Origin of the sequence: Streptomyces sp. NPDC002795, from assembly GCF_042888725.1 — a bacterium.
Lineage (GTDB): Bacteria > Actinomycetota > Actinomycetes > Streptomycetales > Streptomycetaceae > Streptomyces.
The window spans coordinates 1-57,671 of the sequence record NZ_JBIAQB010000012.1 but is presented as its reverse complement, the minus strand read 5'-3'; the positions used below and the strand labels follow the sequence as shown (position 1 = coordinate 57,671).

Annotated in this window: 45 protein-coding genes and 1 riboswitch (1 of these 46 running past the window's edge); of the genes, 27 read left to right on the top strand and 18 right to left on the bottom strand. The window is 71.0% G+C overall.

The genetic code is table 11. From position 1 onward, the window contains the following. The 3 genes from ACFYWS_RS31540 to ACFYWS_RS31530 form a co-directional block, all read right to left on the bottom strand. On the bottom strand, nt 1-180 hold the 5' portion of the coding sequence (locus ACFYWS_RS31540; RefSeq protein WP_389282118.1) for a hypothetical protein. It extends 15 nt beyond the left edge of the window; only the first 180 of its 195 coding nucleotides appear in the window; the start codon lies at nt 178-180; its stop codon lies off the left edge, out of view. Nucleotides 181-264: 84 nt separating this feature from the next. After that, a complete protein-coding gene (locus ACFYWS_RS31535) occupies nt 265-1,605 on the bottom strand; it encodes an FtsK/SpoIIIE domain-containing protein (RefSeq protein ID WP_389282117.1) in 1,341 nt (446 codons plus the stop codon). A 2-nt stretch (nt 1,606-1,607) separates the two neighbouring features. Further along, nucleotides 1,608-1,937, bottom strand: coding sequence for a hypothetical protein (locus tag ACFYWS_RS31530; RefSeq protein ID WP_389282116.1), 330 nt, complete (start codon nt 1,935-1,937; stop codon nt 1,608-1,610). A gap of 161 nt (nt 1,938-2,098) precedes the next feature. On the opposite strand from ACFYWS_RS31530, the gene ACFYWS_RS31525 reads away from it, so the two are divergent. The 3 genes from ACFYWS_RS31525 to ACFYWS_RS31515 all read left to right on the top strand — a co-directional run bounded on the left by ACFYWS_RS31525 (nt 2,099) and on the right by ACFYWS_RS31515 (nt 3,943). Next, the gene (locus ACFYWS_RS31525) at nt 2,099-2,899 is read left to right on the top strand and encodes a GntR family transcriptional regulator (protein ID WP_389282114.1); all 801 of its coding nucleotides are present in this window, start codon (nt 2,099-2,101) and stop codon (nt 2,897-2,899) included. Then, nucleotides 2,899-3,573: a YdcF family protein gene (locus ACFYWS_RS31520; RefSeq protein WP_389282113.1), complete on the top strand. Its 675-nt coding sequence runs from the start codon at nt 2,899-2,901 to the stop codon at nt 3,571-3,573. The genes ACFYWS_RS31525 and ACFYWS_RS31520 overlap by 1 nt, the downstream gene beginning before the upstream one ends. A 61-nt stretch (nt 3,574-3,634) precedes the next feature. Continuing rightward, nucleotides 3,635-3,943: an ankyrin repeat domain-containing protein gene (locus ACFYWS_RS31515; protein ID WP_389282112.1), complete on the top strand. Its 309-nt coding sequence runs from the start codon at nt 3,635-3,637 to the stop codon at nt 3,941-3,943. A 1,185-nt stretch (nt 3,944-5,128) separates the two neighbouring features. Here the strand turns inward: ACFYWS_RS31515 and ACFYWS_RS31510 are convergent. Then, nucleotides 5,129-10,201, bottom strand: coding sequence for a DUF5979 domain-containing protein (locus ACFYWS_RS31510; protein ID WP_389282110.1), 5,073 nt, complete (start codon nt 10,199-10,201; stop codon nt 5,129-5,131). A gap of 215 nt (nt 10,202-10,416) precedes the next feature. Between ACFYWS_RS31510 and ACFYWS_RS31505 the strand changes: the two genes are divergently transcribed. Then, nucleotides 10,417-12,912 (top strand): polysaccharide lyase family 8 super-sandwich domain-containing protein, encoded by a 2,496-nt coding sequence (locus ACFYWS_RS31505; RefSeq protein ID WP_389282108.1) that lies wholly within the window; start codon nt 10,417-10,419, stop codon nt 12,910-12,912. A gap of 3 nt (nt 12,913-12,915) precedes the next feature. Here the strand turns inward: ACFYWS_RS31505 and cobN are convergent, their stop codons facing one another. After that, nucleotides 12,916-16,596 (bottom strand): cobaltochelatase subunit CobN, encoded by a 3,681-nt coding sequence (gene cobN / locus ACFYWS_RS31500; RefSeq protein WP_389282106.1) that lies wholly within the window; start codon nt 16,594-16,596, stop codon nt 12,916-12,918. Nucleotides 16,597-16,647: 51 nt separating this feature from the next. Further along, nucleotides 16,648-16,740: riboswitch (cobalamin riboswitch) on the bottom strand. Nucleotides 16,741-16,858: 118 nt separating this feature from the next. Between cobN and cobG the strand changes: the two genes are divergently transcribed. The 3 genes from cobG to ACFYWS_RS31485 are packed head-to-tail and all read left to right on the top strand — an operon-like array spanning nt 16,859 to nt 20,270. After that, on the top strand, nt 16,859-18,091 hold the full coding sequence (cobG, locus tag ACFYWS_RS31495; RefSeq protein WP_389282105.1) for a precorrin-3B synthase: 1,233 nt from the start codon (nt 16,859-16,861) through the stop codon (nt 18,089-18,091). Nucleotides 18,092-18,099: 8 nt separating this feature from the next. Next, on the top strand, nt 18,100-18,750 hold the full coding sequence (locus ACFYWS_RS31490; protein WP_389282103.1) for a precorrin-8X methylmutase: 651 nt from the start codon (nt 18,100-18,102) through the stop codon (nt 18,748-18,750). Then, nucleotides 18,747-20,270: a precorrin-2 C(20)-methyltransferase gene (locus ACFYWS_RS31485; protein ID WP_389282102.1), complete on the top strand. Its 1,524-nt coding sequence runs from the start codon at nt 18,747-18,749 to the stop codon at nt 20,268-20,270. Before ACFYWS_RS31490 ends, ACFYWS_RS31485 begins: the two co-directional genes overlap by 4 nt. 356 nt (nt 20,271-20,626) lie before the next feature. Here the strand turns inward: ACFYWS_RS31485 and ACFYWS_RS31480 are convergent, their stop codons facing one another. Next, entirely contained in the window at nt 20,627-21,361 is a 735-nt protein-coding gene (locus ACFYWS_RS31480) for a cobalt-precorrin-6A reductase (RefSeq protein ID WP_389282101.1), read from the bottom strand. A gap of 11 nt (nt 21,362-21,372) precedes the next feature. Here ACFYWS_RS31480 and ACFYWS_RS31475 point away from each other — a divergent pair, with 11 nt between their 5' ends. Continuing rightward, a complete protein-coding gene (locus tag ACFYWS_RS31475) occupies nt 21,373-22,512 on the top strand; it encodes a cobalt-precorrin-5B (C(1))-methyltransferase (RefSeq protein WP_389282099.1) in 1,140 nt (379 codons plus the stop codon). A gap of 30 nt (nt 22,513-22,542) precedes the next feature. Here ACFYWS_RS31475 and cobM read toward each other — a convergent pair whose 3' ends face one another. Together cobM and cbiE are read right to left on the bottom strand one after the other, a co-directional pair. Then, a complete protein-coding gene (gene cobM, locus ACFYWS_RS31470) occupies nt 22,543-23,286 on the bottom strand; it encodes a precorrin-4 C(11)-methyltransferase (protein WP_389282098.1) in 744 nt (247 codons plus the stop codon). Next, nucleotides 23,283-24,527, bottom strand: coding sequence for a precorrin-6y C5,15-methyltransferase (decarboxylating) subunit CbiE (gene cbiE, locus ACFYWS_RS31465; protein WP_389282096.1), 1,245 nt, complete (start codon nt 24,525-24,527; stop codon nt 23,283-23,285). Before cbiE ends, cobM begins: the two co-directional genes overlap by 4 nt. Before the next feature lie 190 nt (nt 24,528-24,717). On the opposite strand from cbiE, the gene ACFYWS_RS31460 reads away from it, so the two are divergent. After that, entirely contained in the window at nt 24,718-26,538 is a 1,821-nt protein-coding gene (locus ACFYWS_RS31460) for a DUF6049 family protein (RefSeq protein WP_389282094.1), read from the top strand. Here ACFYWS_RS31460 and ACFYWS_RS31455 read toward each other — a convergent pair whose 3' ends face one another. Both ACFYWS_RS31455 and ACFYWS_RS31450 read right to left on the bottom strand, forming a co-directional pair. Continuing rightward, nucleotides 26,539-27,501: a S8 family serine peptidase gene (locus tag ACFYWS_RS31455; protein WP_389282093.1), complete on the bottom strand. Its 963-nt coding sequence runs from the start codon at nt 27,499-27,501 to the stop codon at nt 26,539-26,541. Nucleotides 27,502-27,568: 67 nt separating this feature from the next. Continuing rightward, a complete protein-coding gene (locus tag ACFYWS_RS31450) occupies nt 27,569-28,525 on the bottom strand; it encodes a LysR family transcriptional regulator (protein WP_389282091.1) in 957 nt (318 codons plus the stop codon). A 112-nt stretch (nt 28,526-28,637) separates the two neighbouring features. Here ACFYWS_RS31450 and ACFYWS_RS31445 point away from each other — a divergent pair, with 112 nt between their 5' ends. The 5 genes from ACFYWS_RS31445 (at nt 28,638) to ACFYWS_RS31425 (ending at nt 34,411) form a co-directional block, all read left to right on the top strand. Next, complete coding sequence (locus ACFYWS_RS31445; RefSeq protein ID WP_389282089.1) at nt 28,638-29,867, top strand: MFS transporter; 1,230 nt, start codon at nt 28,638-28,640, stop codon at nt 29,865-29,867. 59 nt (nt 29,868-29,926) lie between these two features. Then, entirely contained in the window at nt 29,927-30,703 is a 777-nt protein-coding gene (locus tag ACFYWS_RS31440) for a ParA family protein (RefSeq protein ID WP_389282087.1), read from the top strand. Next, nucleotides 30,703-31,527 carry a ParB/RepB/Spo0J family partition protein gene (locus ACFYWS_RS31435; RefSeq protein ID WP_389282085.1) on the top strand — a complete coding sequence of 275 codons (825 nt, stop codon included), beginning with the start codon at nt 30,703-30,705 and terminating at the stop codon, nt 31,525-31,527. Before ACFYWS_RS31440 ends, ACFYWS_RS31435 begins: the two co-directional genes overlap by 1 nt. A gap of 52 nt (nt 31,528-31,579) precedes the next feature. Beyond that, a complete protein-coding gene (locus ACFYWS_RS31430) occupies nt 31,580-33,001 on the top strand; it encodes a helix-turn-helix domain-containing protein (RefSeq protein WP_389282084.1) in 1,422 nt (473 codons plus the stop codon). A gap of 72 nt (nt 33,002-33,073) precedes the next feature. Then, complete coding sequence (locus ACFYWS_RS31425) at nt 33,074-34,411, top strand: PP2C family protein-serine/threonine phosphatase (RefSeq protein WP_389282083.1); 1,338 nt, start codon at nt 33,074-33,076, stop codon at nt 34,409-34,411. Here the strand turns inward: ACFYWS_RS31425 and ACFYWS_RS31420 are convergent. After that, complete coding sequence (locus tag ACFYWS_RS31420; protein ID WP_389282081.1) at nt 34,339-34,974, bottom strand: NAD(P)-dependent oxidoreductase; 636 nt, start codon at nt 34,972-34,974, stop codon at nt 34,339-34,341. The two genes, ACFYWS_RS31425 and ACFYWS_RS31420, sit on opposite strands and share 73 nt — an antisense overlap. A 125-nt stretch (nt 34,975-35,099) precedes the next feature. On the opposite strand from ACFYWS_RS31420, the gene ACFYWS_RS31415 reads away from it, so the two are divergent. Beyond that, nucleotides 35,100-35,525, top strand: coding sequence for a hypothetical protein (locus tag ACFYWS_RS31415; protein WP_389282079.1), 426 nt, complete (start codon nt 35,100-35,102; stop codon nt 35,523-35,525). Between the two features lie 35 nt (nt 35,526-35,560). Here the strand turns inward: ACFYWS_RS31415 and ACFYWS_RS31410 are convergent, their stop codons facing one another. Then, nucleotides 35,561-35,992, bottom strand: a complete 432-nt coding sequence (locus ACFYWS_RS31410) for an SH3 domain-containing protein (RefSeq protein ID WP_389282077.1) — start codon at nt 35,990-35,992, stop codon at nt 35,561-35,563. Nucleotides 35,993-36,151: 159 nt separating this feature from the next. On the opposite strand from ACFYWS_RS31410, the gene ACFYWS_RS31405 reads away from it, so the two are divergent. The 5 genes from ACFYWS_RS31405 (at nt 36,152) to ACFYWS_RS31385 (ending at nt 40,740) form a co-directional block, all read left to right on the top strand. After that, on the top strand, nt 36,152-37,177 hold the full coding sequence (locus ACFYWS_RS31405) for an ATP-binding cassette domain-containing protein (protein WP_389282075.1): 1,026 nt from the start codon (nt 36,152-36,154) through the stop codon (nt 37,175-37,177). Continuing rightward, complete coding sequence (locus ACFYWS_RS31400) at nt 37,174-38,028, top strand: ABC transporter permease (protein WP_389282074.1); 855 nt, start codon at nt 37,174-37,176, stop codon at nt 38,026-38,028. The genes ACFYWS_RS31405 and ACFYWS_RS31400 overlap by 4 nt, the downstream gene beginning before the upstream one ends. A gap of 69 nt (nt 38,029-38,097) precedes the next feature. Continuing rightward, nucleotides 38,098-39,054 (top strand): hypothetical protein, encoded by a 957-nt coding sequence (locus tag ACFYWS_RS31395; RefSeq protein WP_389282072.1) that lies wholly within the window; start codon nt 38,098-38,100, stop codon nt 39,052-39,054. After that, nucleotides 38,984-39,478, top strand: a complete 495-nt coding sequence (locus ACFYWS_RS31390) for a hypothetical protein (protein ID WP_389282070.1) — start codon at nt 38,984-38,986, stop codon at nt 39,476-39,478. Before ACFYWS_RS31395 ends, ACFYWS_RS31390 begins: the two co-directional genes overlap by 71 nt. Nucleotides 39,479-39,711: 233 nt before the next feature. Next, on the top strand, nt 39,712-40,740 hold the full coding sequence (locus tag ACFYWS_RS31385) for an endonuclease/exonuclease/phosphatase family protein (protein ID WP_389282068.1): 1,029 nt from the start codon (nt 39,712-39,714) through the stop codon (nt 40,738-40,740). 134 nt (nt 40,741-40,874) lie between these two features. Here ACFYWS_RS31385 and snpA read toward each other — a convergent pair whose 3' ends face one another. Further along, nucleotides 40,875-41,558: a snapalysin gene (gene snpA / locus ACFYWS_RS31380; protein WP_389282066.1), complete on the bottom strand. Its 684-nt coding sequence runs from the start codon at nt 41,556-41,558 to the stop codon at nt 40,875-40,877. A 119-nt stretch (nt 41,559-41,677) separates the two neighbouring features. Between snpA and ACFYWS_RS31375 the strand changes: the two genes are divergently transcribed. The 3 genes from ACFYWS_RS31375 to metG all read left to right on the top strand — a co-directional run bounded on the left by ACFYWS_RS31375 (nt 41,678) and on the right by metG (nt 46,074). Continuing rightward, the gene (locus tag ACFYWS_RS31375; protein WP_389282065.1) at nt 41,678-42,610 is read left to right on the top strand and encodes a LysR family transcriptional regulator; all 933 of its coding nucleotides are present in this window, start codon (nt 41,678-41,680) and stop codon (nt 42,608-42,610) included. 147 nt (nt 42,611-42,757) lie between these two features. Further along, entirely contained in the window at nt 42,758-44,206 is a 1,449-nt protein-coding gene (locus ACFYWS_RS31370) for a VWA domain-containing protein (RefSeq protein ID WP_389282063.1), read from the top strand. Nucleotides 44,207-44,343: 137 nt separating this feature from the next. Continuing rightward, nucleotides 44,344-46,074, top strand: coding sequence for a methionine--tRNA ligase (metG, locus tag ACFYWS_RS31365; protein ID WP_389282061.1), 1,731 nt, complete (start codon nt 44,344-44,346; stop codon nt 46,072-46,074). Between the two features lie 56 nt (nt 46,075-46,130). Here metG and ACFYWS_RS31360 read toward each other — a convergent pair whose 3' ends face one another. Both ACFYWS_RS31360 and aspS read right to left on the bottom strand, forming a co-directional pair. Then, the gene (locus tag ACFYWS_RS31360; RefSeq protein WP_389282059.1) at nt 46,131-46,721 is read right to left on the bottom strand and encodes a Uma2 family endonuclease; all 591 of its coding nucleotides are present in this window, start codon (nt 46,719-46,721) and stop codon (nt 46,131-46,133) included. Nucleotides 46,722-46,891: 170 nt separating this feature from the next. Beyond that, complete coding sequence (gene aspS / locus ACFYWS_RS31355; RefSeq protein WP_389282058.1) at nt 46,892-48,658, bottom strand: aspartate--tRNA ligase; 1,767 nt, start codon at nt 48,656-48,658, stop codon at nt 46,892-46,894. 134 nt (nt 48,659-48,792) lie between these two features. Here aspS and ACFYWS_RS31350 point away from each other — a divergent pair, with 134 nt between their 5' ends. Further along, entirely contained in the window at nt 48,793-50,970 is a 2,178-nt protein-coding gene (locus ACFYWS_RS31350; protein ID WP_389282057.1) for a SpoIIE family protein phosphatase, read from the top strand. On the opposite strand, the gene ACFYWS_RS31345 is transcribed toward ACFYWS_RS31350, so the two are convergent. The 3 genes from ACFYWS_RS31345 to ACFYWS_RS31335 form a co-directional block, all read right to left on the bottom strand. Further along, nucleotides 50,886-51,998, bottom strand: a complete 1,113-nt coding sequence (locus ACFYWS_RS31345) for an AI-2E family transporter (RefSeq protein WP_389282056.1) — start codon at nt 51,996-51,998, stop codon at nt 50,886-50,888. The genes ACFYWS_RS31350 and ACFYWS_RS31345 overlap by 85 nt on opposite strands. Before the next feature lie 108 nt (nt 51,999-52,106). Then, a complete protein-coding gene (locus tag ACFYWS_RS31340; RefSeq protein ID WP_389282054.1) occupies nt 52,107-53,072 on the bottom strand; it encodes a pirin family protein in 966 nt (321 codons plus the stop codon). Nucleotides 53,073-53,222: 150 nt separating this feature from the next. Continuing rightward, nucleotides 53,223-53,681 (bottom strand): SseB family protein, encoded by a 459-nt coding sequence (locus tag ACFYWS_RS31335; RefSeq protein WP_389282053.1) that lies wholly within the window; start codon nt 53,679-53,681, stop codon nt 53,223-53,225. 196 nt (nt 53,682-53,877) lie between these two features. Here ACFYWS_RS31335 and ACFYWS_RS31330 point away from each other — a divergent pair, with 196 nt between their 5' ends. From ACFYWS_RS31330 to ACFYWS_RS31320, 3 genes are all read left to right on the top strand, one after another. Then, nucleotides 53,878-55,716, top strand: coding sequence for an acyl-CoA dehydrogenase (locus ACFYWS_RS31330; RefSeq protein WP_389282052.1), 1,839 nt, complete (start codon nt 53,878-53,880; stop codon nt 55,714-55,716). Nucleotides 55,717-55,911: 195 nt separating this feature from the next. After that, on the top strand, nt 55,912-57,219 hold the full coding sequence (locus ACFYWS_RS31325) for a M18 family aminopeptidase (RefSeq protein ID WP_389282050.1): 1,308 nt from the start codon (nt 55,912-55,914) through the stop codon (nt 57,217-57,219). Between the two features lie 80 nt (nt 57,220-57,299). After that, entirely contained in the window at nt 57,300-57,521 is a 222-nt protein-coding gene (locus tag ACFYWS_RS31320) for a DUF6458 family protein (RefSeq protein ID WP_389282049.1), read from the top strand. Nucleotides 57,522-57,671: the final 150 nt, after the last annotated feature.

Here is a 57,671-nt window from a genome sequence, read left to right as displayed (position 1 = left end):
GGGGTAGCCGTGGCCGGGCGGCGGGTACAGCGCGGGCTCGTAGGCGCCGAACAGGGCGACGGCCAGGCCGTACGCGGTCACCGCGACGAACTCGGGGTCGGCGTCCGGGCGGTTGGCGTACTCGCTCAGATCGGAGATGAGGGCGGACGTGATGGTGAGGTCGGCGCAGGTCGAGCACATGAGCGTGGTTCCTCTCTCGGATCAGGCATGGGCGGGGTAGGGACCTGGCGCGAGGCGGTCACGCCAACCGGGGTGGAGGGAGCGTCAGCCGATCGCGGGAGCCGTGGTCGGCCGGGGCGGGATCATCGACGCGGGAACCGGCGCACTCGCCGGGCGGAACGGCTCCAGGGCCGGAAGGTCCGGGATCAGGTGGGCGAACTCGCGGCAGACAGCCACGGTTTCGTCCACGGTGGTCAGCGGGGTGCGGATGCGGCCCCAGCCGCCGGAGGCATCAGCGGCGACGGCCTGTCCGGGCCGGTCGGCGGGGATCGTGCAGGCCACCGGGACGGACTCCGGGGCCACGTCGTTCAGCCCCATCTCGGCCGTCTGCTTGTCGTTGACCCGGTGCACCACGCGGCCGGTGAGCTGAGCGCGGAGCATGGTCGCGCCCTTGCCCAGCTCGGAGCCGAACCGCTGTCCGCAGATCTCCAGGTAGAGACCGACCGAGCGGGACAGTTGGGCAAGCCGGATCAGGCCGGTGACGATCCGCTCGCGACGCTCCTCATCCTTCTTCGAGGAGATCAGGAACAGTTCGGCGATCTCGTCGACCAGGACCACGATCGGCGCCGGGCGCAGGTCCTCGGGAAGCTCCCACAGGTCCGAGACACCATGCTTGGCCAGCAGATCGAAGCGGTCCTCCATCTCCGCAACCAGCACATCGATCAGCGAGGCAGCGTCATCGGGGTTGGTCGCCAGGGCGGACAGTCGCGGGGCATAGCGGTTCTGCTCGACCCCGCGCTTGCAGTCGATCCCCACCAGCGCGACCCGGAGTTGAGCGAGCCCCTTGATCAGGTTGCGCTGATACATGGACTTGCCGGACTGGTTCGCGCCCAGGGTGAGCGCCTGCGGGATCTCGCGGTAGTTCCGCTCGTACACGCTCCCGTCGTCCCGAATGGCGACCGGCACGACCAGGCCGTGCGGCGCGGCCTTCTTCGGCATCTGGACCCGCTTGAGCAGGTCGAAGCCAGTCATCCGCAGTTCCACATAGCCCGGCTTGGTCGGGCGGACGTGGACCGCATGGACGCCCCAGGCGTGCCGCAGCCGCTCGGAGGCCGCCGCGATATCGGCGGGCTCCATGCCAGCAGGCAGACGGAGCGTGACCCGAAGGCCGGTCGAGGTGCCCCGCACCCGGCGGATCTTCGGCGCCACCGGCTGAACCTCACCACGGGCGATCCGGCGGGACATGAACGCCCGCAGGCCGGACGGCTGCACCGTCAGCCCGCACACATCCATCGTGTTCTTGTACGAGAACGAGAACCGGCCCCAGGCCATCGGCAGACCGACCATCCCCCAGTACACGCGCGGCGCACGGACCTTGGCGTAGCCGACGCCACCAGCACCCGCCAGGGCGCCCGTCGCCTCCAGCCACATGGTCAGGTCGGCCATGATCAGGCCCCTGTGGTGAGCGCGACCGCGCGGAAGGCGATGCCGTGCCGCTTCTCGCCGTTGAAGGTGTTCTCCCAGTCCCGCGCCTTCAGGCCGATCACCTTCACCGGCATGCCCGGCGCCAGACCCTCCGGAAGACCCGTCTCCGGCACGGTCACCTGGTACAGGTTCCCGTCACCCTCGTCCGAGACCAGCAGACCCACCGTCGACAGCGGCGCGTCCGTCTCACGGTCCACGGCCCGCTCGCCCGTCTTCTTGTTCACCAGCTTCGGCTCAGGCGCGGTCGCCACGAATACAACGGCGGTCGAAACGTCGATCTTGAAGGACGGCATGCAGTACTCCTTGACTCGATGCGTTGGAGCAGCCCAAAGAAGGCCCTCCCGTTCGCTGTCCTAGGACTGCGAACCCGTTGAGATGACTATGACCCGCAGTCCTGGGACTGTCAACAGTCCTGGGACTGTGTTTGACTGGACTGGTCGAGAGGAGTCGCCCAATGGCGCCCAAGTGGCGGGAGCTGGCGGACAAGCTGGCTGAAGAAATCAGGCGGGGTGAGCAGGGCAAATACCCGCCTGGTGAACAGCTGCCGCAGATCAGGGAACTGGTCGATCAGGGCGAGGGTTCCAAGTCCACCGTCCACCAGGCGTACAAGGCCCTTGAAGCCGAAGGTCTGGTCACCTCGTCTCGCGGGCACGGCACCGTCGTGCGAGAGCAAGTGCCGCTCAAGCGGCTCGGCACTGCCCGATACGACAAGGCCAAGTGGCGTGACAGCGACGAGGTCGCGTTCATCGCGGACCGGGTGGCATCAGGACGCGGCTACCGCCGGAACGAACAGACTCAAACGGTGAGCCGCGTCGAAGCTCCGCCACTGGTCGCGGCCGCTCACGGCCTGCCTGAAGGCGCAGAGGTCTATGCGCGCGCTCGGGTCGTGAAGGAAGGCGCCCAGCCGACTCACACCCTCACGAGCTACTACCGGCCCGAACACGTCGAGGGCACGCGCATCGTCGACCCGACTCCGGGCCCCGCCGGTCGCGGCGGCGGCTTCAAGGTGCTCTACGACGCCGGGTACGAGATCGACCACATGAAGGAAGAGATCTTCGCTCGGGCGCCCTCATCAGACGAGGTGAAGCTCTTGCAGCTCCCGCCGGGCGAGCCTGTCGTAGAGCTGCATCGAACGACCTACACCGCCTCTGGCACAGTGGTCGAATTCGCCATCGGTGTGCACGCGGCTTCGCGCTTTGCCTGGGAGTACGACTTCAAGGTCCCGGACTCCGCGAAGGGCGAGAAGGGGCAGTAATGATCTCGACGCAGGCATGGGACGACGCGCGACACCTGTGGGACTACCACCAGATGGGCCACACCCTGAGGCCTTGCTCGGTCGCGATCGGCTTGGGCAGTCACGACCTGGGCGTGGCCGACACGGCGGTGGACCTCTACAACCGCGGCTTGGCCCCCTTGCTTGTGTTCACCGGAGCCACCAGCCCGACCACGCGCGAGCTCATGCCGCGCGGCGAAGCCATCCACTACCGAGAGCGGGCGCTGGAACTCGGCGTGCCCAGCTCCGCCGTGCTCGTCGAGCCTCAGGCGAGGAACACCGGCGAGAACATCCGCTTCTCGAAGGCCGTGCTCGAAACGGCCGGCATCCCCGTCTCGTCCGTGCTTCTGATCAGCAAGCCGTACGAGGAGAGGCGCGCGTACGCCACGGCCCGGAAGCTGTGGCCCGAGGTCGAGATCCTCAGCGCTTCCACCCCGATGACGCTCGGCGAATACGTCGATTCCATCGGAGACGCCCACAAGGTCATCGACATGCTCGTGGGTGCCCTTCAGCGGCTGCTGATCTACCCGGAACAGGGCTTCATGATCAGCCAGCCCGTGCCGGACGACGTGATCCAGGCGTACGCGCGGCTGTGCAACGAAGGCTTCACGAGCCGTCTCCTGGCCACTGATCAGCCGTCAGGAACGCGTCCGTGAAGTCATGGTGAGTACCAACGAGTTCGAGAACCCTTGTACGCCCGCCCACCAAGCGGTGGAGATGAGCGACCACGCCACACTCACCCGCCTCCTCGACGAGGGGGCCGACGTGAACGAAGTGTGTTGCGGACTGACTCTCCTCATGCACGCCATCGATCTGGAAGGCGACTCCGCTCTTCAGTCGGGACAACCGATCGACAGCGCTCTGACCTCGATCGTTCTTGCCTACGGCGCCGACCCTGCCGCAACGGCCGAAGGCGGCAAGAGCCCCATCGATCTGGCCCGCTCCTACGACCACGACATGGCGATCCGCCTGCTGGACCGATTCCTCACGGATCGCGGACGAGACGCCGGATCGGCAGGAACCTAGTTCAACCAGCCGGGTTCCAGGGGTTGTTACAGGTTTCTCTACCTCATCAAGACCGGCTGCGCTCCGCTCCGCCGGGCGCGCTTCCCGGCTCCGCTGCCCTTCGCGCTCATGCCTTCGGCCCGCGCTACGGGCGCTGCGCCGACGCGCGCCCACGTGTGGTTAGGCCGGGATCATGGGCCGAGCACCCGACGCACACCGGCCACGGTCAAAGACGATGCCTCCGGCGGGGGCGCACCGGCACCGGGGGGAGGGGGAAACGCTGTCGGGTGCGGGTCCGCGGGTGGTTGCGAGGAGCTCCCATCCCGTCCACCGTCGACCCAGGCAAAGCCGAGCAGGCATGGCCCCTGGTGTCCAGGTCGTTCGTACAGTGGCGCGCTCCACCTGGACACCAGGGGCCACGCCCGCTCCACATTCGTGTGGGTCGACGGCGGACGGGATGGGAGCTGGGGTTGGGCGGTGGGCTGAGCAGGCGCGAATGTCACGTCGGGCCACTCACGGTCGGTCACTTGGTCGATGGTGCCTCTGTAGCAGGCGTGGCCTCAGAGATTTCCGAGACATCAACGTCGACCTCACACCCCTTGGGCATCTTGTCGGCGGAGGTAGCGCACTTGGAAGGATCAACCTCAGGCTTGCTCTTGCCTGACTGATGCTGTCTCGACTCTTTCTCGGCTGATGTCGAGCTTCCAGACGACGGGGCGCTGTCAGAGGAAGCCGAGCAGGCCGCCGAGCCCAGGACAGCACACAGGACCAGAGCAGCAGAGGCTGCGGCCGTACGAATACGCATGAAAGTCCCCCTGTGTATGGACGCCAGCACGTCCAACTCACCAGTCGATCCGCAATGCCGCCTGCACTGCGTAGGTAATGTACGAAGCATGAGCTGCACCGCAGTGCATGTGTACAGGGGGAACCCGGCATTCAGCAGGCTCGATCACGACCGCTGAAGCCACAGTGGCTACGAAGTTTGTGCCACATCCGTGCCAGGTCGACCGGGGAACCACGGGGAACGGCAGGCATGAAGTCGGCCGCCACGAGGGGGCGTTAAGGCGCTCCCTCGCAGGTCAGACGCCCAACTCCCCCTAGATCACCCGAGCTTCCCAAGCTTAGAGCGCGAGTTCGATTCTCGTCACCCGCTCCACAAAGAAGCCCCAGGCCAGCGGCCCGGGGCTTTTTGCTGTGCGGGTTAGGTCAGGCGCGGCCCCTGCGGGACATCGCGCGGACCGTGAAGCCGGCCGCGAGGGCGAGGACCGTGAGGAGGGCGCCCAGGAGGGTCCAGTCGCGGAAGCCGGTGTCGGCGAGGTGGCCGCCGCCGTCGTCGTGGCCGCCGGTGCCGCCGGACTCCGGGAACGTGTTGGTGACGTGGACCGAGGCGGTGTCGTCGACCGTGACCTCGCCGGTGTCGCCGCCGTCGGAGGTCTCGTAGGTGACGGTGTCGCCGGCCGGGACGTCCGTCTCGGTCACGATGCACTTGGCGCCGTCCGGCACGCTGACCGTGCGCGTCTCGCCGTCCTTCAGCTGGAAGGCGCTGTCGTCCGCCGAGAGCGGCACGTCGCCCTGGTCCGTGGTGCAGGTGAGGCCGAAGTCGTACGGGCCCGCGCCGCCGTTGACGACGTGCTTGGTGACCTTGATCTCGCCGGCCGGGAAGGTGTTGGTGGCCTTGATGGTCGCCGGGTCACCCGTCGCGCCGTCCGCCACGATCACGGCCGGGTTGTCGGCCGAACCGTGGTCGACGACCGCCTCGTCGGCGCCGCCCGTGTCCACCTCGGTGGCCCAGCACTGGGAGTTGACCGGGAGCGGCTTGATGGTGACCGGCTCGCCCGCGGTGACGTCGTACGTCTTGGTGAGGATCCGGTCGGTCGGATTGCCCGCCTCGTCGGGGAGGGCGCAGGAGACCTCGACCTTGAAGGTGCGGTCCTCGGCGTAGTCCGCCGCGTCGCCGTCCAGGGCCTTGGCCAGCCGCAGTTCACCGAACTGGAAGGTGTTGGAGATCCGGGACGTCTCCACCGTCTCCTTGCCGTAGCCCGGTTCGATGGTGACGACCACCGGGTCGGACTTCGGATGGTTGGTGGCGCCGCCCCGCGCGTTGGTCTCCCACACCCGGCAGGTCGCGCCCGCCGGGATGCCGTCGATGGTGACGGGCTTGTTCGCGGAGACCCGGTAGTCCTTGTCGAGGACGACCCTCGGGATCCCGCCTTCGGGCCGGATGGTGCAGGTGACGTGGTACGGGAAGCGCACCTTGCGCAGTCCGTCGTCCAGTTGGTCGGGGTGGTCGCCGAGGTGCTTGACCAGCCGGAGGCTGCCGTAGGCGAGGGCGACTCCGACCTTGATCGGCTCGTTCTTCTGCAGGACGCGCGGAGAGCCCGCGCGGTCGGTGGTCTCGTTGTGGGCGTAGGAGTTCCAGGCGATGGTCGGGTCGCCGTTGTGGGCGACGTCGAGCGGGGTGTCCATCGCGTAGGTGATGTCGACGGTGCCGCCGGGGGCCAGTGGCTGCGGGAACGTCAGGTCCATTTCGGCGCCGACCGCTTTGGAGCTGTAGGCGTCGTCCCAGGTGCCGGAGGGGCACCGGTCGGCGCTCGAACCGGCGCCTCCCATGTCGAGGTCGTCGGTGCACAGCGGCTCGTCGTTCTCGTACGTGGTGGTCATCTGGCCGGGGCTTGTGCCGTCGAGCTGCGGCTCGGAGGCGAGCGTGGGCCGCTTGTCCCAGGCGGTGGCGCGGTCCTGGTCGAGGATGACGCCCTTGTCGCCCTGGACCGGGAACCGGTCGATGATGCGCATGTTGGTGCCGTCCTCGGTGCCCGCGTTCCGCAGCCGCATCAGGTAGTGGTACTGGTCACCGGGGTTGACCAGGGCGATGCACGGGTTGGCGGTGTACCTGCGGCCGGTGGAGTCGGTCGTCATCAGGCAGGAGTCGTCGCCGACGTCGACGGTCTCGCCGGTCTTGGTGTTGTACCAGCCGAGGGCGTCGTTGCCGGAGACCCACTTGCGGGCGCTGAACGCGGCGCCGGACTTGGCCGTCAGCCTCGCGTCGTCGACGCAGTACAGACCGGAGCCGAACATGGCGCCGTTCTCCTCCGCCTCGCTCGCGTCCTCACAGGCCAGGTCCGGGTCGGTCGAGGTGGCACCCATCGTGTTGGTGACGGACTCGTCGGCGCGGATGCCGGCTTCCAGCTTCACGTGGATCTCGATGGTGAAGCTGCCGCCGGGCGGGAAGTTCCAGGCCTTGCCTTCGTCGTCCTTGGAGAAGTCCCAGGTGAGCCCGGAGACCCGGTCGCCTTCGGTGGTCTGCGAGAAGACGGGCGTCGGGATGGCGACGGTGCCGTCCGGCTCCTTCTTGTCGATGATCTTGTACGGCTCGCCGTTGTCGCCCGCGAAGGTGTCGTCGAACGCGATGCCCTCGGGGAGGTCGTCCTTGACGACCAGGTTGGGGACGTTCGCCGTGCCGGTGTTGGTGACCTTCAGATAGAAGGGGGCGTCCTCGCCGGGGGAGAGCACGGTGTCCGGGGTCTTGTCGACGTCGATCTTGGGGTCGCCCTTGACCAGGTCGAGGGTGGCGTTGACCGGGTCGATGTCGCGGGGCTTGTCCTCGTCCTCGACCTTGGTGAGGAACTGGCCGGTGGCGGTGTCCTCCAGGTGGTCCGGGATCGGCTCGCCGTTGCTGCGCAGGGTGGGCCGCGGGCTCACGTCGAGGACGAGGATGCCGGAGCAGCTGTTGTCGCGGCACTCGGGCTTGATCACGTAGCCGTCGTTGGTCGTGCTCGTCGAGGTGTACGTGGCGCGGATGCCGGTGACGTCGGCGGCGTTCACGCCGGACGGCAGGGCGGCATCGGCCGACGGGGTGCCGTCGACCCACTCCCCGTTCACGTACGCGTCGATCTGTACGCGGTTGGCCCCGGCCGGCATCTGGTTGGACTTGATGCCGACGAGGTCGACGGCGTCGAAGAAGTCGTCGTCCTGGTCGACGATCTTCAGGTACTTGGCCGACATGTTGCCCGTGTTGCGGACGGTGAGCGTCATGTCCGCGTGCTGGCGGGGCAGTCCGGCGACGTACTCGGGCAGCTGGCCGGGGGAGATCGCCTTGTTCAGGGAGGCGCCGTCGGCGGCGGGCCCGGTCTCCAGGGTCCTGCAGTCGCTGCCGTTGACGTCACCGCCCTGGCTGTCCTTCGCCGTGACGGAGAAGCAGTTCTGGAACGTCTCGCCGTTCTCGACACCTTCGCGGCGCTCGCCGGTGACGTTGATGGTGACGCTGTCGCCCGGCGCCATCTCGTCGTTGTAGAGCGCGCGTACGCCGGTGGCCCGTGCGAGCACGGCGGCGTCCACGCCCTCGTAGTCGACCCAGGCCTCCGTGTCCGGGTCGTACACCTGGAGGGTCACCGGCGCGTCGGACGGTGAGACGGAGACGGAGGTGATCTCCAGCGTGTCGAAGGGGCTGGCGCTGCCGGGCTTGCCGTCCGCGTCGGCGGACGGGTCGGTGATGACCACGTCGCTCAGCGGCAGGTTGCCGGTGTTCGTGAACTTCAGCTGCATGTCGATGGGCTGGCCCGGCGGGACGTCCGTCTGGCTGACGTTCTTGACGCCGCTGCCGCCGCCGGCCGGGTTCTCGACGACGAGGTTCTGGCACGCGCTGCCGGAGGCGGTTCCGCTGCCGTCGCTGCGGCCCGCGTCGCCCTCCGTACCGGCGCAGTTGCTGACGCCGTCGGCCACGTCCTGTGCGTCGACGTCATCGGTCAGAGTGCCGTGCAGGTCGAGGCCCGCGGTGGCGCCCTCGGCGATGGACGGGTTGCCGTCGGCGTCGACGCCGGTGTAGACGACCTCGACCTGCATGATCTGCTTGCAGTCGTCAGGGACCTCGTAGGTCGCGTTCTCCGTGTAGGTCTCTGTGCGGGTGGATTCGTCCTCACAGGTGACGGTCAGCTTCGCCTCGGTCGCGCCCTCGGGGAAGCGCAGCCGCACCTTGTCGACGTCGAGTTTGTCGAACTCGCTGGTCGCGTCGGCGTCCGGCTCGGTGATCGTCAGCGTCTTCACCTTGAACGGCGACTTGTTCGCCAGGTCGACCTCGGTGCTGACCGGCGAGTTCTCGCCGATCACCGCGTGCTCGTTGGAGCCGTGGGAGAAGTCACCGTTGGTGTCGGCGTAGTACTTCTTGCTCGTCTCCAGGTTCAGGATGTCCGGGAGGATGTCGTACGTGTCGCAGGCCTGCTCGCCGTCGACGTCGCCGTCCGTGGTCTCCTTCGCGGACGGGGTCGCACAGTTGTTGACCGTGATCTTGTCGGTGGGCTCCAGCTTCGAGCCGTCCGAGCGCTTGGTGTCCCGCAGCTTCATGCCGACCTCGACGGTGCCGCCGTTCTCGTCGTACGGCAGCGGGTCGCCGTCGCTGTTGGTGAAGACGACCTCGAAGCCGACGACGTCACCCTCGTCCACGCCTCTGGGCATGGGGAGTTCGCCGGGCTCGGTGATGGTGGCACCGGTGTGCGTCCGTCCGTCCGCCGTAGTGACCACCAGGTGCGCCTGGTCGGCACCCTTCGGAAACGCGGTCACGGTGGCCCCGGTGAAGTCGAAGTACTCGAAGGTCTCCTCGGTGTCGTCGGACACCGACAGCTCGGTGACCTCTGCCGAGGACGAGGAGCTGTTGCGCACGTTCAGCTTGATCGTGGACTCCTCGCCGCTCATCGCGACCGCGGAGCCGTCCTCCCACTCCTTGGTCGTCACCGGCTTGACCACGCGCGGGATGGAGATGGTGACGTCGGAGTCCGAGGTCTTCGGGTCGGCGTTGTCGGCGTCGGCCTGCGCGGTGTTGGTGACGGTGGTGCCGTCCTCCATCTGCGTGTCGGCCGGCACCCGCATCCCGATCTCCACCGAGCCCGCTTGGCCCGCCCGCAGACCGGTCTCGCCCTCCGGGTTCTGCAGGGGCTGCTTGTAGACGATCGTCAGCTGCCGCGTGGCCTCGTCGTAGGTGACATCACGGGTGCTGTCGGACTTCGGAAGGCTGGTCACCTCCAGGCCTTCCGGCAGGGTGTCGGTGACCGTGAAGTTCACGCAGTCCACGTCCAGGCCGGAGCACTGGCCGCTGATCGTGTAGATGAATTCGTCACCGGGCTCCAGCGGCCCGTCGGCATCATTGGTCTTGGTGACGCCGACCGAGCTCATCGGGTCGGCGGCCGCGGCGAGCGGCGCCGCGAGGGCCTGGGAGCCGAGCAGCAGGCCGAGCACCGCCGCCAGCACGACCAGCGGGCGCAAGCGAGAGAGTCTTCCAACCTTGGACATGATCGCGACGGTAGAACTGTGTCCCTTATGTTCCCGTTATGGCATGCCGGATGATTGACGGTCTATCAGGTAATTCGCCCGTTCGGCGGGGTGGCGCCCGCGGGCTGTGACGCGGCTGGCGTACTAGGTGGCGGCTCTTGTTCGGAATCTTCCACTCTGCTTGACTCCGGCCGCGCGTGCCGATCGTGGGCGAACGACGGAGGGACGGACGACCGATGGAGATCACCCGTAGACGTCTGCTGAGTGTCCTCGCCGCGAGCGGGGTGCTCGCGGCTGTGCCCACCCAGTGGGCGAGTGCCGCTCGACTCGCCGATGGGGCCGAGCAATTGCTCGCCAATGCGACCGAGATGTTCGCCGGTAACGCCGCGACCAACGCCCGCGAGGAGACCGCCGGCAAGCTCGCCGCGATCGAGAGGACGGCCCGCACGAACCTCGCCGCGATGGACGCGGCCTCGGGGGACGGCGAGCTGTTCAAGGGCGTGCCGCTCGGCAGCAGCGACCCGAACCTCAACACCACGTACCAGCGGGTGTACGAGATCGCGCTGGCGACGCGTACGCCCGGCATCTCGGCTGACCTGTACGGGAGTCCAGAGGTACACGGCCGTGTCGTCGACGCGCTGGAGTGGCTGCACGAGCGGTACTACGGCGACCAGTCGAAGGGCTATTACGGCAACTGGTTCACCTGGGAGATAGGCGTCTCGCAGCACGTCAGCCGGACACTGGTGCTGCTCGGGGACGCGGCGTCGGCCGAGCTGACCGCCACGTACATCGCTTCCATGGACGCCTATCTGCGCAGCGGCAAGGACGGTGACGTCGACCTCGACTCGCGCTTCCACACCGGCGCCAACCTCGCCGACATCACCACCAACCGCATCCTCCAGGGCGCCCTGACCGGCGACGAGGCCCGCATCCGCAAGGCCCTCACCGACCAGCTGACCGTCTTCGCGACGATCGACCCGTATCACCTGGAGCACGGCGTCACGGACGGGCACTACGCCGACGGCTCCTTCATCCAGCACTCCTCCGTCGCGTACACGGGCTCGTACGGGAAGGGGCTGCTCACGCGCGTGATCCAGACGCTGAAGCTGCTCGACGGGACGGGGTTCGCGTACGGGGACGAGCTGATCCCGACGGTTCAGCGGTGGGTGCGCGACGGGTTCGCGCCGTTGATCTTCGAGGGCTGGATGATGGAGGCGGTGAAGGGGCGGGCCGTGTCGCGGACGGGCAGCGGGTACACCGACTCCGCCACGATCGTCGAGGCCGTGGTCGATCTCGCCTCGCTGTCGAGCGGCGACGAGGCCCTCGCGCTCAAGAAGTACGTGAAGCACATTCGGGCCACCTCGAAGGCGGGTCTCGACCCGGCGACGTTCGTCTCGCCGCTGAGCATCGTCCGCTACGCCGACATCCTCGCGGACTCCGCCGTCCCGGCCACCGACCTCAATCCGCCGGCCCGCTCCGTCGCCTTCAACGCCATGGACCGCACGGTGCACCGCCGCCCCGGATACGCCTTCACGCTGTCCCGCAGCTCGCGGCGCATCAGCAAGTACGAGTACATGAGCGGCGAGAACCTGATGCCCTGGTTCCAGGGGGACGGCGCCCACTATCTGTATTTGAGTGGGCAGGACCAGACCCGGTCCTTCGGCGTCGACTACTTCACCACCGTCTCCCCGTACGGGCTCGCGGGCGTGACCGCGCCCGTCGAACACCGGGGAACGGTCCCGGAGTTGTACGACGGCAAGCTCTTCTACGACAACCCGGACCACCCGCTGAAGTTCACCGCGTCGTCCGAGTCGCAGAACAAGTACGTGTACTTCCCGACGGCCACGCAGGCGTACTCGGGCGGGGCGGTGCTGGACGGGGTGTACGGGGCCGTCGGCTGGGTCGCGTCCGACGACGTGCCGTGGCGGGACAAGCGGGCGGGGCTGCTGCCGGACGACTTCGTGGCGTACCGGAGCGCGCGGGCCACCAAGTCGTGGTTCCTGCTCGACGAGGAGATCGTGGTGCTCGCGGCGGGCGTCGGGGACGCTCCCGGCGGTGGGCAGGCCGTCACGACGACCGTCGACGCGCGCGTGGCACCGGCGGGCGACGCGGTGACCGTGGCCGAGGGCGACGGCTGGGTGCGCTGGGCGGACGGGACGCGGGGCGCGGCCGTGGGATACGTACGCCTTGCGGGGCCGGAGGCGAAGGCGCGGCTGGAGACGGTGACGCGGAGTCGGCGGGTGGTACGGACGTCGAACCCGGACACGGCGGTGACGAAGCAGGTGTTCTCGCTGGCGGTCGAGCAGCCGTCCGGAGCCAAGCCCGCTTCCTTCGCGTACGCGCTGCTGCCGAACGCGTCCGAGGCCGTGGTGCGCGGGTACGAGGGGGTGCGGGTCCTCGCGAACACCCCGCGGTCGCAGGCGGTGGGCCACGAGGGGCTCGGCCTCACGGGTATGAACACCTTCACCGGGGGCGAGCACCATGTGGCGGGGCTCGCGGTGGAAGGACCCGCGTCCGTGCTCGTGCGCCGGGTGGGGCGGGAGGTGACGGTCTCGGTGTCCGATCCGACGACCGAACGCGACGCGGTGACGCTGGTGCTGCGCGGCCGCCGCCTGCGCAAGGCCAGCGGCGACGACGCGGTGCGCGTCACCGCCGTGCCGGGCGGCACCCGGATCGACGTCGACACGCACCACGCGTACGGGCGGAGCTTCGGCGTGACGCTGAGGCCGTGAGGCCTACTCGTCGGACTCCAGGTCGCCCTCCGCCTCCAGATACACCTGGCGGAGGGCGTCCAGCGTCTGCGGGTCCGGCTTCTCCCACATGCCGCGGGACTCGGCCTCCAGGAGCCGCTCGGCGATGCCGTGCAGGGCCCACGGGTTGTTCTCGCTGAGGAACTTCCGGTTCGTCTCATCAAGGACGTACGTCTCGGTCAACTTGTCGTACATCCAGTCGGCGATGACGCCGGTAGTGGCGTCGTAGCCGAACAAGTAGTCCACCGTCGCGGCGAGTTCGAAGGCGCCCTTGTAGCCGTGGCGGCGCATCGCCTCGATCCACTTGGGGTTCACGACGCGGGCCCGGAACACGCGGGACGTCTCCTCGACGAGCGTGCGGGTCTTGACCGTCTCGGGACGCGTCGAGTCGCCGATGTACGCCTCGGGGGCGGTCCCCCGCAGCGCGCGCACGGTGGCGACCATGCCGCCGTGGTACTGGAAGTAGTCGTCGGAGTCGGCGATGTCGTGCTCGCGGGTGTCGGTGTTCTTCGCCGCGACCGCGATGCGCTTGTAGGCCGTCTCCATCTCGGTGCGGGCGGACTTCCCTTCGAGCCCGCGGCCGTACGCGTAGCCGCCCCACACCGTGTAGACCTCGGCGAGGTCGGCGTCCGTGCGCCAGTCCTTGGAGTCGATCAGCTGGAGCAGCCCCGCTCCGTACGTCCCCGGCCGCGAGCCGAAGATACGGGTCGTCGCACGGCGCTCGTCGCCGTGTTCGGCCAGGTCGGCCTGGGTGTGGGCCCGTACGTAATTGATCTCGGCCGGTTCGTCGAGCGACGCGGCGAGGCGCACCGCGTCGTCGAGGAGGCCGATGGTGTGCGGGAACGCGTCGCGGAAGAACCCGGAGATGCGCAGGGTGACGTCGATACGGGGGCGGTTCAGCTCCTCGTACGGGATCGGCTCCAGGCCGGTGACGCGGCGCGAGGCGTCGTCCCAGACCGGGCGGACGCCGAGGAGGGCGAGGGCCTCCGCGATGTCGTCGCCCGCGGTGCGCATGGCGCTCGTGCCCCAGAGGGAGAGGCCCACGGAGGTGGGGTACTCGCCGTTGTCGTCCTTGTACCGGGTGAGCAGGCTCTCGGCGAGCGCCTGGCCCGTCTCCCAGGCGAGGCGGCTCGGGACGGCCTTCGGGTCGACGGAGTAGAAGTTCCGCCCGGTCGGAAGGACGTTGACGAGTCCTCGGAGGGGCGAGCCGGAGGGGCCGGCCGGTACGAACCGGCCGTCGAGCGCGCGGACGGCGTTGTCCAGTTCGGCGGTGGTGCCATCAAGGCGGGGCACGACCTCGCGGGCCGCGAAGTCGAGAATGGCGGCCACACCTTCAAGCCCCGCCGGCGATTGAGGCGCGGGGTCCGGGGCGGAGCCCTGTGGCGTGGGAACGGACGCGGCGACAACCTGCGGTACCGCCGCCGGGTCCCAGTCCGCCGCCTCCATCGCCTCGACGAGCGCGCGGGCCGCCCCCTCCACCTGGTCCGCCGCGGAGCGGGTCGCCGCGGATTCGTCCAGGCCGAGCGCCTCCCGCAGACCGGGAAGCGCCTGGGACCCGCCCCAGATCTGCCGGGCCCGCAGGATCGCCAGGACCAGGTTGACCCGGTCCGCCCCGGAGGGCGCCGCGCCGAGAACGTGCAGGCCGTCGCGGATCTGGACGTCCTTGATCTCGCAGAGCCAGCCGTCGAGATGCATGATGAAGTCGTCGAAGCCCTCGTCCTCGGGCCGGTTCTCGATCCCCAGGTCGTGGTCGAGCTTCGCGGCCTGGATGAGGGTCCAGATCTGGGCCCGGATCGCCGGCAGCTTCGCCGGGTCCATGGACGCGATCTGGGCGTGCTCGTCGAGGAGTTGCTCAAGGCGGGCGATGTCGCCGTAGGAGTCCGCGCGGGCCATCGGCGGCACCAGGTGGTCGATGAGCGTGGCGTGCACGCGGCGCTTGGCCTGCGTGCCCTCGCCGGGGTCGTTCACGAGGAATGGGTAGATCAGCGGCAGGTCGCCCAGCGCCGCGTCGGGCGCGCAGGCCGACGACAGGCCCGCGTTCTTGCCGGGCAGCCACTCCAGGTTGCCGTGCTTGCCCAGGTGGATCATCGCGTCGGCGCCGAAGCCGTTGTCTTCCGACGACGCCGCGATCCAGCGGTACGCCGCCAAGTAGTGGTGGGACGGCGGGAGATCGGGGTCGTGGTAGATCGCGATCGGGTTCTCGCCGAAGCCGCGCGGCGGCTGGATGAGGATGAGCAGGTTCCCGCGCCGCAGGGCGGCCAGGACGATGTCGCCCTCGGGGTTGCTCGACCGGTCGACGAACATCTCGCCGGGCGGCGGGCCCCAGTGCCGCTCGACCGAGGACCGCAGTTCCTCGGGAAGCGTCGCGTACCAGCGCTTGTAGTCGGCGGCCGGGATACGGACCGGGTTCTTCGCGAGCTGTTCCTCGGTCAGCCACTCCTGGTCGTGGCCGCCCGCGTCGATGAGCGCGCGGATCAGCTCGTCGCCGTCTCCGGAGGCCAGGCCGGGGATCTCGGCCGTGTCCCCGAAGTCGTAGCCCTCGTCGAGGAGCCGGCGCAGCAGCGACACCGCGGAGGCCGGGGTGTCCAGGCCCACCGCGTTGCCGATGCGCGAGTGCTTCGTCGGGTACGCGGACAGGACGAGCGCGAGCTTCTTGTCCTGCGCCGGGATGTGCTTGAGGCGGGCGTGCCGTACGGCGATCCCGGCGACGCGTGCCGCGCGCTCGGGGTCGGCGACGTACGCGGGGAGCCCGTCCTCGTCGATCTCCTTGAAGGAGAACGGGACGGTGATGAGGCGGCCGTCGAACTCCGGCACCGCGATCTGGCTCGCGGCGTCCAGCGGCGACACGCCCTCGTCGTTGGCCTCCCAGTCGGCGCGGGAGGAGGTCAGGCACAGGGCCTGGAGGATCGGGACGTCGAGCTGCGTGAGCGCGCCCGCGTCCCACGACTCGTCGTCGCCGCCCGCCGAGGCCTCGGCGGGGCGGGTGCCGCCCGCCGCGAGGACCGTCGTGACGATCGCGTCGACCGGGCGGAGCGCGTCGATCAGCTCCGGCTCGGGGGCCCGCAGCGACGCGACGTACAGCGGGAGCGGCCGGGCTCCGGCGCGCTCGATCTCGTCGCAGAGGCCGTGCACGAACGACGTGTTGCCGCTCATGTGGTGGGCGCGGTAGTACAGCACGGCGACCGTGGGGGCGCCGTCGTGCTGGGTGGAGGGCTCGCGCTCCAGCTCGCCCCAGGTCGGCGCGGCGACCGGCGGCTCGAAGCCGTGGCCGGTCAGCAGCACCGTGTCCGAGAGGAAGCGGGCCAGGTGGTCCAGGTTCTGCGGGCCGCCGTGCGCCAGGTACTTGTGGGCCTCGGCCGCGATGCCGATCGGCACCGTGGACGTCGCCATCAGCTGGGCGTCGGGGGCCTGTTCACCGGTGAGGACGACGAGCGGGATACCGGCGGCCGCCAGCCGGTCGATGCCGTCCTGCCAGGCGCGGACGCCGCCGAGGAGGCGTACGACGACCAGGTCGGCGCCGTCGAGGAGGCCCGGCAGGTCCGTCTCCACGTCGATGCGGGAGGGGTTCTCGAAGCGGTAGGCGACCGGTGCGTCGGCGGCGTTCGCCGCACGGGCGCTGAGCAGGTCGGTGTCCGACGTCGACAGGAGCAGGAGCTGCTGGGGCATGCGTCGTCTGGCCTTCCTCGGGGTGTCCGCGCCCCGGGTGGTCGTGGAAGGGAGTTCCTGGCTCACCTCTGCTTCGTGAAGCGGACTTCGTGAAGCGGAGGTTCACAGTGGCGGGACCGCGCCGGAATCGCACCGGGCTTCCTCCCCTGTCGCCGTTTCCGGCGATGGCCGACCGGGTCCGGTCAGCCACCGAGCATCGTACGGTGCCGGGCGACGACCAGGCACGGGGTGGTGGAAAGAGCCCATAGGTATGCTCCCCGGCATGTCCCCCTCCCCCATATCCGTCCCGGGCACCGGCTCGGGCGACGCCTGCCCCGGCACTTTGCGTCTGCACAGTGCCGATGACGGGTTCCTCGCGCGGGTGCGGGTCCCCGGCGGGGTGCTGACCGTGGTCCAGGCTCGGGCGCTCGCCGCTGCGGCGAGGCGGCTCGGCGACGGCATGCTGCACCTCACCTCGCGGGGGAATGTGCAACTGCGAGGGTTGCGGGACGGGTGCGGGGGTGAGCTCGCGGAGGTTCTCGGGGCGGCGGGGCTGCTGCCGTCGGCGGCGCACGAGCGGGTTCGCAACGTGGTGGCTTCGCCGCTGTCCGGGCTCGACGGTCGCGGGTTCGTGGACGTACGGGAGTGGTTGACCGGGCTTGACGCGGCGCTGTGTGCGAGTTCCGTCACGCCGGAATTGTCCGGGAGGTTCCTGTTCGGTCTTGACGACGGGCGGGGGGACGTGGCTGCGCTTGCGCCGGATGTGCTGGTTCGGGGGGTGCCGTCGGGGGAGGCGGAGGTGTCCCTCGGTGGGGCGGCGGTTCGGGTTCCGTACGGCCGCGCCGCGGAGGTTGCGGTTGCCGCGGCGGAGGTGTTTCTCGCGGCTGCGCGGAAGGTGGGTGGGCGGGTTTGGCGGGTCCGTGAACTCGGCGCTTCCCACGCGGAGTTGGCCGGGCTCCTGGCCGCCCACCCGGCGTTGACGCCACGGGGCTCCGCCCCGGACCCCGCGCCTCAAACGCCGGCGGGGCTGAAAAATCGGGGCTCCGCCCCGGGCCCCGCTGCTCAATCGCCGCAGGGGCTTGATTCCGATCGGCCGGAGGTCACCGTGCCGTTCGGGGCCATCGGGGAGGCCCAGTGGGATGCCCTGACCTCGCTGGCCGAGGCGCTTCCGCAGCGGGAGTTGCGGCTCACGCCCTGGCGTGGCGTCGTCGTCCCCGGAGCCACCGCGGAGCACCTCGCGCGGCTCGCCGACACCGGACTCGTGACCGACCCCACCTCCCCCTGGACCCGCGTAGCGGCCTGCATCGGGCGGCCCGGCTGCGCCAAGGCGCACACCGACGTACGGGCCGAAGCCACCACGCACCTCGCTGACGCGCACCCGCTCCTGCCCACCTACTGGTCCGGCTGCGAACGCCGCTGCGGGCACCCCGTGGGCCCTTACGTAGACGTCGTGGCGCAGCCCGGCGGCGGATACACCACCACCGTTCCCTCCGTCCCCCACCACACCGAGAGCTGAGAGCAACCGTGTTCGACTACGAGAAGGACGGCGCGGCGATCTACCGCGAGTCCTTTGCCACGATCCGCGCGGAAGCCGCGAGCGGACTCGCGGCGCTGCCCGCCGACGTCGCCCAGGTGGCGGTCCGCATGATCCACGCCTGCGGCCAGGTGGATCTCGTCCAGGACATCGGCCACTCGACCGGCGTCGTGGCGAACGCGCGGGCCGCGCTGCGCGCCGGGGCGCCCATCCTGTGCGACGCCCACATGGTCGCCAGCGGCGTCACCCGCAAGCGGCTGCCCGCCGACAACGAGGTCGTCTGCACCCTCCGGGACCCTCAAGTACCCGGCCTCGCGGCCGAGTTGGGGACCACCCGTAGTGCCGCCGCGCTCGAACTGTGGCGTGACCGGCTCGACGGCGCCGTCGTCGCGATCGGCAACGCGCCCACCGCCCTCTTCCATCTGCTGGAGATGATCGCGAAGGGCGCGCCGAAGCCCGCCGCCATTCTCGGCATACCCGTCGGCTTCGTCGGCGCCGCCGAGTCGAAGGACGCGCTCGCCGCGAACGAACTGGGCCTCGACCACCTCGTCGTACGGGGACGCAGGGGCGGCAGCGCCATCACCGCCGCCGCGCTGAACGCGATCGCGACCGAGGCGGAGATCATGGAGGACCGGGCATGAGCAACACCCCTTCCCAGCAGGGAAAGCTGTACGGCGTCGGGCTCGGGCCAGGCGACCCGGAGCTGATGACCGTCGCCGCCGTGAAGGCGATCGCCGCCGCCGACGTCATCGCGTACCACTGCGCGCGCCACGGGCGTTCCATCGCCCGCTCGATCGCCGCGGAGCACATCCGTGCGGAGCAGATCGAGGAGCGGCTGATGTATCCGCTCACGGTGGAGACGACGGATCACCCGGGCGGCTACCGGGGCGCGCTCGACGACTTCTACGAGGAGGCGGCGGCCACGCTCGCCGCGCACCTCGACGCCGGGCGTACCGTCGCCGTGCTCGCCGAGGGCGACCCGATGTTCTACGGCTCGTACCAGCACATGCACAAGCGGCTCGCCGACCGCTACGAGACGACCGTCATCCCCGGTGTCACGTCCATCAGCGCCGCCGCCGCGCGGCTCGGGCAGCCGCTGTGCGAGGACAAGGAGACGCTGACCGTCATCCCCGGCACGCTCCCGGAGGACGAGCTGGCCGCGCGGATCGCCGCCGCGGACTCGGCTGTCGTCATGAAGCTGGGGCGTACGTTCACCAAGGTGCGGGCCGCGCTGGAGAGTTCGGGGCGGCTGGACGACGCGCGCTACGTCGAGCGGGCGTTCATGGACGGCGAGCGGACCGGCGCCCTTGCCGACATCGACCCGGCGTCCGTGCCGTACTTCTCCGTCGCCGTGCTGCCCTCCCGGGTCGACGCCGAGCCGGTCGAGGCGCCGGACCCGGCGCGCGGCGAGGTCGTGGTCGTCGGCACGGGGCCCGCGGGCGCGCCCTGGCTGACGCCGGAGTCGCGCGGCGCGCTGGCGAACTCCGACGACCTGGTCGGATACACCACGTACCTCGCGCGCGTCCCCGAACGTCCGGGGCAGGTGCGGCACGGCTCGGACAACAAGGTCGAGTCCGAGCGCGCCGAGTTCGCCCTCGACCTGGCCCTGCGCGGGCATCGCGTCGCGGTCGTCTCCGGGGGCGACCCGGGCGTCTTCGCGATGGCCACGGCGGTGCTCGAAGTCGCCTCGGAGGAGCGGTACTCGGGCATACCGGTGCGGGTGCTCCCCGGTGTCACCGCCGCGAACGCCGCCGCGGCGAAGGCGGGTGCGCCGCTCGGCCACGACTACGCGACGATCTCGCTGTCCGACCGGCTGAAGCCGTGGGAGGTCATCGCGGAACGGTTGCGGACGGCTGCCGCGGCCGACCTGGTTCTCGCGCTCTACAACCCCGGTTCGCGCAGCCGTACGTGGCAGGTGGGCAAGGCGCGCGAGCTTCTCCTTGAGCTGCGGCTGCCGGATACGCCTGTGGTGTTGGCGCGGGATGTGGGCGGGCCGGAGGAGGCGGTCCGGGTCGTGCGGCTCGCGGACCTGGATCCGGAGGTCGTCGACATGCGGACGTTGCTGATCGTCGGGTCGTCGCAAACCCAGGCGGTGGTCCGGCCGGACGGGACCAGGGTGGTGTGGACGCCGCGCCGCTACCCCGAACCCGGCACCGTGTAACGGCCACGGGGCTCCGCCCCGGACCCCGCGCCTCAAACGCCGGCGGGGCTTGATAGTGCTCACCCGCCACAGGGGCTTGATTGTGCGCACTTCTCGCCCCACGGCGCCGAGTGGGCATTTCAAGCCCCGCCGCCCCATGTCCGGCGAGTAGGTATTTCAAGCCCCGGCCGCCCCACGGCAGCAAGTAGGCATTTCAAACCCCCGCCCCCCCACAGCAGCAAGTAGACATTTCAAACCCCCGCCCCCCCCACAGCAGCAAGTAGACATTTCAAACCCCCGCCGCCCCACGGCGGCAAGTGGGTATTTCAAGCCCCTGCGGCGATTGAGCAGCGGGGTATGGGGCAGAGCCCCAGCCTTTAGGTCACGGTGGCGTGGAGCCAATCCGCCGCCGCCTCCACCGTGGTGGCCACCGGGACCCCGACGGGTACCGGGGGACGGCGGACGACGACCACCGGGATGCCCGCCTCCCGCGCGGCGACCAGTTTCGGGGACGTCGCCGCACCGCCACTGTCCTTGGTCACCAGAACATCGACGTGACGGTCCGCGAGGACCTCGCGTTCGCCGTCCAACGTGAACGGACCACGATCGAGCAGCACCTCCATCCGCGGCGGAAACGGCGGCTCGGGCGCATCCACGGACCGCACAACGAAGTCCGCGTCGTCGACGTGGGCGAACGCCGCGAGCCCCATCCGCCCGGTGGTGAGGAAGACCCGGCCCGCCCCCCGTACGGCCTCCGCGGCCTCCGCCAGGGACGCGACCTCCCGCCAGTCGTCACCCGCACCCGGCACCCAGCCGGGCCTGCGCAGCGCGAGCAGGGGAACATGGGCGGTGGCGGCGGCCCGCGCCGCGTTGAAACTGATCGTCTCGGCGAAGGGATGGGTGGCATCGATGACCGCCGACACCGCGTGCCCGCGGATCCAGTCCGCCATCCCCTCGGCACCGCCGAACCCGCCGATCCGCACCTCACCGGCCGGCAGCCGGGGCGCCGCGACGCGGCCCGCGAGGGAACTGGTGACACGGACGCGCGGGTGCAGGGCGTCGGCAAGGCGCCGGGCCTCGGTCGTCCCGCCGAGAATCAACACGTGCGGCATCGGGGAACTCCATGAACGAATCGGCTGAGCCGAAGGGCGGGCGCGGCGCCCAACTCAAGCACACCGGCCTGCGCCCCGGCTGGACGACCGGCGCCTGTGCGACCGCCGCGACCACGGCCGCGTACACGGCGCTGCTGACCGGCGAGTTCCCCGACCCGGTGACGATCACGCTGCCGAAGGGCCAGACGCCGTCGTTCGCGCTCGCGGTGGAGTCCCTGGACGGGGCCTCGGCGACGGCCGGCGTCGTCAAGGACGCCGGCGACGACCCGGACGTCACGCACGGCGCACTCGTACGGTCCACGGTGCGACGCCTCCCGCCCGGCTCCGGAGTCGTCTTCAAGGCGGGCTCCGGCGTCGGCACGGTCACCCGGCCAGGGCTTCCGCTGCCCGTCGGCGAACCGGCCGTCAACCCGGTCCCCCGCGAGCTGATGCGCACACACATCGCGCAGGTGGCGGCGGCACACCGCGCCCCCGGCGACGTAGAGGTCACGATCTCCATCGACCACGGCGAGGAGATCGCCCGCTCCACCTGGAACCCGCGGCTCGGGATCCTCGGCGGCCTGTCGGTGCTCGGCACGACGGGGATCGTCGTGCCCTACTCGTGCTCGGCGTGGATCGACTCGATCCGGCGGGGTGTCGATGTGGCGCGCGCGGCGGGCCGTACGCACCTCGCGGGCTGCACCGGCTCGACGTCGGAGAAGACGGTCGTGCGTGAACACGCCCTTCCCGAGGACGCGTTGCTCGACATGGGCGATTTCGCGGGCGCGGTCCTGAAGTACATCCGCCGCCACCCGGTCGACCGCCTGACCATCTGCGGCGGCTTCGCCAAACTGTCGAAACTGGCGGCGGGCCATCTGGACCTGCACTCGGGCCGCTCCCAGGTCGACAAGGGCTTCCTGGCGGACCTGGCGCGCGGGGGCGGGGCGTCGGAAGCCCTCGCCGAGGAGGTCGCCGAGGCCAACACCGGCCTCGCCGCCCTCCAACTGTGCACGGCGGCAGGTGTCCCGCTGGGCGACCTCGTCGCCAACACGGCCCGCGACGAGGCCCTGGCGGTACTGCGCGGCGCCCCGGTCGCGGTGGACGTCATCTGCATCGACCGGGCCGGGAACATCGTGGGCAGATCAACCGGTTCAAACCCCTGCGGCGATTGAGCGGCGGGGTCCGGGGCGGAGCCCCGTGACCTAGGACCGGTCCCGCTCCACCGAATACAGGTGGCTGTCCCGGAACTGCGAAGCGCCCAGCGTGCGGCCCACGATGATCACGGCGGTGCGCAGCACACCCGCCTCCTTCACCTGGTCCGCGATATCGGCGAGGGTGCCGCGCAGGACCAGTTCGTTCTCGCGGCTGGCGTAGGCGACGACCGCCGCGGGGCAGTCCGCGCCGTAGTGCGGGAGCAGGTCGGAGACGATCCGGTCCACGTAGCGCGCGCCCAGGTGCAGGACGAGGAGCGCGCCGCTCGCGCCGAGTGTCGCCAGGTCCTCGCCAGGAGGCATCGGCGTGGCCTGCTGGGCGATACGGGTCAGGATCACCGTCTGGCCGACCGTGGGCACCGTCAGCTCGCGCTTCAGCGCCGCCGCCGCCGCCGCGAACGCCGGGACCCCGGGGACCATCTCGTACGGGATGCCGAGCGCGTCGAGGCGGCGCATCTGTTCCGCCACCGCGGAGAACACCGACGGGTCGCCGGAGTGCAGGCGGGCCACGTCGTGCCCGGCCTCGTGCGCCGCGGCGAACTCCCGCTCGATGGCGTCGAGGTCGAGGTCGGCCGTGTCGATCAGCCTCGCGTCCGGCGGGCATTCGGCGAGGAGTTCGGCCGGGACCAGCGAACCCGCGTACAGGCACACCTGGCAGTCCGCGAGCGTGCGCGCCCCGCGGACCGTGATCAGGTCGGCGGCGCCGGGGCCCGCCCCGATGAAATAGACCGTCATGCCTGTCCAACCCCTGTCTTCGTTACGGACCATTGCGTGACGGGCATCGCCTGCCGCCACCCCGTGAAGCCGCCGACCGGCACCGCGTGCGCGACGGACAGCTTCACCAGCTCGCCGCCGTGGCTCCGGTACCAGGCGGCGAGCAGCGCCTCGGATTCGAGGGTGACCGTGTTGGCCACCAGCCGGCCGCCCGGCGCGAGCGCCGCCCAGCAGGCGTCGAGCAGGCCGGGGGCCGTGAGCCCGCCACCGATGAACACGGCGTCGGGGGACGGGAGTTCGGCAAGCGCCCGCGGTGCGGGCCCTGTGACGACGGTCAGGCCCGGCACCCCGAGCCGCGCCGCGTTCCGCTCGATGCGGGCCGCGCGCTCCGCGTCCCGCTCCACGGCGTACGCGCGGCAGGACGGGTGCGTGCGCATCCACTCGATACCGATCGAGCCGGAACCGCCGCCGATGTCCCACAGCAGTTCCCCGGGGGCGGGCGCGAGCGCGGCGAGGGTCGCGGCGCGCACGTGGCGCTTGGTGAGCTGGCCGTCGTTGTCGTACGCGTCGTCGGGCAGGCCCGGCGCCGCGCCGAGGCGGAGGGCGTCGGGGGCGCGGCGGCAGTCGACGGCGATGACGTTCAGCGGGTCGCCGGGCGCGTGCGTCCAGGTCTCGGCCACCCCTTCGTACGACGTCTCGTCCTGCGCGCCCAAGCGCTCAAGGACCGTCAACCGGCTCGGCCCGAAGCCCCGTTCGGTCAGCAGCTTCGCGACCTCGGCGGGGGTGTCCGCGCCCGCGGAGAGGACGAGGACATGACGGCCGTGGTGCAGCGCGGCGGCGAGCCGGTCGGCCGGGCGGCCCACCAGCGTGACCACCTCCGTCTCCTCGACGGGCCGGCCGAGGCGCGCACAGGCGTAGGACACGGAGGACGGGTGCGGCAGGACGTGCAGCGCGTCGGCGCCGACGGTTTCGACGAGCGTGCGGCCGATCCCGTAGAACATCGGGTCACCGCTGGCCAGGACCGCGACGGGGCGTCCCTCGTAACGCGCCAGCAGGCCGGGCACGGCGGGGCGCAGCGGCGAGGGCCAGGGGACGCGCTCGCCCGCGCACTCCGGCGGGAGCAGGTCGAGTTGGCGGGGGCCGCCGATCACGGCGCCGGCGCCGCGGAGGGCCTCGCGGGACACCTCCGGCAGACCCGGCCAGCCGTCCGCACCGATTCCGACGACGGTCACCCTCTGGGGGGCCGGGTTCGCGGGGGTCACTGCCAGTTACCTCGGGGCGTCAAGAGCGTCAACATCGAAGCCGCACTCTATCGGGGGACATCGACCACCCAATTCAAGCCCCGCTCTGGGACGAGAGTGGGCGACGCGCCGCGTACACGTCCGGTCCCCCGTACCACCTCAGCCACCGTGTTACCTCAGAGCGATCGGCATCTCCGGGAGGCAGGACGACATGGCGGGATACGGGACGGCACGGGCCTGGGCCCTGACCGCCATGGTGGTCGGGGCCACAGCCCTCCCCTGCACCACGCCGGAGGCATCCGCGGACGACCCCGCACAAACCGCCGTCGTCTGGCCGGTGACCGCGACCCCGCACATGACGGCGGCCGCCCTCGGCTCCGGGCCGAACGCGAAGCCCGTCTTCGACGACGACTCGCTCGCCGGTCTGTTCTCGCCCGGCGGCCGGCTGCGCGAGGTCGTCGACGCGGGCAAGGGCCGCGACGTCAGCTGGGCGCTCGACCCGGACGTGGTGATCGCCGCGCAGGAGATGTCCACCGGCTACCGCGTCGCGAAGAACGCCGACTCCGCGTCCCCGCAGGACACCACCGAGGGCACGGGACAGAGCGCGGCCGCCGCCTGGCTCAGCGCGCTGCGGGAGGCCGTGAAGGGCCGCGAGGTGTGGCTCCTCCCCTACGCCGACACGGACCTCGCCTCGCTGGCCCACCACCCCGGCACCGACACCGAGGACCTCACGGAGGTCGTGTCCGGGCTCGCGGCGGACGCGAAGAAGCGGGTCGACCGGATCCTCGGCGCCGGCGCCGACACCCGCTCCGGCCTCGGCTGGCCCGCCGACGGCGCGCTCGACTCCGACGTGACCGCGCTCGGCGCCAAGCTGGGCGTGACCCGGGTCCTCGCCTCCGGCCAGGGGCTCACGCCCGCGGGCGCCGATCCGGTGACCGTGGGCAGCGGCGACGACGCGATGACGGCGCTGCCCTACGAGGCCGACCTCACGACCGCGCTCGGCCGCATCAAGGACAAGCAGCCCGCCCCCACTCCGTCCGCGACACCGTCGCCTTCGTCTGCGTCTGCGTCTGCGTCTGCGTCTTCGCCCGGCGACTCCACGTCGTCCCCGAGCCCGAACGCCTCCGCGAGCCGCGACACCGCCGGCAAGGACACCGTCGACCACGTCACCGCGCTCGTGAAGGCGAACGCCCGCCCGGTCCTCGTACCGCCCCGCAATCTGTCGGGCACGGCGGCGGACGCGCTCGGCGCCGCCATCGACTCCGGCACCGACGACGGCTGGCTGGAGCTCCAGGACCTCCGCGCGGCCGACGACGACCCGGTGGAGGGGAAGGCCGGGTCCCCGTCCGCGTACCCCGCGCGGCTGCGCGACAGCGAGCTCGGCAGGGACCAGCTGACCGCCGCCGCGGGCGACCTGGACCGGCTCGCGACCCTCAGCAAGGTGCTCGCCGACCCGAAGGACACCACGGAGTCCGTGCACGCGGCGATGGCCCGCGCCCTGGCCACCGCCTGGCGGATCGAGGGGGCCGGCGACGACACGGCGCAGCGGACGTTCCAGGAACGTACGACGGCCTTCCTGTCGGCGTCGGTGAAGTCGCTGCGCATGGTGCCGAAGAGCACCGTCACCGTCACGTCGGGCGACGCCTCGATCCCGGTCACGGTCGACAACGCGTTGCAGCAGGAGGTCTCCGGGCTCGTACTGCGCGTCACGTCCAGCGACTCCGAGCGCCTCAAGGTCAACGACGACGAGATCTCCGTGTCGGCCGAGGGCTCGGCGAGCCACACCTCCCAGATCGACGTCACCGCGAAGGCCAACGGCAAGGCGCATCTGACGGCCCGGCTCTACACGACGAGCGACGGCAAGCCGTGGGGCGAGGAGATGACCTTCGAGGTCGATGTGACGTCGGTGTCGTCAGGGGCGATCGCCGTGGTGGCGGCGGGCGTCGGGCTCATCGTCCTGGCCGCGGTGTTCCGGATGCGCCGTGTCCGCAGACGCAACGGGAACGGGAACGGGAGCGGCCAGGACGCCTGATTACGAGTCCTTGTCCGCCTTCTTCACCGCCGCCTCCGCGTCCACGATGCCGAGGCCCAGCTTGGCGTTCTTCTTCGGGTTGACGGCCGTCCCCCGGACCGTGGAGATGATCTCGTCGGGGTCGAGCCCCTGGTGGTGCAGGAGCGCCGCGAGCGCGGAGACGTAGGGCGCCGCCATCGACGTACCGGAGAGCTTCCCGTAGCCGGACGTGTCCTTCAGGGTCTCCTTCGTCGTGTACGTCGGCAGCGTGGAGAGGATGTCCTCGCCGGGCGCCGAGACGGCCTGCTCCGCGCCGAAGTTGGAGAAGCTCGCCGCAGTGCCCTTCTCGGTGCTGGCGCCGACGACGAGGACCGGCGTCTGCACCTTGTACGGCTGGGTGTCCGCGCCGTCGTTGCCTGCCGCGGCGACGACGACCGCGCCCTTGTCGTGGGCGTGCTGGATGGCCTGGTTGAGGATGCCGCCCTGGAGCAGCTTCGTCATCAGGACGCCCTCGCCGAGCGAGAGGTTGATGACGTCGGCGCCGTGGTCGGCGGCCCAGACGATGCCCTTGGTGATGTTGCCGTTCGAGCCGGAGCCGTTCGCGCCGAGCACCCGCACCGGCATGATCTTGGCGCCTGGGGCGCCGCCCGCGACGCCGACGCCGTTGTCGGTGTGGGCGGCGGCGATGCCGGAGACGTGCGTGCCGTGGCCGTTGAGGTCCTTGGGGTCGTCGTCGCCGTCGACGAAGTCGTGCCCGTCGACGAGTCGGCCCTTGAGGTCGGGATGGTCGGTGGCGACGCCGGAGTCGACGACGGCGATCACCGTGTCGTCACCCTTCGACGTGTCCCAGGCGGCCGGCAGTTTCATCGCGTCGAGAGCCCACTGGTCCTTCTTCATGGGGTCCGGCTTGCTGTCGTCCCCGCAGGCGGTGACGAGGAGGAGGGTGGCGACGGTCGCGGCGACGAGCGGTGTACGGATGCGCATGGTTCGAGCCTGTGGGCCCCCGCCGTCTCACGCATGTGGTGGCCAGCCGTGTGGGGGACCGCCACCGTCATCGCGCCCAGCGCGGCGTCCAGAAGTCGCCGGAGCCGTCCTCCTGACGCTCGTACCGGTCCGTCAGATACGTCAGGAGCGCCGCGAGTCCGGGGTGCCGGTTGTCGGCCCGCCACAGCAGCGACAGCGGGTAGAGCGGCGTCGGACGGCGTACGGGGACGAACCGGAGCTCGATGTCGGCGGGGCGTGTGAGGGGGGTGCGGGTGCCCATGATGGTGGCCACGTCGTCGGCCGCCGCGACCGTCCGCAGCAGATGGCCGCCGCCGAAGGTGGTGCCGCCGACGTCGATGGTGAGGCCGAAGGCGCGCTCCAACTCCTCGTAATACGCGGCCCATTCGCTGCCCTTGGCCATGCCGGGCATCCAGATCCGGTGCCCGGCCAGCTCGGCGGGCGTGACCTCGGTCCTGTCCGCCAGGGGGTGCGCCGTGCCGGTGACGAGGATGGCCGGCTCGTCGATGACGCGGGCGCTGCGCACCTCGCGCGGCAGCCGGTCCTCGGGCACGGCGCGCGTCCAGAACGCGGCGTCGACGCCCCCTTCCCGTACGGACGCGAGCGCGGCCCGCCCGCCCTGGCCGAGGGCGACGACGTCGAGCGGGAGGTGCGGGTGGGCCTGGTGGAAGTCCTGCACGACCCCGTTGGTGATCACGTTGGCGCCGAGCACGTCCACGCGCAGCGGGCGGCGGCCGCCCCGCACGGAGTCGGCGGCCCGCTCGGCGGCCGCGAGCAGCTCCCGGGCGTGCGGCAGGAAGGTCTCGCCGTCGAGGGTGAGCCGCGCCCCGCGCGGGGTCCGCGTGAACAGGCGCACGCCGAGCTCCCGCTCCAGGGCGGCGACGCGCTTGGAGGCGGCCTGCTGGGTGATGCCCAGCTCGGCGGCGGCGATCTGGATCTGGCCCTCGTCGGCGACGGCGACGAAGGTGCGTACGTTCTGGAGGTCCACGGGGTGCACGACGCCCATACAACCATTGGTTGTACGGGTACGGGTGCCGGTTGTTTGCCGGGGCGCGCCGTCGGCCGCTTGTATCGCCTGGTCACAGATCTCATCACCAGACGAAACCGGAGGGCGGGGCATGCGGCTCGGGCGGGATTTCGGGTGGCTGTGGGCCGCCTTCGCCGTGAGCACCGCCGGTTCCTGGCTCGCGCTCGACGCGTTCCAGCTGATCGCCGTCCTGGTGCTGGACAGCGGCGCCGCGCAGGTCTCCTTCCTGGCGGCGGCCGGGCTCGCGGTCGGCGCGCTGCTGGCGGTGCCGCTCGGGCCGTGGGTCGAGTTCCGGCGCAAGCGGCCGGTGATGGTCCTCGCGGACCTGGTGCGCTGCGGGGCCCTGCTCACGCTGCCGCTCGCGTACGCCCTCGACGCGCTCACCTTCACCCAGCTCGTCCTGGTCTCCGTCGTCGTGGCCGCCGCCGACATCGTGTTCCGTGCGGCGAGCGGCGCCCACCTCAAGGCGCTGGTCCCGGCCGAGGGCCTGCTGGCGGCCAACGCCCGGTTCGAGTCGACGCAGTGGACCGCCACGGCCGTCGGCCCGCCGCTCGGCGGCGCGCTCATCGGCGCGTTCGGGCCGCTGACGACGGTCCTGGTGGACGCGGTGAGCTATGTCCTGTCGGCGGTGGGCGTGCGCGCCATCCGGGCCCCCGAGCCGAAGCCCGTAAGCAGCGGCCGATTCGGCGCGGCCGACATCGCCGAGGGCTGGCGCCACCTGTGGCAACAGCCGCGCCTTCGCGCCCTGTTCCTCAACAACAGCCTGGTGAACGCCCTGATCATGGTGGGCGCCCCGCTCATGGCGGTGCTGCTCCTCGACGACCTGGGCCTCGCCCCCTGGCAGTACGGCCTGGTCTTCGGGATCCCGTGCCTGGGCGGGCTCCTCGGCTCCCGGCTCACCGGGCCGCTGGTGAGGCGGTACGGGGAGCGGCGGGTGCTCCTCGTGAGCGGGGCGGTCCGGGCGTGCTGGCCGATCGGGCTCGCGTTCGTGGGGCCCGGCGTCGCGGGGATGGCCGTCGTGGTCCTCGTGGAGTTCGGCCTCATCACGTGCTGCGCCGTCTTCAACCCCGTCATGGCGGCCGAGCGGCTGCGGCTCACGGACGACGACCGGGTGGCGCGGGTGCTGTCCGCCTGGACCGTCACCCAGCGGGCCGTCACCGCCGCGCTGACGCTGGTGTGGGGCGCCTTCGCCGCGCTGATCGGGACGCGCGGGGCGCTCGCGCTCGCCGGAGTGCTGCTGCTCGCGACGCCCCTGCTGCTGCGCGGCCTGCGCTCCCCGGCGTGTGCACCCCGTCCCGGGGCGCCCACGCTGCCAGAGTGACCACGAACAACCGCCCCAAATGCACCGGATGTTCCGGTTCATGGAGTTAGGGAGTTTTCGTGGCACACGTACACGTGATCCTCAATCAGAAAGGCGGCGTGGGTAAGTCCACGCTCGCCGTGAACCTCGCGGCCGTCACCGCCGACGTGCTCGGCGCGGGCGCCCCCGACGCCGAGCGGCCGCCGGTCGTCGCCGTGTCCATCGACCCGCAGGGCTCGGCCGTGTGGTGGTCGGAGCGGGTCGGCGACGGCCTCCCCTTCGACTTCGTGCAGGCCCACGACGACCTCTCGGGGCTCGCCGCGCTCTCCCGGATCCCGTCCGCCGAGCACGTCTTCGTCGACACCCCGGGCTGGCTCGACCTCGCCGACGACGACGGCGACGACCCGCTCGGCAAGGGCGCGGCCGCCGACGCGCTGCGCGCGGTGCTCTCCAACGCCACCGACGTCATCGTCCCCATCGAGCCGGAGCCGCTCGGCTTCCAGCCCACGCAGCGCACGGTGGAGCGGGTCGTGAAGCCGCGCGGGCTGCCCTTCCGCGTGGTCATCAACAACTGGGACCCGCGCGACGGCAAGGCCGACCTGGCGCAGACCCGCAAGTTCGTCGAGGCGCAGGGCTGGCCGCTCGCGCGCACCGTCGTACGCCACTACAAGCTGCACACGCGGGCCAGCGCGGACGGCCTGGTCGTCACGCAGTACGGCGCCAACCGGGTCGCGCTCCAGGCCCGCGAGGACTTCTTCCGGCTCGCCCTGGAGGTCGGCCTCGCGGCGATCCCGGCGCCCGCCCGACGCAAGTCCTCCCGCCAGGCCTCCCGTACGAAGAAGAAGGTGAACATCTGATGGGGCGCCGTACCGACCTGTCCTCGCTCCTGTCCTCCGAGAAGGCGGCCGCCGAGGAGCAGGCCGCGGCGCCCGCCCAGCGCAGACGCCCCGACACCAAGCCGCTCACCGTCGCGATCGGCGACCTCACCGAGAACCCGGACAACCCGCGCCACGAGCTGCGCGACCTCGACGGGCTCGCCGAGACGGTCCGTGAGCGCGGCGTCCTCCAGGCCCTCGGCGTCGTCTCCGCGGCCGTCTTCCTCGCCGCCCGCCCGCACCACAAGGAGGCCGTGGGCGACGCCCCGTACGTCGTCCTGCACGGCCACCGGCGGCTCGCGGCGGCCCGGATGGCGGGCCTGGACGAGGTTCCGGTCCTGGTCAGGGACGACGCGACGCGTTCCGACGAGGACGCGCTGATCGAGAACGTGCAGCGCGACGACCTCACGGAACTGGAGCAGGCCCAGGCCATCCAGGGCCTGATCACCTCCTACGGCTACTCGCAGCGCCAGGTCGCCTCCCGGATCGGCAAGACGCAGGGCTTCATCTCGCAGCGGCTGTCACTGATGAAGCTGCGCGAGGAGATCCAGGAGGCGCTCGCCGACGGCCGTGTCTCCATCGAGGACGCCCGCCGCATCGCCCGCCTCCCGAAGGACGAGCAGATGCTCCCCGGCGAGCCGGATGCCGCCGCGACCGTCCCTGCCGCCCGCAAGGAGAAGCGCGGCCGCGATTACGGCGTAATCAAGATCGACAGCCGGGGCACCCCGGACGATGTGGTCGAGGCGCTCCGCCGGCATCTGGCCCCGGCCACCCTCGACCGGATCATCGAACTGCTCGGCCGATAGCCGATAGCCGATAGCCGACCGTGCGGTCTCCGTGGTCGCTTACCGTGGCCTCGTGCTCGATGTACCGACCGTGCCGTCCCCACCCGTGACCCCGCAGCCGCCCGCCGAGGCCGTCGCCCCGCTGATGCGCGGCCTCGACGTGCTGCGATGCCTCACGGACGCCGCCGAGCACGCCGGGGACGCGGGCGGCACGCTCGCCCTCGCCGAACTCGCCCGCGCCACGGGCCTCGCCCGCTCCACGGTCGACCGGATCTGCGCGACCCTCGCCCACCTGGGCTTCGTACGCCTCGACGGGCGTGACGCCGCGCTCGCCCCGCCCCTGATGGCCGTCGCCAACGCCTGCCTGGACGCGCTGCGGGTGCCGGGACTGCTCGGCCCGCTCGCCGACGAGCTGGCCGACGAGCTCGACGAATCCGTCTCCCTCGCGGTCCCCGACGGCGCCGACATCCGCTTCGTCCACCAGGTGCTGCGCAGGCGGGCCCTGTCCATCAGCTTCCGGGTGGGCGATGCGCTGCCGGAGGGCGGGTGTGCGCCAGGTCTTGTGTTCCGGGACGGCCTTTCCGTCGCCGTGGACGACCAGCTTGTGGAGCCGGGCCTGGTCGCGGTGGCGGTTCCCGTACGGGGCCCGGACGGGTCGGTGGTGTGCGCGGTGAGCGTGGTGAGCCATACGAGCCGGCATGCCGCCGGGGAGCTGGCGGGGGCGGTGCGGGGGCCGTTGGAGGCGTGTGTGCGGTCGATGGAATCCGTACTGGCCACTTCTTCCTACGCCTCGGGGCTCGGCCCCGGACCCCGCGCCTCGAACGCCGGCGGGGCTGATATTGGCCGCGCCCCCATCGAGTCCCTCGCCAGAGGCCTCCGCGTGCTCACCGCGTTCGACGCCGCGCACCCCGCCCTGACCCTCAGCGAAGTCGCCGAGGCCACAGGACTCGCCCGCGCGACGGCCCGCCGCGCCCTCATCACCTACGACCACCTCGGCTACGTCACCCGCGACAACCACACGTACAGGCTCACCCCCCGCGTCCTCGCCCTCGGCTGCGCGCCCCTGTCGCGCACCACGCTCCCCCGCATCGCCGCGCCGCACCTCGCGGCCCTGTCGAAGCGGCTCGGCGAATCCGTCGGCCTGTCCGTGCCGGACGGCGACCGCGTGCGGTGCACCGCGCGGGTGACGCCGCGCCGGGTCATGAGCGTCGACATCGGCGTCGGCTCCCGGCTGCCCGCGAAGGACACGGCCGCCGGGCGGCTGCTGCGAGACGGCGGGGAGCGGGCCGTGGCCGACGGGCCCGAGGCCGGGCTGCGGTCGGTCGCCGTGCCGGTGCGGGACCGGGCGGGCGTGCTCGTCTCCGCGCTCGACGTCACCGCACACCAGGGCCGCGGGGACGACGACACATGGGCGCGGGCGCTGCGGGAGACCGCGGCGCTGATCGCGGCGGACCTGCACGTGACGTCGCGTTTCGTGAGCGTCCCCGTGCACTGAGACCCGGATCTCACCGCCGTACGGACCTTCGTCCCTACTCTTCACGACGAATGCCCCGCATTCTCATACGTGATGACATCTCCTGGCTCGAGCGGCTTCTACTCCTCGATCCGTGGCGCGGGCCCCTCCGACTCCCGCCCCACGGGCGGCTGGCGTGCCGTGGTGCTGCTCGTCGCGGTGATGGCGCTCATCATCACCACCCTCGACGTGGCGACGCCCGCCGACTTCCGGGCGCGCGCCCTGCTCGGCCTCGTGCCGATCATGGTGGCGATGCTCGCGCCCGTGACCGTCACGGCCGTCGTCACCGGACTGCTGATCTGCGTCTACGTCGCACTACAGGCCGTGGCACCGTTGCCGACCGGTGGCTGGGCCGTGCTCGGGCCGCTGATGATCGGCACCGGCGGCCTGCTCGGTGTGCTGATCGCGCGCCGCAGGGAGGAGCAGCGGGCCCGCGTCCAGGCCCTCAAGGACATCGCCGAGGCCACGCAGCGCGCGGTGATGCGCGGCCTGCCCGAGCGCTTCGAGGACCTGCGCATCGCCGACTTCTACCAGCCCGCCGCCCGCGCGGCCCGCGTCGGCGGCGACTGGTACGACTTCCAGCCCTCGCCGCACGGGGTGCGCGCCGTGCTCGGCGACGTCAGCGGCAAGGGTCTGCCCGCGGTGTCCGCATCGGCGTGGCTGCTCGGCGCGTTCCGGGAAGCGGCGTACCACGAGGAGCGGATCGAGGAGGTGGCCCGGCGCCTGGAGATCGCCATGCAGCGCTACACCGCCTGGAACCGCCTCACCCGAGACGAGGGCCTCACCGACGCGTTCTCCACCGGGCTTCTGCTGCACTTCCCGCCCACGTCGGGCGGGTGCGTCGACATCGTCAACTTCGGGCACGAGCCGCCGCTGGTCGTCACCGCGGACGGCCGCGTGCACACCCCTGAACTCCCGGCGGGGCTCCCCCTCGGCATGGGGATGCTGGGGGCCGCGGCGCCGCGCGTGGCCCGGCTGCCCTTCGGGGTCGGGGACACGCTGATCCTCTTCACCGACGGCGTGACCGAGTGCCGCGACGAGGGCGGCGCCTTCTACCCCGTACGCGAGCGGCTGCCGGGCCTGCTGCCCCCGCCCGGCGCGAAGGAGTCGCCGGAGGCGCTGCTGCGCCGCCTGGCGGAGGACCTGCGCGAGCACCGGTACGGCCCGCCGAGCGACGACGCCGCGATCACCGTGATCCGCAGGACCGCGCGGCGCGCACCGTACGAGAACGAGGCGGACGCCGAGCTGTACGGGTACCGGCCGAAGGAGCCCGCGGCCACAGCGGACACGGCAGACTCGGCCGTTCGGGGGACCGCGGCTCAGTACGCCACGGACATGCGCTTCCTGGAGTGCGCGTCGCGCTCGATCTCGTCGACGAAGGCCAGCGCGTAGTCCTCCGCGCTGATCCGGCTCTCGCCGTCCGCGTCCTTCATCAGCCGGTCGCCGCCGACCCGGAACTCCTCGGTGCGCTCCCCCGGGCCGATCTCCGCGGCCGGTGAGATGTACGTCCAGTCCACGTCGTCGACCGTGCGCAGATACGCGAGCACGTCCCGGTGCGCGAGCGCCTCGCCGCGGTACGCGTCGGGGAAGCCCGGCTGGTCCATCAGTGCCTCGCCGGGCGCGACCTCCAGGCTGCCCGCCCCGCCGACCACCACGAGCCGTGCGACCCCGGCCCCGCGCACCCCGGCGACCAGCGCCTGATTGAGCGAGAGGAACGGCTTGACCGGGTCGGAGCCGTCGCGGGGCGGCGCGAGGGCGGAGGCCACGGCGTCGTGCCCGCCCGCGAGTTCCGTGAGCCGCTGCACGTCGGAGACGTCCGCCGCCGCGGCCGTGACACCGGCGACGGGCACGTCGCCGGAGCGGCTGACGGCGGTCACGCTGTGGCCGCGGCCCAGTGCCTCGGCGGCGATGCGGCTGCCGACCATGCCGGTGGCGCCCAGGAGCAGGATGTTCATGCGCTCAGCGAAACACGGTGCGCCACGGCGCGCATGTTGCGAAGGGCGTGCCGCGAGAGGTCAATGGAAGGCGAAGCACACGAGACTCGGGGTACCCGAGGGGGCCTGGCAGAAAGGAGCCCGTCATGGCTCAGCATGCGGCACCCGCACCGGGACGCAGGACCACCGGTGGCGTAGCGCTCTCCCCGACGAGCGCGGCCGTCGTCGTCCCCGTCGTGACCGGCATCGCGTACGGCTTCTGGGCGGCGAGCATCGACCGCTTCGGCGGCGAGGTCACCGGAGGCAACATCGCGCTCGGCTTCGTCACGGGCATCATCGTCGCGGCGCTCTGCTTCGGCATCCACCACTGGTCCAAGCAGCAGGCCGGCCGGCACTTCCTCGCGCGGGCCTCGGCCTGGGGCGCGTTCGCCGGCATCGCGATCGGTTTCCTGCACAGCCTCTCGGATCCCGCGATCCTGTGGTCGATCATGCTCGGCCTGGTGGTCGGGGCGTCGACGTTCGTGGGCACGTACTACCGGTACTACTCGGCGAGCGAGTACGCGCCCGTATAGAACGTACGTTCTAGATGTGGTGTCTGGAAGCTGTTCTAGAACGTGACGCCGAACTCCCGGTACTCGCGGTAGTAGAAGCTGCTCGGGCCGTGGTCACGATCGCGATCGTGCCGCGGCCCGTCGGACGGCGCCCCGGACGTGCAGCTCGGCACGCCACGGCCACCGGTGTCGACGTACGCGGCGCTGGCCCAGCCGCGGGCACCCGTGAACCAGTACCAGGTCGAGGTGCCGTGCACGGACGAGCCGTCGGTGGCGCACTCGATACGGTCCTGGCTGCCCGGCGCGAGCCGGTACACGACGGATGCCGAGGTGCTCGGCCCCGAGCGCAGGTTGAGATCGGACGGGGAGACGACAGTCCCCCAGACGACGTCGCCGCTGTTCGCACTTGCGGGTGCCGCGGCGGTCACGGCGAGCAGTCCGCCCGCCAGAAGCCCGGCAGCAGCCAGGGCCGGAGTGGTTCGGCGCATGATCGGCCTCCTAGAAGGAACCAAGATCCCCACGCCCCCACGTCCAGGAAACACCCGTTCGGCCCAGTGCTCCACCTGAGCGCTCGCGCCCGGCCGGCCGATGAGTTCCCGTCGCGGAGCCGGTCTTTCTCTGTGACGTGACCGAGAGGGGCACCAGACATGAGCACCACCGCCACCACGACCGGCCTGGCCATCGAGACCGCGGGCCTCGTCAAGACCTTCGGCGACAACCGCGCCGTCGACGGCATCGACCTGACCGTCCCGGCCGGCACGGTCTACGGCGTGCTCGGGCCGAACGGCGCGGGCAAGACCACGGCCGTGAAGATGCTCGCCACGCTGCTGCGGCCGGACGCGGGCGAGGCCCATGTCTTCGGCCACGACGTGGTGCGCGAGGCCGACGCCGTGCGCTCCCGCGTCAGCCTCACCGGCCAGTACGCGTCGGTCGACGAGGACCTGACGGGCCATGAGAACCTCGTGCTGCTCGCCCGCCTGACCGGCCACGGCAAGCGGTCCGCGGCCGCGAGGGCCGACCAACTCCTGGACGCCTTCGGCCTGTTGGAAGCGTCGGCCCGCCAGGTGAAGAACTATTCGGGCGGCATGCGGCGCCGTATCGACATCGCCGCGTCCATCCTCAACACCCCCGACCTGCTGTTCCTCGACGAGCCGACCACAGGGCTCGACCCGCGCAGCCGCAACCAGGTGTGGGAGATCGTCCGCGCGGTCGTCGCGCAGGGCACCACGGTCCTGCTGACCACCCAGTACCTCGACGAGGCCGACCAGCTGGCGTCCCGGATCGCCGTCATCGACAAGGGCCGCGTGATCGCCGAGGGCACCAAGGGCGAGCTGAAGGCGTCGGTCGGCTCCGGCTCCGTCCACGTACGCCTGCGCGATCCGCTCCAACGCCCGGACGCCGAGCGGCTGTTGAACACCGTGCTCGACGCCCAGGTGGTCCTTGAGCCCGACCCGGTGGCGCTCACCGCCCGCGTCGGCGGCGCCTCCAACGGCCGGGGCGCCGCCGAGCAGGCCTCCCGCGCGCTGGCCGAACTGGCCGCCGCCCGCATCACCGTGGACACCTTCGCCCTCGGCCAGCCCAGCCTCGACGAGGTGTTCCTGGCCCTCACCGACCAGCCCGTGCAGGACCAGAATCCCGTACAGGCCCAGACGTCCGAGGAGGCGTCGGCATGACCACCGCCACCACCACCAGCACCGATGCGCAGGACCTCGCCCCGGTCAGCGCCGAATCCCTCGCCGAGCTGCTCATCGCCAAGGAGCGCCCGCCCCGGCCCAGCGCCCTGTCCGCGTCGCTCACCTTCGGCTGGCGCGCGATGCTGAAGATCAAGCACGTGCCGGAGCAGCTCTTCGACGTCACGGCGTTCCCGGTCATGATGGTGCTGATGTACACGTACCTGTTCGGAGGGGCGCTGGCCGGCTCCCCGAGCGAGTACATCCAGTACCTGCTGCCCGGCATTCTGGTGATGTCGGTCGTGATGATCACGATGTACACGGGCGTCTCGGTCAACACCGACATCGAGAAGGGCGTCTTCGACCGCTTCCGTACGCTGCCGATCTGGCGACCCGCCGTCATGGTCGGGTACCTCCTCGGCGACGCCCTGCGCTACACGATCGCGTCCGTCGTGATGCTCGTGGTCGGCCTGATCATGGGATTCCGGCCGGACGGCGGGGTCCTCGGCGTCCTCGCGGCCATCGTGGTCCTGCTCGTCTTCTCCTTCGCGTTCTCGTGGATCTGGACGATGTTCGGACTGCTGCTGCGCACCGAGAAGTCGGTGATGGGCGTCAGCATGATGGTGATCTTCCCGCTGACGTTCCTCAGCGACATCTTCGTGAAGCCCGAGACGATGCCGGGCTGGCTCCAGGCCTTCGTCAACAACAACCCCGTCACACACGTCGCGTCCGCCGTGCGCGGCCTGATGGACGGCGACTGGCCGACGGCCGAGGTGCTGTGGTCGCTGGGCTGGTCGGCGCTGCTGATCGCCGTGTTCGGGCCCGTCACGATGCGCCTCTACAACCGCAAGTAGGGGCCGGACGGTAGTCCGTATGCACGCACCCCGGTCGCGCACGGCGCGGCCGGGGCCTTGCCTGGAACGGTGATCCGAAGAACCGCCTCCGCCGTTCTCCTCGTCCTCGCCTGCCTGCTCGTCCCGCTCGGCACGCTCTCCACCTGGGCGAAGTACGAGATCGGCGACAGCGACCGGTACGTGTCCGCGATGGCGCCGCTGGCCGGCGACACGGACGTACAGAACGCGGTGGCCGACGCGGTGACCACCGGGGTCATGAAGAACCTGGACGTGGGCGCGCTCGCATCGGTCGTCGAGGACTATCTGCACGACGCGGTCGTCTCGTTCACGGACACCGACGCCTTCCGCGGCGCCTGGAACACCGCGAACCGCGCCGCCCACGACGCCGTGCAGCAGGCCCTCGACGAGGGCACCACGGGGCCCGTCACGCTCGACCTGGCCCCCGTCACCCGGCAGGTCAAGCAGCAGCTGGAAGCGAACGGTGTGCCGTTCGCCGAGCGGATCCCGGTCGCGCACACCGAGGTCACCCTGCTGTCCGCAGGCGACCTGGCCACGCTGCGCCAGGGCTTCCACGTGCTCCAACTCGCGGGTCTGTGGCTGCCGTTGGCCGCCGTGGTGTGCGCCGTCGCGGGCCTCGCGCTCGCCGCGCGCCGCCGTCGCGCGCTCGCCTGGACGGCCCTCGGCGTCGCCCTGAGCGCGGGGGCGCTGCTCATCGCGCTGCCGATCGCCCGCGCGCTGACGCTCTCCGACATCTCCGACGCCGCGAACAAGGCGGCGACCGCCTCGGTCTACGACGCCCTGACGTCGCCGCTGCGCACCGCGTCGTGGGTACTCGTCGCCGTGGGCGTGGTGGTGGCGCTCGCGGTGTGGCTCGGCAGACACCCGTTCGGCCGCGTCCGACATGCCACCGCCCTGCTGCGGCGCGAGCATTCCGGTGACACGAGGAGGCGCTCGCATGACGCACACACCACCGGAAGCCGAGCCGACGACCGCCTGGTCCAAGGACCACCGCACACCCGACCCTGACCCCACGCGCGGCGAGGGCCCGCGCAACGACTGGGCGGCGGGCGGCACCCTGTTCGCCGGCGTCCTGATGCTGGTCAGCGGCTGCCTCGGCGTCCTCAACGGGATCGCGGCCATCGCCAAGGACGACGTCTACAGCCGGGTCGGCGACTACGTCTACGCCTTCGACCTCACCACGTGGGGCTGGATCCACCTGGTGATCGGCGCGCTCGTCGCGGTCACCGGCTGGGGCGTGCTCAAGGGCAAGGACTGGGCGCGCGGCGCGGGCATCGGCTTCGGCGCGCTCTACGTCGTCGAGTACTTCCTTTTCCTGCCCTACGCGCCCGTGTGGTCGGTCATCTCCATCGGCATCGGCGTCTTCGTCATCTGGGCCCTCGCCACGGACCACGGCCGCGCCCCCAACCCGGGGGCCGCCAAACCGGCCTGACGGTCGCGTACCAGGCCCTAGGGCCTGTCTTCAAACTCCCGTCGTCGCCCGGAGGGCGGCGCGGCGGCGTCTGGTGCGTGCGATCGCAAGGCGCCGGGAAGTCCTCGTAGCGGAGCTACTCGGGCTTTTCGGCAACGCAGCGAGCGTGCGTGCCAGACGCCGCCGGGCAGACGGGAGTTTGAAGACAGGCCCTAGCCTTGACGTACCGATCGGACAGGTACGGGGGCCGGGTCTTGGACCAGAGGCAGCAGCACATCACGGACGACGCGCCCGGCGCCCCACGGTACGAACCGCGGGACGCCGGGCGCCGGCGCGTGCACAGGACGGGGGCGTGGGCGGCGGCGCTGCTGCTCGCGGGGGTCAGCGCGGTCGTCGTCTTCCGGGCCGCAGACCGTGACGGCCCGACGCCTGTCCCCCAACTCCTCGCGTTCCTCCCCTGGTTGATCGCCCCCACGGCCGCCGCCCTGCTCCTCGCGCTGCTGTCGCGCTGGCGTACGGGGATGGTCTGGGGCGTCGTCGTACTCGGCGCGCTCGCCTGGTACATCGAGCCGTACGGGCCCTCCGGGACGGTCGGCGGGTCGGACGGCGTCCCCGTCTCCGGCGTCCGGGTGCTCGCGTCCAACGTCCAGTTCAGCCGCGGCACCAACGCGCTGATCGACACGGTCGCCCGGCACCGCCCCGACATCGTGTTCGTCGCGGAGTGCGGCCGCCCCTGCCGGGACGCGCTGGACCGGGAGTCGCTGCGCGCCCGCTACCCGCACCGGCAGGCCGTCGCGGCGGACGGCTCCGAGGGTTCGATGATCCTCAGCAGGTTCCCGCTGAAGGCGGCGCCGACGGTGGCCGGGGCGATGGGCATGCCGGCCGCCACCGCCGACGTACGGGGACACGCGGTGCGCCTCCAACTCGCGCACCCGATGCCGCCGTTGCCCGACCAGGTGGGCGTGTGGAGGACGGAACTCGGCCGGCTCGCGGACGCGGCGCGGGCCGGCGAAGGGCCCGCGATCGTGGCGGGGGACTTCAACGCGACGCAGGACCACGCGGCGTTCCGCCACATCCTCGACGCGGGGGCGCTGCACGACGCGGCCCGCCTCACCGGCCACTCCCGCACCCCGAGCTGGCCGTCGACGGCTCCGGGACCGCTGGGCACGCAGATCGACCACGTCCTGGTGACCGACGACTTCTCGGCGGACGAGGCCCACTTCATCGAGCTCGCGGACACGGACCACCGGGCGCTCCTGGTGGACCTGACGCTGCACGGCTGACCGGGCCACCGCCCGTGGGGAGGATGACGGTGGCCCGGTGTGTGCGAGGAACGGTGCTGGAGCCCGAGGGCCCTTCTGACGGATCTTGCTGGAGTCGCGGGCCCTGGCATCCAGCCTGACCCGTCAGAAGGGCCCTAGCGCAACTCGGCCTCCGCCTTGTGCAGGGCCTTGGCGAAGCCGTTGGCCCAGAGGGACTCCACCTGGGCCTTCTCGTTCGCGTCCGGGTTCGGGTTGGTGCAGGAGGGGCCGGGACCGCCGCCCGACATCAGCTCGCTGCACGGCCCCTCGTAGTGATCGGGGAGGCCGAGCACATGGCCCGTCTCGTGCGTGGTCACGCGCGTGGAGTCGTACTCCTGGTTCTGCGCGTAGTCCAGGAAGACGTAGCCGCCGCCGTGCCCGTCCGTCGACGCGTACGAACCGCGCGAGTCGTTCCCTTCCCGGTACGAGAAGTCGCCGCCGCCGGACGTGGCCTGGAGCTTCACGTTCGACACGGACGAGTTCCAGATCGACGCGCTGCGCGCTATCTGCTGCTGGAAGGTGGGGGCTTGTGAGGCGTCGTACGAGACGGTGACGGACGCGGCTCCCGGGTTGGCGGCCCGCTTCTCGGCGACGGACTTCAGGACGGCCTCGAAGAACGCCTTGTTGGCGGCGGCCTCCTCGGCGGAACCGGCGTAACGCGCGGACGAGACCGCGGACGTCTGGTGAGTGGGGGCCTGATGGGCGGTCGCCGGGCTCGCGGCGAGGGCGGTGACGGTGAGGCCGGCGCCGAAGGCACCGGCGAGAAGACGGATGACCGTGGGGGGTGGTGTCATGTCCATGCGTGAGAGTGTGGGGCGGCCGTGACGCACGGGAAAGATGCCACTGCGCGATAACTCCGCGCTATCACCACACAGTTGACTCTGGTGCGGCGCACGGGACCGGCCTACGCTCAACGCCCATGGAGCTGGAAGTGCGGCACCTGCGCGTCCTGTGCGCGATCGAGGACACCGGCAGCCTGCACAAGGCGGCCCGTCACCTGGGCATGACCCAGCCCGCCCTCAGCACCCAGCTGCGCCGCATCGAGGACCACCTCGGCGGCCGGCTCTTCACCCGCGAACGCACCGGCTGCCGCCCGACCCCGCTCGGCCGCACCCTGCTCACGCGCGCCCGGCCGCTGGTGGACGACCTGCGCGCACTGGTCGACGAGACGCGCGCGATGACGCGGGACGCCGCCGGTGACCGACTGCGCATCGGCTCCACGGCCAGCCGCGCGATCCCCGGCTGGCTGCGCCGCCTGCGCGCGAGTTCGCCGCACGAGCCGTCGCTGCGCATGGACGTCTCGGCGCACGCGCTGCTCCGCCTGGTGGCCGAGGACGGTCTCGACGTGGCGTTCGTCCACGAGGTGGAGGGCAGCCCGCTGCGCATACCGGAGTCCCTGACCTGCAAGGTCCTCCTGGCCCGCGAACCCCAGTACGTCTCCCTGTCGGCGGACCACCCGGCGGCGGGCAGCCCGGTCGTGCGCCTGACGGACCTGGCGGATGACCGCTGGATGATCGACCCGACGGTGGACGGCGAATGGGACGGCCTGCTCCGCGCGTTCCGCTCGGCGGGCCTCAACCCCCGCGTTCTGCACGGCGATTACCTGACCGCGTTCAACCTCGTCGCGACCGGCGAGGTGGTGACGCTCTGCCAGCCGACGTCCCTCGCCCGCCCCGACATGGCGATCCGCCCCCTGGAGGGCGACCCGGTAGCCGTACGTCTCCTCCTCGCGGCCCGCTCCGCGCCCGTCCTGGACGCGGTGCTGCCGGCCCTGCGAGAGGCCTATTGGGAGTCGGCACACCAGTCACCGGCGTATCGGACACGTCTCACGGAGTCGGGCGTGATCGACTGAATCCACACAGAAAGGGCGGCAGTTGTCCGCTCGGCCGAACGACCCGACCCTGCCCAAGATCACGGCCCGCGGCGGCTAACCTTACGTGTCCGCCCTGGCCAGGGGTTCCAGGGACGTCGGGGACAACTCATGCGGAAGGTTGCGCACATGGGCATTCTGGATCTGCTGCGGAACGCGTTCGGGCGTTCGCGCAAAAAAGACGAGACCGGTGCCCCTGCGGGTGCCGCTGCCGCCACGGACCAGGCACCAACGGTGCCGGGCCCGTCCAAGGGCGAGGCCGACGACCTGGTCTCGGCCGCTTTCGACAACATCTCCGTCCCGAAGCCATCACCTCCGGTGGGCGACGAACGCGTGACGCCGGAGGCGGAGGCGGAGGCGCCGGTCGAGACGGAGGCACCGGTCGAGACGGAGGCACCGGTCGAGACGGAGGCGCCGGTCGAGGCGGAGGCACCGGTCGAGGCCAAGGGCGACGGCGCTGAAGAGGCCACTCCCGCTGTGGGCAATCGTCCCGCAGGGCGGGACGGGTGGGCACAGCCCCCGGCGCAGGCCGACAAGAACGAAGAGGCCGACCCCGTCGCAGCCGAGGAGCCCGCCCCGGCACAGGCCGAAGAGCCCGAGAAGGCCAACCCCGTCACGGCGGAGGAGCCCACCCCGGCGCAGGCCGACATGAACGAGGACGTCGAACCCGCCCCGGTCAAGACCCCGGCACAGGCCGAAGAGCCCGAGAAGGCCGACCCCGTCGCCGCGGAAGAGCCCGCCCCGGCGCAGGCCGACAAGAACGAGGACGCCGACCCCGTCGCAGCCGAGGAGCCCACCCCGGCACAGGCCGACAAGACCGAAGACGCCAACCCCGCCCCGGTCAAAACCCCGGCACAGGCCGACAAGACCGAAGACGCCAACCCCGCCCCGGTAAAGACCCCCGCGCCGGGGAAGCCCGCCCACACCCCGGCCAAAGTAAAGACCCGCGCCCCCGGCCTCACGGCCGCGCACACCGCCGCCGGCACCGCCCTGAAGAAGCGCGGCCTCACCGGCACCCGGGCCACGGTCTACCTCGTCCTGGACCGCTCCGGCTCCATGCGCTCGTACTACAAGAACGGCTCGACCGCCGCCCTCGCGGAGCAGACCGTCGCGCTGGCCGCCCACCTCGACGACCGCGAGACCCCCACCGTCCACACGGTGATCTTCTCGACGGACATCGACGCCGCGGGCGACCTCACCCTGGACGCGTACGAGGGCAAGGTCGACGAGTGGCACGCGGAGGCGGGCCGGATGGGCCGCACCAGCTACCACCGCGCGATCGAGGAGATCGTGACGCACCACGAGAAGTCGGACGACCCGAAGGCCCCCGCCCTGGTGATCTTCCAGACGGACGGCCCCCCGGACGTCCAGCGCCCGGCGAACGAGGCCCTCGCGGCAGCGGCCTCGCACCCCCTCTTCTTCCAGTTCGTGACGTTCGGCGACCCGGACTCGAAGAACTTCGACTACCTCCGCAAGCTGAAGGCGGACAACGCCGCGGTCTTCCACGCGGGCGAGACCCCGCTGGAGCTCACGGACGCGGAGCTCTACAAGGGCCTCCTGGAGGCCTGGCGCCCGTAGGACCCGCCCGTAACCCCGCTCAGCAGGGCCCCGATACCCCATGGCCGCCCGCCCGGTAAAACACCGGGCGGGCGGCCACCCCATGTCGGCTACGATTTCTAGATTCCACACACGTCACAACCCGGGAGCAGCCCCCGATGGCTCGACACCTCATCACCAGCGCCCTTCCGTACATCAACGGGATCAAGCACCTGGGCAACATGGTGGGGTCCATGCTCCCGGCCGACGTCTACTCCCGTTACCTGCGCCTGCGCGGCCACGACGTGCTGTACATCTGCGCGACGGACGAGCACGGCACGCCCGCCGAGCTGGCGGCGAAGGAGCGGGGCATCCCGGTCGCCGAGTTCTGCGCGCAGGCGCACGACGCGCAGAAGGCGGTCTACGACGGTTTCGGTCTCGCGTTCGACCACTTCGGCCGCAGCTCGTCGGAGCAGAACGCGGAGATCACGCAGCACTTCGCCCGCAAGCTGAACGAGAACGGGTTCATCGAGGAGCGCGAGATCCGCCAGGTGTACAGCCCGGCGGACGGCCGTTTCCTCCCCGACCGCTACGTCGAGGGCACCTGCCCGCACTGCGGCTACGACAAGGCGCGCGGCGACCAGTGCGAGAACTGCACGCGCGTGCTCGACCCCACCGACCTGATCGAGCCGCGCTCCGCGATCTCCGGCTCCACCGAGCTCGAGGTCCGCGAGACCAAGCATCTCTTCCTGCTCCAGTCGAAGCTGCAGGTCGAGGTCGAGGCGTGGATCGACGAGGTCGCCGACGAGTGGCCGCAGCTCGCCTCCTCCATCGCCCGCAAGTGGCTGACCGAGGGCCTCAACGACCGCGCCATCACCCGTGACCTGGACTGGGGCGTCCCGGTCCCGGCGGACACATGGCCGGAGCTCGCGGCCGACGGCAAGGTCTTCTACGTATGGTTCGACGCCCCGATCGAGTACATCGGCGCGACGAAGGAGTGGGCGGACCAGGCTCCCGACGGTGAGACGCGCGACTGGAAGTCGTGGTGGTACGAGCCGGCCGGCGCCTCGGACGTGCGGTACACGGAGTTCATGGCGAAGGACAACGTCCCGTTCCACAGCGTCATGTTCCCGGCCACGGAGATGGGCGTCCGTGAGCCGTGGAAGAAGGTCGACTACCTCAAGGCCTTCAACTGGCTGACGTACTACGGCGGCAAGTTCTCCACGTCGCAGAAGCGCGGCGTCTTCACCGACCAGGCCCTGGAGATCCTCCCGGCCGACTACTGGCGCTACTTCCTCATCGCGAACGCGCCGGAGTCGGACGACTCGTCGTTCACCTGGGAGCACTTCACGGCGACGGTGAACAAGGACCTGGCCGACACCCTCGGCAACTTCGTCAACCGCGTGCTGTCCTTCTCCCGCAAGCGCTTCGGCGACGACGTCCCCGCGGGCGGCGAGCCGGGCGAGGCCGAGACCCGGCTGGGCCAGGAGATCTCCACCCTCCTCGCCGAGTACGAGACCCAGATGGAGGCCCTCCAGTTCCGCAAGGCCGCGGCGGCGCTGCGCGCCCTGTGGTCCGCGGGCAACTCCTACCTGGAGGAGAAGGCCCCCTGGCTGGAGATCAAGACCGACAAGGACGCCGCGGCCCTCACGCTGCGCACGGCGATGAACCTCATCCGCCTCTACGCGGTGGTCTCCGAGCCCTTCATCCCGGCGTCGGCGGCCGCCATGCGCGCCGCGTTCGACCTGCCGGGCGACGACGCCGCCTGGGTCACCGCCGAGCAGGCCAGGTCGCTGACCACGGTCCCGGCCGGCACCCCGTTCACCGTGCCCCCGGTCCTCTTCGCGAAGATCACGGACGAGGACCTGGAGTCCTACAAGGAGCGCTTCGGCGGCGCGCCGGCAGCGTAACGCCCCCGCACGAAGGGCCCGGAACCGATTCCCCGGTTCCGGGCCCTTCGCACTGCTCAGCGCGCCCACTCCTTGAGCGGCTCGGTGTCCAGCTCGATGCCGACGGGCTCTGGCAGCACCACCGCCTTCCCGAACGGCACCGTCACCACCTGCTCGTAGCGCACCCCGTCGGGCTGCGAGTGAACCTTGACCTCGCAGCTGTCCCGGTCGATCAGCAGGTACACGGGGATCTCGGACTCGGCGTAAGCACGGGGCTTCTCGACCCGGTCACGCTGATTGGTGTCACCGTCGCGAGAGGTCACCTCGGCGACCATGAGAACCCCGTCGGTGGAAGCCCACTCGCCCTGACCGGCAAACGTGCCGCTGCGCGCCAGCGCGCCGTCCGGTCGGGCATTGCCGTTGCGGTACGTCTCCACGCGCAGGCCCCGCTCCGGGTAGAGCCACCAGCCGGTGTCGGCCTGGACGCACAGCCGCGCCAGCCACTCGATGATCGTGTCGTGATCGCCGTCCGGCACAGCCTTGACCCCCAGTTTGCCGCCGATGAACTCCATCCGAAGTGCTTCGTTGGTTCGTATGGCGTGACGGGCGAGCTCCTCGAAGTCCTCCTGGCTCAGCACCACAGCGGACCGCTCCTCTACGAGACTCATGACGGCCTCCCCATCCTCGTCATCGCGGATCAGGCATTGATTCAAAGGTACTGGGCGTCACTGACAACGACCTGCCGATGACGGAAGGTGACGCAAACGCCCAGGGCCCCCGCTCCGACGTACGAAGCGGGGGCCCTGGCGTGAACTGCTGAACTGCCGTGCGGCGCCGGTTACTTCTTCTCGACCGGCTTGCGCAGCTGGATGTTGAGCTCGCGCAGGCGTGTCTCGTCCAGCTCGGAGGGCGCGCCCATCATCAGGTCCTGCGCGTTGCCGTTCAGCGGGAACGAGATGGTCTCCCGGATGTTCGGCTCGTCGGCGAGGAGCATGACGATGCGGTCGACGCCCGGGGCGATCCCGCCGTGCGGCGGGGCGCCGAAGCGGAACGCGCGGAGCATGCCCGCGAACTCGGCCTCGACCGTCTCGGCCTCGTAGCCGGCGATCTCGAAGGCCTTGAGCATGATGTCGGGCTCGTGGTTACGGATCGCGCCGGAGGACAGCTCCGTGCCGTTGCAGACGATGTCGTACTGCCAGGCCAGGATGTCCAGCGGGTCCTTCTCCTCCAGGTCCTGCATGCCGCCCTGCGGCATCGAGAACGGGTTGTGGGAGAAGTCGATCTTGCCGGTCTCCTCGTCCTTCTCGTACATCGGGAAGTCGACGATCCAGCAGAAGCGGAAGACGCCCTCCTCGAAGTGGCCCGCGCGCTTGGCGGCCTCGACGCGGACCGCGCCCATGATCTTCGAGACCTCGTCGAACTCGCCCGCGCCGAAGAACACGGCGTGGCCGGCCTTGAGGCCGAGGCGCTCGGTGAGGACCTTGACGTTCTCCTCGGTGAGGAACTTGGCGATCGGGCCCGCGAACGTGCCGTCCTCGCCGACGCGGATCCAGGCGAGGCCCTTCGCGCCCTGCTCGACCGCGTAGGCCCCGAGGCCGTCGAAGAACTTGCGGGACTGCGAGGCGGTGTCCGGCACGGGCAGCGCGCGCACGTGCATGCCGGCGAACGCCTTGAACTCGGAGCCCTCGAACACGTCGCTGATGTCGACGAGTTCGAGCTTGGCGCGCAGGTCCGGCTTGTCGTTGCCGTACTTCAGCATCGACTCGCGGAACGGGATCCGCGGGAACGGGGAGGTGACCTCGCGGCCGCCGCCGAACTCCGTGAAGATCTCCGTCATGAGCTTCTCGATCGGGCGGAAGACGTCTTCCTGCTCGACGAAGCTCATCTCGATGTCGAGCTGGTAGAACTCGCCGGGCGAGCGGTCCGCGCGCGCGTCCTCGTCGCGGAAGCACGGCGCGATCTGGAAGTAGCGGTCGAAGCCCGAGATCATCAGCAGCTGCTTGAACTGCTGCGGCGCCTGGGGGAGGGCGTAGAACTTGCCCGGGTTCAGGCGGGACGGGACGACGAAGTCACGGGCGCCCTCGGGGGAGGTCGCGGCGAGGATCGGCGTCGCCATCTCGTTGAACCCGAGGTTGACCATCTTCGAGCGGATCGAGGCGATGACCTCGCTGCGCAGCATGATGTTGCGGTGCATGCGCTCGCGGCGCAGGTCCAGGAAGCGGTACTCCAGGCGGCGCTCCTCGCCCACCCCGTCGTCCTGGTTGATCTGGAACGGCAGCTGCTGGGCGGCGCCGAGCACCTCGACGTCGGACGCCTCGATCTCGATCTCGCCGGTGGGCAGCTCCGGGTTGACGTTGTCGGCGCCGCGGGAGACGACCTTGCCGTCGACGCGGACGACCGTCTCCTTCGTCAGCTTGTCGAGGACCTCGGCGGCCTTCGTGCCGGGGCGGGCGACGAGCTGCGTGATGCCGTAGTGGTCGCGCAGATCGATGAAGAGGATGCCGCCCAGGTCTCGGCGATTGTGCAGCCAGCCGCTCAGCCGGACGTCGGCGTCGACGTCAGAGGCGCGGAGCTCGCCGCAGGTGTGGGACCTGTACCGATGCATCGTCGTTCATCCAGCCTTTGCACTTGGGGTTCCCCGGGAGACGACCGGGATTCTCCCCAAGGGTACCGGCCCCCACCGACGCCTCGCCGCGCCTCTGGTGGCACCCGGCGATCACCTCTTCCTAGAGTGGGGCAATGCGCACTGGTGAGCCCCTCCCTCCCGTGGAGGACGTCCTCGCCGCTCTCGCGACCGGGCTGTGGCGATGGGACAACCGGGCGGGGCTCGTCACGTTCGACGCCGAGGCCGCCCGGCTGATCGGCCTGCCCCACGCCGCCGCGGGCGCCCCGGTCACCTTGACGGAGTCCGCCGTCCGCGCGCGCTTCCACCCGGTCGACTGGAACGAGATCGACGGGATCGTTCAGCTCGCCGTCGCCGAGGGCACCCTCGCCGAGGCCCGGCTGCGCGTCATGGACGGGCAGGGGCATGTGCTGCGCACCGTACGCAGCCGCTCCAAGCCGGTCGTGCACGGCGACGCCCCGGGCTCGTACGAGCTGATCGGCACGCTCCAGGAGGTCACAGAGCCGCCGCCGGAGGCCGCGTCGCGCACCCCGGTGACCGGCGACTGGCGGCGCTCGCGCGAGGCCTTCCTGCTGGACGCGGGGCGGGCGCTCGCGGAAGCCGGGTCCACGGAGGAGGTGCTGCGGGTCGCCGCCGGGCTCTCCATGCCGGGGTTCTCTCCGGACGGCCTCGCGGTGTTCGGCGTCGCGGGTGACCGGCTCACCGTCATCGGGCACCACGGCCAGGAGGACGGCGACGAGTCCCCGTTCACCGACATGGAGCTGGGCACGGACTATCCGGGCGCCGAGGTCGTCCGCACCGGGCGCGCGGTGTATCTGTCCTCGCCGGAGGAGTACCGCGCCCGCTACCCGGCGGCCTGGCCGCTGGCCGCCCGCTTCGAGCGCAAGTCGTGGGCGTTCCTGCCGCTGGTCGTCGCGGGCCGCACGCTCGGCGCGTGGATGGCGGGGTTCACCTACCCGGTGTCGTTCACGCCCGACGAGCGCTCGGTCCTCACCACGGTCGCGCGGATGCTGGCGCAGGCCCTCTCCAGGGCCGGGGTCGCCGAGTCGGAGCGGGAGCTCACCGACGGCCTTCAGAAGACGATGCTGCCCTCGCTCGGCCCCGAGATCCCCGGCATGAGCATCGCCGCCCGCTACGTCCCGACCGGCGGCGGCCTCCAGGTCGGCGGCGACTGGTACGACATGATCCCGCTGCCGGGCGGTGGCATCGCCCTGGTCATCGGCGACGTACAGGGTCATGACGTGCGCGCGGCGGGCCTGATGGGGCAGCTCCGGGTCGCCCTGCGCGCGTACGCCTCCGAGGGGCACAGGCCCGATGCCGTGCTCTCCCGCGCCTCCCGCTTCCTGCACGGCATCGGCGACACCGACGGGCCGGGGGCCGACCCGCGCTTCGCGACCTGTCTGTACGTCCAGGCCGACCCGGCCACCGGTGTCCTGGAGATCGCCCGCGCCGGGCACCCGGACCCCGCGATTCGGATGGCGGACGGCACCGTCCTCGTCCGCCCCACCGCGGGCGGCCTGCCGCTCGGGATCGACCCGGACGCGGACTATCCGACGACCCGTCTCGTCCTCGAACCCGGCGACACGCTGCTCCTCTGCACGGACGGCCTGATCGAGACGGGCGGGCACGACCTGGACACCGGCTGGTCGCGGATCCGCGCGGCCCTGGAGTCCGGCCCGGACGAGCGCCTGGAGGAGCTGGCCGACGCCCTGGTGCAGGCGGTGCACGGCCCCTCCTCGCACCACACCACGGGGCCGCTGGCGGACCGCCGCGAGGACGACATCGCACTGTTGCTGCTGCGCCGCACCGCCCAGCCGGCCGGTGCCACCGTGGCCCGGCGCACCGCGATGACCATCGCCCAGGCCGAGCCCGAGCGGATCGCGGCGGCCCGCCAGCAGCTGCGCGAGCTGCTGCACGACTGGGCCGACACGGATCAGATGGACTCGGCGGTACTGCTCGTCTCCGAGATGGTCACCAACGTCCTGGTGCACACCGACGGCGACGCGCTCCTGGTCGCAGAGATGACCCGGCACGGCGCCGAACCGCGCCGGCTGCGCGTGGAGGTCGCGGACGCCTCCGACGACCTGCCGCACAAGCGCCGCCCCGGTGAACTGGCGTCATCGGGGCGGGGCCTGGTGCTCATGGAACTGCTCGCCGACCGCTGGGGCGTGGACCCGCGGGGCGAGGGCAAGAACATCTGGTTCGAGCTCTACGAACCCTCGGCGGGCTCCGAGGCCGCTGTTTCACGTGAAACCGCGGACGAGCCGTCGGGTGGCGCGTCCTCCGGCGCGTAACGCCTCCTCAGCTCCCCGAGGACGCCGAACGCGGCGGCCACCAGCGGCACCGCGAGCAGCATCCCGAGGATGCCCGCGACCGCCGCGCCCGCCGTGATCGCCAGCATCACCATCGCGGGGTGCATCTGGACGGTGCGCGACTGGATCATCGGCTGGAGGATGTGCCCCTCCAGCTGCTGCACGGCGAGGATCACCCCGAGCGTCCACAGGGCGATGATCACCCCCCGGTCGGCGAGCGAGACGAGTACGGCGACGGCCCCGGACAGGGTCGCGCCGAGGTAGGGGATGTACGCGCCGACGAAGACCAGCGCGCCGAGCCCGACCGCGCCAGGCACTTGCAGGATCAGCAGTCCGACGGTGATGCAGATGGCGTCGATGAGCGCGATGAACGTCGTCCCGCGCATAAATCCGGAGATCGCCTCGAAGGCCCGCCGCCCCATGGCCTCCAGGACGTCGCCGTGGTGCGGGGCGATCGCGCGTGCGAGCCCCGTGGCCCGGTTGGAGTCCTTCAGGAAGAAGAAGGTGAGCAGCAGCGCGAGCACGCTCGTGGCGAGCAGGGAGCCGAGCGCGGAGAGCCCGGCGAGCACCCCGCCCGCCAGGTTGGAGCCCCACTTGCCGACCTGGTCCTTGGCGTTGTCGGCGACGTTGCCGAGATCGTCGGCGCCGACGATGCCCACGTGGTCCCTGAGCCAGTCCCCGGCCTGCCGGAGCGAGTCGACGATCTGCTCGCCGGTGTCGATCAGCGCGGTGACCACGATGTAGCCGGCGCCGCCGACCACGGCGACGAGCGCGACGCAGGTGAGGATGGCGGCCAGCGCGCGCGGCAGCTTCAGCTTGGTCAGCCATTCGAAGACCGGGCCGAGCAGCGCGGTGCCGAGCAGCGCGAGCAGCACGGGCGTGACGGCCGACTGGAAGATGATGACCAGCGTGATGCCGACGGCCGCGACGCCCACGACGAGCAGGACGACGACGCACCAGGCGGCGAGGCGGCGGGCGGGATCGGGGAGGAGTGGCTTACCGGTCTGCACCCCGCCAGTTGATCATGCGCGCGAACGCCCCGCCTCCCGGCCGGGTCCGGCCGAGTGACGGGGCGTCACTTCTGCTGCTGCGTCACTTCTTTTCGTGCGTCGGCCGCATCAGGTGTGCGGCAGGCGCTCCTTGCTGGGGATGACGCCCAGGCGTCCGGCCTGGAAGTCGTCGAAGGCCTGCTGCAGTTCGGCCTTGTTGTTCATCACGAACGGGCCGTAGTGCGCCATGGGCTCACGGATCGGCTGCCCGCCCAGGATGACCACTTCCAGGTCGGGGGTGTTCGCGTCCTGGGACTCGTCGGCGCGCACGGTCAGGGACGAGCCCGCACCGAACACGGCGGTCTGTCCCGTGTGCACGGGCCGCCGGTCGCTGCCGACGGAGCCGCGCCCCGCGAGCACGTACACGAGCCCGTTGTAGTCCTCGCGCCAGGGCAGCGTCGCCTCGGCGCCCGGGCGGACGGTGGCGTGCACCATCGTGATCGGGGTGTGCGTGATGCCGGGGCCCTCGTTGCCGTCCAGCTCACCGGCGATGACGCGGAGCAGCGCGCCGCCGTCGGCGGTGGTGAGCAGCTTGACCTGGCCGCCGCGGATGTCCTGGTAGCGCGGGCTCTTCATCTTGTCCTTGGCCGGCAGGTTGACCCACAGCTGGAGGCCGTGGAACAGACCGCCGCTCATGACGAGCGACTCGGGCGGCGTCTCGATGTGCAGGAGGCCGCTGCCCGCCGTCATCCACTGGGTGTCGCCGTTGGTGATGGTGCCGCCACCGCCGTGCGAGTCCTGGTGGATGAAGGTGCCGTCGATGATGTACGTGACGGTCTCGAAGCCGCGGTGCGGGTGCCAGGGGGTGCCCTTGGGCTCGCCGGCCTCGTACTCCACCTCGCCCATCTGGTCCATCATGATGAACGGGTCGAGGTGCTTGTAGTTGATCCCGGCGAACGCGCGGCGTACCGGGAATCCCTCCCCTTCGAAACCGCCGGGCGCGGTCGTCACGGCGAGCACGGGGCGCGCCACGGCGTCCGCGGGCGCGGCCACCTGGGGCAGGGTCAGCGGGTTCTCGACGGTCACAGCGGGCATGGCGGCCTCCTCAGGGTCTGCTCCCAATTTAGTTGAACGGTGAACATCCAGCAAGTCGACGGGTATTCCCGGCGGCGCCGCGGCCCGGTTCCGGGCATGCGAAAGGCCCGGACGCGGGGTGCGTCCGGGCCTTTACAGGTGAGGGAGCGGTCAGCCGTACATGCGGCGCATCGCGAAGTCGACCATCTCCTCGACGGCCTTGGCGTCGAAGACCATCCGGTGCTCGCCCTCCATGTCGAGGACGAAGCCGTATCCGGTGGGCAGCAGGTCGATCACCTCCGCGCCGGTGATGACGAAGTACTTGGACTCCTTGCCCGCGTACCTGCGCAGCTCCTTGAGCGTGCTGAACATCGGGATCACCGGCTGCTGCGTGTTGTGCAGCGCGAGGAAGCCGGGGTTGTCCCCGCGCGGGCAGTAGACCTTCGACGAGGCGAAGATCTGCTGGAACTCCTCGGCGGACATCGAGCCCGTGGTGAACGCGCGGACCGCGTCCGTGAGCGAGGGCGGCGACGGCTCCGGGTACAGCGGCGGAGCCTGCTGCCCGTACCCGCCCTGCGGCGGCGCGTACTGCTGCTGCCCGGCGCCCGGGCTCTGGTCGTAGCCGTACATGAGGTAAAGACTACCGACGCCCGAGGGGGCGGCGGGACGAGAGCGCCAAGGCGCCTCGTTCGTCACAGATGCCCGCTGGGGGTTGATTCTTATTACCGACGGGTAGCATTGTGTTGGTTACTAGTTGGTATGCGTACGAGGACGGTCCGGGCGACCCCGGACGACCCGCCTCCCCGATCTTTACGGAGCCGTCGCCATGGGGCATTACAAGTCGAATCTCCGCGACATCGAGTTCAACCTCTTCGAGGTGCTCGATCGCGACAAGCTGTACGGCACCGGCCCGTTCGGGGACATGGATGTCGACACCGCCAAGAGCATCCTCGAAGAGGTCGCCCGCCTGTCCGAGAACGACCTCGCGGAGTCCTTCGCTGACGCGGACCGCAACCCGCCGGTCTTCGACCCGGAGACCAACACGGCGCCGGTCCCGGCCTCCTTCAAGAAGTCGTACCAGGCCTTCATGGACGCCGAGTACTGGCGCCTCGGCCTGCCCGAGGAGATCGGCGGCACGACGGCCCCGCGCTCGCTCATCTGGGCCCACGCGGAGCTGATCCTCGGTGCCAACCCGGCGGTCTGGATGTACTCGTCCGGTCCCGCGTTCGCCGGCATCCTCTTCGAGGAGGGCAACGAGCAGCAGAAGAAGGCTGCCGAGATCGCCGTCGACAAGCAGTGGGGCTCGACGATGGTGCTGACCGAGCCGGACGCCGGTTCGGACGTCGGCGCGGGCCGCACGAAGGCCGTCGAGCAGGCGGACGGCTCCTGGCACATCGAGGGCGTGAAGCGCTTCATCACGTCCGGTGAGCACGACATGTCGGAGAACATCCTCCACTACGTCCTCGCCCGCCCCGAGGGCCACGGCCCGGGCACCAAGGGCCTCTCGCTCTTCCTGGTCCCGAAGTTCGAGTTCGACTGGGAGACCGGCGAGCTGGGCGAGCGCAACGGCGTCTACGCCACCAACGTCGAGCACAAGATGGGCCTCAAGGCCTCCAACACGTGCGAGATGACCTTCGGCGACCAGCACCCCGCCAAGGGCTGGCTGATCGGTGACAAGCACGACGGCATCCGCCAGATGTTCCGCATCATCGAGTTCGCCCGCATGATGGTCGGCACGAAGGCGATCTCCACGCTGTCGACGGGTTACCTCAACGCCCTTGAGTACGCCAAGGAGCGCGTCCAGGGCTCCGACCTGGCCCGCAGCACGGACAAGACCGCGCCGAAGGTCACCATCACGCACCACCCTGACGTGCGCCGCTCGCTGATGACGCAGAAGGCGTACGCGGAGGGCATGCGCACGCTCGTCCTCTACACGGCCTCCGTGCAGGACGCGATCCAGGTCAAGGAGACCGCGGGCGAGGACGCGTCGGCCGAGCACGCGCTCAACGACCTGCTCCTGCCCATCGTGAAGGGCTACGGCTCCGAGAAGGGCTACGAGCAGCTGGCCCAGTCGCTCCAGACGTTCGGCGGCTCCGGGTTCCTTCAGGAGTACCCGATCGAGCAGTACATCCGTGACTCGAAGATCGACACCCTCTACGAGGGCACAACCGCGATCCAGGGCCAGGACTTCTTCTTCCGGAAGATCGTCCGCAACCAGGGTGCCGCGCTGAACGCGCTCTCCGAGGAGATCAAGAAGTTCCTCGCCGTGGAGACGGGCGGCGAGGAGCTGACCGGGGCGCGCGAGACGCTCGCGAAGGCCGCCGGCGAGCTGGAGGCCATCGTCGGCCTGATGATCAACGACCTGGTCGCCACCGAGCAGGACGTGAAGTCGATCTACAAGGTCGGCCTCAACACGACCGGTCTGCTGATGGCCTCCGGCGACGTGGTCGTCGGCTACCTGCTCCTCAAGGGCGCGGCCGTCGCGGCGGAGAAGCTGACGGCGGGTGCCTCCGGCAAGGATGTCGCGTTCTACCGGGGCAAGATCGCCGCGGCGAAGTTCTTCGCGGCGAACGTCCTGCCGGGCGTCACGGGCGCCCGCAAGCTCGCGCAGACGACGAGCGAGTCGGGCGCGGACATCATGGACCTCGACGAGGCGTCCTTCTGACCCTGTCGTAGCTGGGCCCGTCGTCCGCGCAGTTCCCCGCGCCCCTGAAGGGGCGCGGGGAACTGCGCGAACGGGACCACGACGGGGCCGCCGCACGCCGACGGAGCCGCACCCCGCAGGGGGTGGCGCGAGGGCCGCCGAAGGCAGGCCACAGGGGCCACGCCCCACCCGGAGGGACTGGCTACCCTTGGCCGCATGAACACCTCCTCCCGCCCCTTCGATCGCGGGCACACCGACGACCTGATGTCCTTCCTCGCGGCGAGCCCCACGCCGTACCACGCCGTGGCCAACGTGGCCGCACGCCTGGAGAAGGCGGGCTTCCAGCAGGTCGCGGAGACCGACGCCTGGGACGGGACAAGCGGAGGAAAGTTCGTCACCCGCGGCGGCGCCGTGATCGCCTGGTACGTGCCCGAGGGGGCACAGGCCCACACCCCGTTCCGGATCGTCGGCGCACACACCGACTCCCCGAACCTGCGCGTGAAGCCGCAGCCCGACATGGTGAGCAACGGCTGGCGGCAGATCGCCGTGGAGATCTACGGCGGACCGCTGCTCAACTCCTGGCTCGACCGCGACCTCGGCCTCGCGGGACGCGTATCGCTGCGCGACGGCTCCGAGCGCCTGGTGAACGTCGACCGCGCCCTGCTGCGCGTCCCGCAGCTCGCCATCCACCTGGACCGCTCCGTCACGTCGGACGGCCTGAAGCTGGACAAGCAGCGCCACATGCAGCCCATCTGGGGCCTCCGCGGTGACGGCGGCGAGCCTTCCGAGGCCGACCTCCTGTCGTTCCTGGAGGACGAGAACGGGCTCGGCCGCGGAGACATCACCGGCTGGGACCTCATGACGTACGCGATCGAGGCCCCCTCCTACCTGGGCCGCGACAGGGAACTCGTCGCGGGCCCCCGCATGGACAACCTGCTGTCCGTGCACGCCTGCACGGCCGCGCTCGCCGAGGTCAGCAAGCGGGACGACCTCCCGTACATCCCCGTGCTCGCTGCCTTCGACCACGAGGAGAACGGTTCGCAGTCCGACACCGGCGCCGACGGCCCGCTGCTCGGCACGGTCCTGGAGCGTTCGGTGTTCGCGCGCGGCGGCAGTTACGAGGACAGGGCGCGCGCCTTCGCGGGCACGATCTGCCTCTCCTCCGACACCGGCCACGCCGTGCACCCCAACTACGGCGAGCGCCACGACCCGACGCACCACCCGCGCGCCAACGGCGGCCCGATCCTCAAGGTGAACGTCAACAACCGCTACGCGACGGACGGTTCGGGCCGCGCGGTCTTCGCGGCCGCGTGCGACAAGGCGGGCGTCCCGTTCCAGTCGTTCGTGTCGAACAACGCGATGCCGTGCGGCACGACGATCGGCCCGATCACCGCGGCCCGGCACGGCATCAAGACCGTCGACATCGGCACGGCGATCCTCTCCATGCACAGCGTGCGCGAACTGTGCGGCGCCGACGACCCGTATCTGCTGGCGAACGCGCTGACGGCTTTCCTGGAGGGCTGAACTCCGGTGTGAGGACGAGGGGTTCGGGGGTACCCGGGCCCCTCACGCATTTCCGCACACACCACAGGAGGAGGGGCCTCATGAGTCTCGGAGGTTGCATCATCCTGGTCGCCGTCGGCGGGATCCTCGCGTTCGCGACCGATTGGCACATGCAGAGCGTCAACCTCGACCTGGTCGGCTGGATCTTCATGATCGTCGGCCTGATCGGGATCTTCGTGTTCCGCAGCGTCGGACGGCGCAGGCGCATCGTGCCGCAGGGCGGGACGACCGTCGTCGAGGACGAACGGGACAAGCATTTCTGACTTCTGGGGTCGTACGGCTGCCGCGGCGGGGGCCCCCGGGGGGGGGGGGGGGGCCCCCCCCGGGGGGTCCCCGCACCAGCTGTGGCCGCCCCCGGGTGGCGGAAAGGGGCCTGGCGAGCGGGGGGCCGCCGGTCGGCGGGTTGTGCGGGG

Bases quoted from the DNA above. Each gene is read 5' to 3' on its own strand.
- ACFYWS_RS31535 (WP_389282117.1), bottom strand. From the start codon at position 1,605: ATGGCCGACCTGACCATGTGGCTGGAGGCGACGGGCGCCCTGGCGGGT.
- ACFYWS_RS31530 (WP_389282116.1), bottom strand. From the start codon at position 1,937: ATGCCGTCCTTCAAGATCGACGTTTCGACCGCCGTTGTATTCGTGGCG.
- ACFYWS_RS31525 (WP_389282114.1), top strand. From the start codon at position 2,099: ATGGCGCCCAAGTGGCGGGAGCTGGCGGACAAGCTGGCTGAAGAAATC.
- ACFYWS_RS31520 (WP_389282113.1), top strand. From the start codon at position 2,899: ATGATCTCGACGCAGGCATGGGACGACGCGCGACACCTGTGGGACTAC.
- ACFYWS_RS31515 (WP_389282112.1), top strand. From the start codon at position 3,635: ATGAGCGACCACGCCACACTCACCCGCCTCCTCGACGAGGGGGCCGAC.
- ACFYWS_RS31510 (WP_389282110.1), bottom strand. From the start codon at position 10,201: ATGTCCAAGGTTGGAAGACTCTCTCGCTTGCGCCCGCTGGTCGTGCTG.
- ACFYWS_RS31505 (WP_389282108.1), top strand. From the start codon at position 10,417: ATGGAGATCACCCGTAGACGTCTGCTGAGTGTCCTCGCCGCGAGCGGG.
- cobN (WP_389282106.1), bottom strand. From the start codon at position 16,596: ATGCCCCAGCAGCTCCTGCTCCTGTCGACGTCGGACACCGACCTGCTC.
- cobG (WP_389282105.1), top strand. From the start codon at position 16,859: ATGTCCCCCTCCCCCATATCCGTCCCGGGCACCGGCTCGGGCGACGCC.
- ACFYWS_RS31485 (WP_389282102.1), top strand. From the start codon at position 18,747: ATGAGCAACACCCCTTCCCAGCAGGGAAAGCTGTACGGCGTCGGGCTC.
- ACFYWS_RS31480 (WP_389282101.1), bottom strand. From the start codon at position 21,361: ATGCCGCACGTGTTGATTCTCGGCGGGACGACCGAGGCCCGGCGCCTT.
- ACFYWS_RS31475 (WP_389282099.1), top strand. From the start codon at position 21,373: ATGAACGAATCGGCTGAGCCGAAGGGCGGGCGCGGCGCCCAACTCAAG.
- cobM (WP_389282098.1), bottom strand. From the start codon at position 23,286: ATGACGGTCTATTTCATCGGGGCGGGCCCCGGCGCCGCCGACCTGATC.
- ACFYWS_RS31460 (WP_389282094.1), top strand. From the start codon at position 24,718: ATGGCGGGATACGGGACGGCACGGGCCTGGGCCCTGACCGCCATGGTG.
- ACFYWS_RS31455 (WP_389282093.1), bottom strand. From the start codon at position 27,501: ATGCGCATCCGTACACCGCTCGTCGCCGCGACCGTCGCCACCCTCCTC.
- ACFYWS_RS31450 (WP_389282091.1), bottom strand. From the start codon at position 28,525: ATGGGCGTCGTGCACCCCGTGGACCTCCAGAACGTACGCACCTTCGTC.
- ACFYWS_RS31445 (WP_389282089.1), top strand. From the start codon at position 28,638: ATGCGGCTCGGGCGGGATTTCGGGTGGCTGTGGGCCGCCTTCGCCGTG.
- ACFYWS_RS31435 (WP_389282085.1), top strand. From the start codon at position 30,703: ATGGGGCGCCGTACCGACCTGTCCTCGCTCCTGTCCTCCGAGAAGGCG.
- ACFYWS_RS31425 (WP_389282083.1), top strand. From the start codon at position 33,074: ATGACATCTCCTGGCTCGAGCGGCTTCTACTCCTCGATCCGTGGCGCG.
- ACFYWS_RS31420 (WP_389282081.1), bottom strand. From the start codon at position 34,974: ATGAACATCCTGCTCCTGGGCGCCACCGGCATGGTCGGCAGCCGCATC.
- ACFYWS_RS31415 (WP_389282079.1), top strand. From the start codon at position 35,100: ATGGCTCAGCATGCGGCACCCGCACCGGGACGCAGGACCACCGGTGGC.
- ACFYWS_RS31410 (WP_389282077.1), bottom strand. From the start codon at position 35,992: ATGCGCCGAACCACTCCGGCCCTGGCTGCTGCCGGGCTTCTGGCGGGC.
- ACFYWS_RS31405 (WP_389282075.1), top strand. From the start codon at position 36,152: ATGAGCACCACCGCCACCACGACCGGCCTGGCCATCGAGACCGCGGGC.
- ACFYWS_RS31400 (WP_389282074.1), top strand. From the start codon at position 37,174: ATGACCACCGCCACCACCACCAGCACCGATGCGCAGGACCTCGCCCCG.
- ACFYWS_RS31390 (WP_389282070.1), top strand. From the start codon at position 38,984: ATGACGCACACACCACCGGAAGCCGAGCCGACGACCGCCTGGTCCAAG.
- snpA (WP_389282066.1), bottom strand. From the start codon at position 41,558: ATGGACATGACACCACCCCCCACGGTCATCCGTCTTCTCGCCGGTGCC.
- ACFYWS_RS31375 (WP_389282065.1), top strand. From the start codon at position 41,678: ATGGAGCTGGAAGTGCGGCACCTGCGCGTCCTGTGCGCGATCGAGGAC.
- ACFYWS_RS31370 (WP_389282063.1), top strand. From the start codon at position 42,758: ATGGGCATTCTGGATCTGCTGCGGAACGCGTTCGGGCGTTCGCGCAAA.
- metG (WP_389282061.1), top strand. From the start codon at position 44,344: ATGGCTCGACACCTCATCACCAGCGCCCTTCCGTACATCAACGGGATC.
- ACFYWS_RS31360 (WP_389282059.1), bottom strand. From the start codon at position 46,721: ATGAGTCTCGTAGAGGAGCGGTCCGCTGTGGTGCTGAGCCAGGAGGAC.
- aspS (WP_389282058.1), bottom strand. From the start codon at position 48,658: ATGCATCGGTACAGGTCCCACACCTGCGGCGAGCTCCGCGCCTCTGAC.
- ACFYWS_RS31350 (WP_389282057.1), top strand. From the start codon at position 48,793: ATGCGCACTGGTGAGCCCCTCCCTCCCGTGGAGGACGTCCTCGCCGCT.
- ACFYWS_RS31340 (WP_389282054.1), bottom strand. From the start codon at position 53,072: ATGCCCGCTGTGACCGTCGAGAACCCGCTGACCCTGCCCCAGGTGGCC.
- ACFYWS_RS31335 (WP_389282053.1), bottom strand. From the start codon at position 53,681: ATGTACGGCTACGACCAGAGCCCGGGCGCCGGGCAGCAGCAGTACGCG.
- ACFYWS_RS31330 (WP_389282052.1), top strand. From the start codon at position 53,878: ATGGGGCATTACAAGTCGAATCTCCGCGACATCGAGTTCAACCTCTTC.
- ACFYWS_RS31325 (WP_389282050.1), top strand. From the start codon at position 55,912: ATGAACACCTCCTCCCGCCCCTTCGATCGCGGGCACACCGACGACCTG.
- ACFYWS_RS31320 (WP_389282049.1), top strand. From the start codon at position 57,300: ATGAGTCTCGGAGGTTGCATCATCCTGGTCGCCGTCGGCGGGATCCTC.